The 57671-nt window shown below is 56.8% G+C and carries 60 protein-coding genes (2 of these 60 only partly in view); 59 read left to right on the plus strand and 1 reads right to left on the minus strand.

Translation table 11 applies throughout. From position 1 onward, the window contains the following. From flgG to Q7F15_RS09150, 58 genes are all read left to right on the plus strand, one after another. Positions 1 to 363 carry the 3' portion of a flagellar basal body rod protein FlgG gene (flgG, locus tag Q7F15_RS08865; protein ID WP_171564644.1) on the plus strand. The gene continues 456 nt to the left of window position 1, outside the view, so only the last 363 of its 819 coding nucleotides appear in the window; the start codon falls outside the window, past its left edge; its stop codon occupies positions 361 to 363. A gap of 65 nt (positions 364 to 428) precedes the next feature. Beyond that, a complete protein-coding gene (locus Q7F15_RS08870) occupies positions 429 to 650 on the plus strand; it encodes a flagellar FlbD family protein (RefSeq protein ID WP_171564645.1) in 222 nt (73 codons plus the stop codon). 15 nt (positions 651 to 665) lie between these two features. Next, complete coding sequence (locus tag Q7F15_RS08875; protein WP_171564646.1) at positions 666 to 1124, plus strand: flagellar basal body-associated FliL family protein; 459 nt, start codon at positions 666 to 668, stop codon at positions 1122 to 1124. Between the two features lie 39 nt (positions 1125 to 1163). Next, positions 1164 to 2159, plus strand: coding sequence for a flagellar motor switch protein FliM (gene fliM, locus Q7F15_RS08880; protein WP_171564647.1), 996 nt, complete (start codon positions 1164 to 1166; stop codon positions 2157 to 2159). Further along, on the plus strand, positions 2152 to 3480 hold the full coding sequence (gene fliY, locus Q7F15_RS08885) for a flagellar motor switch phosphatase FliY (protein ID WP_212132463.1): 1329 nt from the start codon (positions 2152 to 2154) through the stop codon (positions 3478 to 3480). The genes fliM and fliY overlap by 8 nt, the downstream gene beginning before the upstream one ends. Positions 3481 to 3518: 38 nt before the next feature. Then, a complete protein-coding gene (locus Q7F15_RS08890) occupies positions 3519 to 3881 on the plus strand; it encodes a response regulator (RefSeq protein ID WP_029098958.1) in 363 nt (120 codons plus the stop codon). A gap of 41 nt (positions 3882 to 3922) precedes the next feature. Further along, positions 3923 to 4561 (plus strand): flagellar biosynthetic protein FliO, encoded by a 639-nt coding sequence (locus tag Q7F15_RS08895; protein ID WP_230077022.1) that lies wholly within the window; start codon positions 3923 to 3925, stop codon positions 4559 to 4561. After that, positions 4558 to 5319 (plus strand): flagellar type III secretion system pore protein FliP, encoded by a 762-nt coding sequence (gene fliP, locus Q7F15_RS08900; RefSeq protein ID WP_171564650.1) that lies wholly within the window; start codon positions 4558 to 4560, stop codon positions 5317 to 5319. The genes Q7F15_RS08895 and fliP overlap by 4 nt, the downstream gene beginning before the upstream one ends. A 34-nt stretch (positions 5320 to 5353) precedes the next feature. Further along, on the plus strand, positions 5354 to 5623 hold the full coding sequence (gene fliQ, locus Q7F15_RS08905) for a flagellar biosynthesis protein FliQ (RefSeq protein ID WP_029098961.1): 270 nt from the start codon (positions 5354 to 5356) through the stop codon (positions 5621 to 5623). 6 nt (positions 5624 to 5629) lie between these two features. Further along, positions 5630 to 6415, plus strand: coding sequence for a flagellar biosynthetic protein FliR (fliR, locus tag Q7F15_RS08910; RefSeq protein ID WP_216369253.1), 786 nt, complete (start codon positions 5630 to 5632; stop codon positions 6413 to 6415). Further along, positions 6412 to 7509 carry a flagellar biosynthesis protein FlhB gene (gene flhB / locus Q7F15_RS08915; RefSeq protein WP_212132462.1) on the plus strand — a complete coding sequence of 366 codons (1098 nt, stop codon included), beginning with the start codon at positions 6412 to 6414 and terminating at the stop codon, positions 7507 to 7509. The genes fliR and flhB overlap by 4 nt, the downstream gene beginning before the upstream one ends. 22 nt (positions 7510 to 7531) lie before the next feature. Continuing rightward, positions 7532 to 9574 (plus strand): flagellar biosynthesis protein FlhA, encoded by a 2043-nt coding sequence (gene flhA / locus Q7F15_RS08920; RefSeq protein WP_171564652.1) that lies wholly within the window; start codon positions 7532 to 7534, stop codon positions 9572 to 9574. Next, on the plus strand, positions 9571 to 10368 hold the full coding sequence (locus Q7F15_RS08925) for a flagellar biosynthesis protein FlhF (protein ID WP_304415447.1): 798 nt from the start codon (positions 9571 to 9573) through the stop codon (positions 10366 to 10368). Before flhA ends, Q7F15_RS08925 begins: the two co-directional genes overlap by 4 nt. After that, positions 10320 to 10868, plus strand: coding sequence for a flagellar biosynthesis protein FlhF (locus Q7F15_RS08930; protein WP_304415448.1), 549 nt, complete (start codon positions 10320 to 10322; stop codon positions 10866 to 10868). The genes Q7F15_RS08925 and Q7F15_RS08930 overlap by 49 nt, the downstream gene beginning before the upstream one ends. A 5-nt stretch (positions 10869 to 10873) precedes the next feature. Beyond that, on the plus strand, positions 10874 to 11740 hold the full coding sequence (locus Q7F15_RS08935) for a MinD/ParA family protein (protein WP_230077019.1): 867 nt from the start codon (positions 10874 to 10876) through the stop codon (positions 11738 to 11740). Positions 11741 to 11769: 29 nt separating this feature from the next. Continuing rightward, the gene (locus Q7F15_RS08940; RefSeq protein ID WP_171564655.1) at positions 11770 to 12951 is read left to right on the plus strand and encodes a protein-glutamate methylesterase/protein-glutamine glutaminase; all 1182 of its coding nucleotides are present in this window, start codon (positions 11770 to 11772) and stop codon (positions 12949 to 12951) included. Positions 12952 to 12971: 20 nt separating this feature from the next. Beyond that, positions 12972 to 15017, plus strand: coding sequence for a chemotaxis protein CheA (locus Q7F15_RS08945; RefSeq protein ID WP_230077017.1), 2046 nt, complete (start codon positions 12972 to 12974; stop codon positions 15015 to 15017). A gap of 15 nt (positions 15018 to 15032) precedes the next feature. Beyond that, positions 15033 to 15509 (plus strand): chemotaxis protein CheW, encoded by a 477-nt coding sequence (locus Q7F15_RS08950; RefSeq protein ID WP_171564657.1) that lies wholly within the window; start codon positions 15033 to 15035, stop codon positions 15507 to 15509. Between the two features lie 5 nt (positions 15510 to 15514). Further along, complete coding sequence (locus tag Q7F15_RS08955; protein ID WP_171564658.1) at positions 15515 to 16141, plus strand: chemotaxis protein CheC; 627 nt, start codon at positions 15515 to 15517, stop codon at positions 16139 to 16141. Next, positions 16128 to 16613 (plus strand): chemotaxis protein CheD, encoded by a 486-nt coding sequence (locus Q7F15_RS08960; protein ID WP_171564659.1) that lies wholly within the window; start codon positions 16128 to 16130, stop codon positions 16611 to 16613. Before Q7F15_RS08955 ends, Q7F15_RS08960 begins: the two co-directional genes overlap by 14 nt. A gap of 2 nt (positions 16614 to 16615) precedes the next feature. Further along, positions 16616 to 16981, plus strand: a complete 366-nt coding sequence (locus Q7F15_RS08965; RefSeq protein ID WP_171564660.1) for a hypothetical protein — start codon at positions 16616 to 16618, stop codon at positions 16979 to 16981. 17 nt (positions 16982 to 16998) lie between these two features. Continuing rightward, entirely contained in the window at positions 16999 to 17787 is a 789-nt protein-coding gene (locus Q7F15_RS08970) for a FliA/WhiG family RNA polymerase sigma factor (RefSeq protein WP_171564661.1), read from the plus strand. A gap of 62 nt (positions 17788 to 17849) precedes the next feature. Beyond that, entirely contained in the window at positions 17850 to 19268 is a 1419-nt protein-coding gene (locus Q7F15_RS08975) for a flagellar assembly protein A (protein WP_171564662.1), read from the plus strand. Positions 19269 to 19308: 40 nt separating this feature from the next. Beyond that, positions 19309 to 19647: a hypothetical protein gene (locus Q7F15_RS08980; protein ID WP_212132458.1), complete on the plus strand. Its 339-nt coding sequence runs from the start codon at positions 19309 to 19311 to the stop codon at positions 19645 to 19647. 80 nt (positions 19648 to 19727) lie between these two features. Then, positions 19728 to 20186: a sigma factor-like helix-turn-helix DNA-binding protein gene (locus Q7F15_RS08985; protein ID WP_171564664.1), complete on the plus strand. Its 459-nt coding sequence runs from the start codon at positions 19728 to 19730 to the stop codon at positions 20184 to 20186. Next, positions 20179 to 20799, plus strand: coding sequence for a DNA polymerase III subunit gamma/tau (locus tag Q7F15_RS08990; protein WP_212132457.1), 621 nt, complete (start codon positions 20179 to 20181; stop codon positions 20797 to 20799). Before Q7F15_RS08985 ends, Q7F15_RS08990 begins: the two co-directional genes overlap by 8 nt. Before the next feature lie 289 nt (positions 20800 to 21088). Continuing rightward, entirely contained in the window at positions 21089 to 21799 is a 711-nt protein-coding gene (gene rpsB / locus Q7F15_RS08995; RefSeq protein ID WP_029098978.1) for a 30S ribosomal protein S2, read from the plus strand. Positions 21800 to 21897: 98 nt separating this feature from the next. Next, a complete protein-coding gene (gene tsf, locus Q7F15_RS09000; protein ID WP_171564666.1) occupies positions 21898 to 22785 on the plus strand; it encodes a translation elongation factor Ts in 888 nt (295 codons plus the stop codon). A 175-nt stretch (positions 22786 to 22960) separates the two neighbouring features. Further along, positions 22961 to 23686: a UMP kinase gene (pyrH, locus tag Q7F15_RS09005; protein ID WP_171564667.1), complete on the plus strand. Its 726-nt coding sequence runs from the start codon at positions 22961 to 22963 to the stop codon at positions 23684 to 23686. Beyond that, positions 23686 to 24243 (plus strand): ribosome recycling factor, encoded by a 558-nt coding sequence (frr, locus tag Q7F15_RS09010; protein ID WP_171564668.1) that lies wholly within the window; start codon positions 23686 to 23688, stop codon positions 24241 to 24243. Before pyrH ends, frr begins: the two co-directional genes overlap by 1 nt. A 64-nt stretch (positions 24244 to 24307) precedes the next feature. Continuing rightward, on the plus strand, positions 24308 to 25078 hold the full coding sequence (uppS, locus tag Q7F15_RS09015) for an undecaprenyl pyrophosphate synthase (protein ID WP_212132456.1): 771 nt from the start codon (positions 24308 to 24310) through the stop codon (positions 25076 to 25078). Positions 25079 to 25096: 18 nt separating this feature from the next. Further along, positions 25097 to 25882 carry a phosphatidate cytidylyltransferase gene (locus Q7F15_RS09020; RefSeq protein WP_171564670.1) on the plus strand — a complete coding sequence of 262 codons (786 nt, stop codon included), beginning with the start codon at positions 25097 to 25099 and terminating at the stop codon, positions 25880 to 25882. 41 nt (positions 25883 to 25923) lie between these two features. Next, complete coding sequence (locus Q7F15_RS09025; RefSeq protein ID WP_212132488.1) at positions 25924 to 27078, plus strand: 1-deoxy-D-xylulose-5-phosphate reductoisomerase; 1155 nt, start codon at positions 25924 to 25926, stop codon at positions 27076 to 27078. Between the two features lie 38 nt (positions 27079 to 27116). Further along, on the plus strand, positions 27117 to 28376 hold the full coding sequence (rseP, locus tag Q7F15_RS09030) for an RIP metalloprotease RseP (protein WP_212132455.1): 1260 nt from the start codon (positions 27117 to 27119) through the stop codon (positions 28374 to 28376). A 37-nt stretch (positions 28377 to 28413) separates the two neighbouring features. Then, complete coding sequence (ispG, locus tag Q7F15_RS09035) at positions 28414 to 29496, plus strand: flavodoxin-dependent (E)-4-hydroxy-3-methylbut-2-enyl-diphosphate synthase (RefSeq protein ID WP_171564672.1); 1083 nt, start codon at positions 28414 to 28416, stop codon at positions 29494 to 29496. A 176-nt stretch (positions 29497 to 29672) separates the two neighbouring features. Then, the gene (locus Q7F15_RS09040) at positions 29673 to 31403 is read left to right on the plus strand and encodes a proline--tRNA ligase (RefSeq protein ID WP_230077893.1); all 1731 of its coding nucleotides are present in this window, start codon (positions 29673 to 29675) and stop codon (positions 31401 to 31403) included. 123 nt (positions 31404 to 31526) lie between these two features. After that, positions 31527 to 35837 carry a PolC-type DNA polymerase III gene (locus tag Q7F15_RS09045; protein ID WP_171564674.1) on the plus strand — a complete coding sequence of 1437 codons (4311 nt, stop codon included), beginning with the start codon at positions 31527 to 31529 and terminating at the stop codon, positions 35835 to 35837. 186 nt (positions 35838 to 36023) lie between these two features. After that, a complete protein-coding gene (gene rimP, locus Q7F15_RS09050; RefSeq protein ID WP_171564675.1) occupies positions 36024 to 36482 on the plus strand; it encodes a ribosome maturation factor RimP in 459 nt (152 codons plus the stop codon). Positions 36483 to 36524: 42 nt separating this feature from the next. Then, the gene (gene nusA / locus Q7F15_RS09055; RefSeq protein WP_171564676.1) at positions 36525 to 37610 is read left to right on the plus strand and encodes a transcription termination factor NusA; all 1086 of its coding nucleotides are present in this window, start codon (positions 36525 to 36527) and stop codon (positions 37608 to 37610) included. A gap of 2 nt (positions 37611 to 37612) precedes the next feature. Next, a complete protein-coding gene (gene rnpM / locus Q7F15_RS09060; protein WP_029098991.1) occupies positions 37613 to 37903 on the plus strand; it encodes an RNase P modulator RnpM in 291 nt (96 codons plus the stop codon). Then, on the plus strand, positions 37900 to 38199 hold the full coding sequence (locus tag Q7F15_RS09065; RefSeq protein ID WP_171564678.1) for a YlxQ family RNA-binding protein: 300 nt from the start codon (positions 37900 to 37902) through the stop codon (positions 38197 to 38199). Before rnpM ends, Q7F15_RS09065 begins: the two co-directional genes overlap by 4 nt. A 21-nt stretch (positions 38200 to 38220) precedes the next feature. Then, positions 38221 to 40653, plus strand: a complete 2433-nt coding sequence (gene infB / locus Q7F15_RS09070; RefSeq protein ID WP_171564679.1) for a translation initiation factor IF-2 — start codon at positions 38221 to 38223, stop codon at positions 40651 to 40653. Then, complete coding sequence (locus Q7F15_RS09075) at positions 40653 to 40934, plus strand: DUF503 domain-containing protein (RefSeq protein WP_171564680.1); 282 nt, start codon at positions 40653 to 40655, stop codon at positions 40932 to 40934. The genes infB and Q7F15_RS09075 overlap by 1 nt, the downstream gene beginning before the upstream one ends. Positions 40935 to 40954: 20 nt before the next feature. Continuing rightward, entirely contained in the window at positions 40955 to 41326 is a 372-nt protein-coding gene (gene rbfA / locus Q7F15_RS09080; RefSeq protein ID WP_171564681.1) for a 30S ribosome-binding factor RbfA, read from the plus strand. Beyond that, positions 41319 to 42314, plus strand: a complete 996-nt coding sequence (locus Q7F15_RS09085) for a DHH family phosphoesterase (RefSeq protein WP_212132454.1) — start codon at positions 41319 to 41321, stop codon at positions 42312 to 42314. The genes rbfA and Q7F15_RS09085 overlap by 8 nt, the downstream gene beginning before the upstream one ends. Further along, positions 42307 to 43236 carry a tRNA pseudouridine(55) synthase TruB gene (gene truB / locus Q7F15_RS09090; protein WP_171564683.1) on the plus strand — a complete coding sequence of 310 codons (930 nt, stop codon included), beginning with the start codon at positions 42307 to 42309 and terminating at the stop codon, positions 43234 to 43236. Before Q7F15_RS09085 ends, truB begins: the two co-directional genes overlap by 8 nt. Before the next feature lie 2 nt (positions 43237 to 43238). Then, on the plus strand, positions 43239 to 44180 hold the full coding sequence (locus Q7F15_RS09095; RefSeq protein WP_171564684.1) for a bifunctional riboflavin kinase/FAD synthetase: 942 nt from the start codon (positions 43239 to 43241) through the stop codon (positions 44178 to 44180). A 133-nt stretch (positions 44181 to 44313) separates the two neighbouring features. After that, positions 44314 to 44583, plus strand: a complete 270-nt coding sequence (rpsO, locus tag Q7F15_RS09100; protein WP_171564749.1) for a 30S ribosomal protein S15 — start codon at positions 44314 to 44316, stop codon at positions 44581 to 44583. Positions 44584 to 44839: 256 nt separating this feature from the next. Then, a complete protein-coding gene (gene pnp / locus Q7F15_RS09105) occupies positions 44840 to 46975 on the plus strand; it encodes a polyribonucleotide nucleotidyltransferase (protein WP_212132452.1) in 2136 nt (711 codons plus the stop codon). Between the two features lie 206 nt (positions 46976 to 47181). Beyond that, positions 47182 to 48150, plus strand: a complete 969-nt coding sequence (locus Q7F15_RS09110; protein WP_212132451.1) for a polysaccharide deacetylase family protein — start codon at positions 47182 to 47184, stop codon at positions 48148 to 48150. Between the two features lie 118 nt (positions 48151 to 48268). Continuing rightward, positions 48269 to 49522, plus strand: coding sequence for a M16 family metallopeptidase (locus Q7F15_RS09115; protein WP_212132450.1), 1254 nt, complete (start codon positions 48269 to 48271; stop codon positions 49520 to 49522). Positions 49523 to 49654: 132 nt separating this feature from the next. Then, the gene (locus Q7F15_RS09120) at positions 49655 to 49915 is read left to right on the plus strand and encodes a YlmC/YmxH family sporulation protein (RefSeq protein ID WP_171564688.1); all 261 of its coding nucleotides are present in this window, start codon (positions 49655 to 49657) and stop codon (positions 49913 to 49915) included. A 135-nt stretch (positions 49916 to 50050) separates the two neighbouring features. Next, complete coding sequence (gene dpsA / locus Q7F15_RS09125; protein ID WP_304415449.1) at positions 50051 to 50953, plus strand: dipicolinate synthase subunit DpsA; 903 nt, start codon at positions 50051 to 50053, stop codon at positions 50951 to 50953. Further along, positions 50946 to 51545, plus strand: coding sequence for a dipicolinate synthase subunit B (locus tag Q7F15_RS09130; protein ID WP_171564690.1), 600 nt, complete (start codon positions 50946 to 50948; stop codon positions 51543 to 51545). Before dpsA ends, Q7F15_RS09130 begins: the two co-directional genes overlap by 8 nt. A 32-nt stretch (positions 51546 to 51577) precedes the next feature. Next, a complete protein-coding gene (locus Q7F15_RS09135) occupies positions 51578 to 52618 on the plus strand; it encodes an aspartate-semialdehyde dehydrogenase (RefSeq protein WP_171564691.1) in 1041 nt (346 codons plus the stop codon). A gap of 11 nt (positions 52619 to 52629) precedes the next feature. Continuing rightward, the gene (gene dapG / locus Q7F15_RS09140) at positions 52630 to 53856 is read left to right on the plus strand and encodes an aspartate kinase (protein ID WP_171564692.1); all 1227 of its coding nucleotides are present in this window, start codon (positions 52630 to 52632) and stop codon (positions 53854 to 53856) included. Between the two features lie 50 nt (positions 53857 to 53906). Beyond that, positions 53907 to 54773 carry a 4-hydroxy-tetrahydrodipicolinate synthase gene (dapA, locus tag Q7F15_RS09145; protein ID WP_171564693.1) on the plus strand — a complete coding sequence of 289 codons (867 nt, stop codon included), beginning with the start codon at positions 53907 to 53909 and terminating at the stop codon, positions 54771 to 54773. 199 nt (positions 54774 to 54972) lie between these two features. After that, positions 54973 to 56649 (plus strand): ribonuclease J, encoded by a 1677-nt coding sequence (locus Q7F15_RS09150; RefSeq protein WP_171564694.1) that lies wholly within the window; start codon positions 54973 to 54975, stop codon positions 56647 to 56649. A 31-nt stretch (positions 56650 to 56680) separates the two neighbouring features. On the opposite strand, the gene Q7F15_RS09155 is transcribed toward Q7F15_RS09150, so the two are convergent. Then, complete coding sequence (locus tag Q7F15_RS09155; RefSeq protein ID WP_249178972.1) at positions 56681 to 57052, minus strand: TM2 domain-containing protein; 372 nt, start codon at positions 57050 to 57052, stop codon at positions 56681 to 56683. Positions 57053 to 57267: 215 nt separating this feature from the next. Between Q7F15_RS09155 and Q7F15_RS09160 the strand changes: the two genes are divergently transcribed. Further along, positions 57268 to 57671, plus strand: partial view of a ClpP family protease gene (locus tag Q7F15_RS09160; protein ID WP_171564696.1) — the 5' portion only. It continues 394 nt past the right edge of the window; 404 of the gene's 798 nt are visible here — the first part of the coding sequence; its start codon is at positions 57268 to 57270; its stop codon lies off the right edge, out of view.

Here is a 57671-nt window from a genome sequence, read left to right on the forward strand (position 1 = left end):
ATCGTTTCTTACTCCATCGGTAAAGACGGGGTCATCACCACGGTGGATGAGGCTGGAGAGCTGGATTCTTCCATCCAGATCGGGTTGATGACGTTTGACAACCCGGGCGGCCTGAAGAAAATTGGCAACTCCCTGTACGAATATACCGTCAACGCAGGGGCATACGGAGAAGATCCGACCACACCGATTGATGCGGCAACTGCCAAGGTGAACATCATCTCCGGTCAGTTGGAGATGTCCAATGTGGACCTGTCTGAAGAGTTTACCGAGATGATTGTCGCTCAGCGCGGGTTCCAGGCCAACTCCCGCATCATCACCACGTCCGACACCGTGCTGGAAGAACTGGTCAACCTGAAACGATAACGCCTAGCGGATGAATGAGGGGGAGGCGGTCATCCCGCCGCCCCCCATCCCGAAAGGAGCAGCCGATGATCAGACTGACGCGATTTAACGGCGAGGAGTTTTACCTCAACGCTACCCATGTCGAAATGGTGGAATCCACTCCCGACACGGTCATCACGCTGTTTAACGGCAAGAAATACATCGTCAGGGAAAGCGCTGAGGCAGTGGCTTCGCGGATAGTGGACTTTTACAGGCAGACGTTCCCGGCAAGCGCGGCGCCGCGCGTTCCGGACGATTTCATTGAATAGCGGGAGGCACGTGTGATGTTTCAAAACCGGTTGTTTAACATGGCACTTATCATCATCATCGCGATTTCGCTTCTGGGTGTCGTATCCTTCGTTCTCTGGCAGACGTACCTGTCCCCAGCAGCACAAACCGCAAGCCATGGTGAAGAAAAGGGGGTACGGGCTCTCACGGCTAAAGAACTGGAGGCATACTCCGTGGATACCGGAGAAATCACGACCAATCTGCTCTCCGACAACTACATTATTGTTCGCTTTACGATAACAGCGGACAGTTCAGATGCCAAGGAAGAACTGCAGCAGCGCCTGCCCCAGGTCAACCAGATCATCATCAAGACACTGGCCGGCCTGTCCCCCGAAGACATCAAAGGAACAGAAGGCGTCAACAAACTGGAAGCCAAGATCATGAACGAAATCAGTGCGCTCATGCAGGAAGGAAAAATCGTACAGGTGCTGACGACGAAGCGCGTCTTGTCGTAAGCCACGATGGATGTATACATAGCTGGGAGGTGACGACACATGGCCGAGGTTCTCTCACAAAGTGAGATTGACGCGTTGTTGGCCGCGCTCTCGTCGGGAGAGATGGATGCCAACGAGCTGAAAAAAGAAGAGTCTGAGCGAAAGGTAAAAGTATACGACTTTAAACGGGCCTTGCGTTTTTCCAAAGATCAGATCCGCGGCCTGACGCGCATTCACGAAAACTACGCGCGGCTGTTGACGACGTATTTTTCCGCTCAGCTTCGTACCTTCGTGCAAATTACGGTTGCCTCCGTCGACCAATTGCCGTATGACGAGTTTATTCGCTCCATTCCCAAAATGACCATCCTCAACATTTTTGAGGCGCCGCCATTGGAAGGGCGCATGGTATTGGAAGTGAATCCGAACATCGCATACACCATGCTGGATCGGCTTCTCGGCGGACAGGGAACGATTCCGGACAAGATGGGGGCGTTGACGGAAATTGAGACAACTGTCATGGAACGGGTGTTCAGCAAGGCGCTGGATACGTTTCATGAGGCATGGAAGCAGATCATCGAGCTTGATCCGTACATGGAAGGGCTGGAAATGAATCCGCAGTTCATGCAGATCGTTTCCCCCAATGAAATTGTTGCGGTCATCTCGTTCAGCACGAAGATCGGAGACACCACGGGCATGATCAACCTCTGCCTGCCCCATGTCGTGCTGGAGCCGATCATGCCGAAACTGTCCGGGCAGTATTGGTTTTCCAAGCAGAAGAAGAACAGGGACGAAGAAGAGCGGCTGCGCGTGGAGGAGCGGGTGAAGACGGCCAAGCTGCCGGTGATCGCCGAGCTGGGCACGGCCACCATCACGGTGGGCGAGTTCTTGCAGTTGCAGCCGGGTGATGTAATTCAGCTCGACCAGCTCATCGAGAACAAGCTGAAAATCCGGGTGGGCAATCGCCTGAAGTTCCTTGGACAACCCGGTACACATAAAGGGCGTGTAGCCGTGCAGATCGAAGAAGTCCTCGAGGAAGGGGAGGAGAACAATGACTAGAGACATGCTTTCGCAGGAAGAGATTGACGCGCTGCTCCGCGCGAACAATCTGGTTGAGGAGGAAGAGGAAGTAGAAGAAGTTTCGAGCGCTCCCAACGTCGCTGAATTCCTGTCCGAGTTTGAGCAGGACGCGCTCGGTGAAATCGGCAACATCTCCTTCGGAAGCGCTGCAACGGCTCTTTCCACGTTGTTGAACCAAAAAGTGGACATCACCACGCCGACGGTTTCGATGGTTCATGTCCACGACCTGGAGAAGGAATTTCCCATCCCGCACGTCGCCGTTCACGTCGAGTACACAGACGGCTTCAAGGGAATCAATCTGCTGGTGGTGCGGATGGAAGACGCTGCGGTGATCGCCGACCTGATGATGGGCGGTTCCGGCCGGCCAGAGTCGACTGAGTTGACAGAAATGCACATCAGCGCGGTGCAGGAAGCGATGAACCAGATGATGGGGTCAGCCGCCACGTCGATGTCCACCATCTTCAACCAGATGGTGAACATCTCGCCGCCCGGGATTGACATCATGGATTTGGCCAAGGGCAAGGACGGGCATAAATTCACCGAAGATGACACGCCGCTTGTCAAGGTGTCTTTCCGGCTGAAAGTAGGGGAACAAGGTGAGCTGATCGACTCCAACATCATGCAGCTGCTGCCGCTCTCCTTCGCTCGTGAAATGATCAACAGGCTGACCGGCGGTTCTGAAAGCGAGCTGGAAGCGGCCGCGGCTGCGACGGAAATGCCCGCACTGAGCTTGTCGGCTCCACAGCAGGAGGTACAACAGGACGCTCCCGCTGCAGAGCAGATGCCGCCGCAGCAACCGGTGCAACCCCCGCAAGCTCCTCCGGCCGGTTATGCGCCGATGGGATATCCGGGACAGCCCATGTACCCGAACGCTTACCCACAGGGAATGCCCGCAGGCTATCCGCCCTATCCGCCTCAGTATGCAGGGCAGCAAGTGTCGTCCGCCCCGCAGCATCTGGGTGGACAACCGAGCAACCAGGCCAATGTGAAACCGGCCCAATTTGCGCCGTTTGGAGGTGACCCGATGATTTCCGCTGACGGACAAAATCTGAATCTGTTGATGGACATTCCTCTGCAAGTGACCGTTGAACTGGGACGGACGAAAAAACTGATCAAGGAAATTCTCGACCTGTCCGCCGGCTCGATCATCCAACTGGACAAGCTGGCAGGCGAACACGTCGACATCCTGGTCAACAACAAGCTGATTGCCAAAGGGGAAGTCGTCGTGATTGACGAAAATTTTGGCGTGCGCGTAACAGACATCATCAGCCAGTGGGACCGCGTACAAAAATTACAATGAATCATCAAATCACCGGATAAAAAAGGAGGAGCTTACTTATGTCCAACAAAGTACTCGTTGTCGATGACGCAGCGTTCATGCGCATGATGATCAAGGAAATCCTGTCCAAAAACGGATACACCGTGGTAGGCGAAGCGAGCGACGGTGCGCAGGCGGTGGAGAAGTACAAAGAGCTGGGACCGGATCTGGTGACGATGGACATTACCATGCCGGAGATGGACGGCATCACTGCACTGAAGGAGATCAAGAAAATCGATCCGAACGCCCGTGTCATCATGTGCTCGGCAATGGGGCAGCAGGCGATGGTCATTGATGCGATTCAGGCGGGCGCCAAGGATTTTATCGTCAAGCCGTTCCAGGCTGATCGCGTGCTGGAAGCGATCAAGAAAACGCTGGGCTAATGATGAAGTTTTTCCGGAAACCAGGGGCGCGTCTCATCTGGGTGTATTGCATCATCGCTGCGATTGTCGCTTCCCTTCCGGCTTCCGCACTGGCGGAGGAAGACTCCGTAGCAGACGCCCTGCGCAAAGGAACACTCTCTCCCGGTGCGCCCGCCGGCGGCCCAGAGCCGGCGGCCATACCCGGCAGTGAGACAGGCAGCATGTGGGGCTATCTGTTTCAGGTGATCTTTTCACTCGGGGTGATCGTCGTCCTGATCTATCTGCTGCTTCGTTTTCTCGGCCGGCGGCAGATGGGACAGGCGCATGGTCCGATCAAAGTGATCAGTGCGGCTCCGCTGGGCAACGGCAAGACGATCCAACTGGTGATGATCGGGGAGTCGCTGTACCTGCTCGGCGTGGGAGAGAACGTTCAGCTGCTCAAGCAGATTCCACCAGGGGAAGAGGCAGACCTCATCCTGGCAGAAGCGGAGATCAAGCCGCCGCTTGCCGGTTTTTCGCTCGATTGGCTGCCGTTTGGCCGAAAGCGGCAGACAGAAGACGAAGAAATACACCTGTCGGATGCGGACGGGCGTACGTTTGCAGAACTGCTGCGCAAGCAGTGGAACGATCTCGACAAGCGGTCCGATCAGACGGGGACCTGGGTGGAGAAGCAAGGTCATGACAGAGGGGATCGAGGATGAAACAACTATTCCAGCTCCTGGTGATCGCTGCGGTGCTGCTGGCGATACCGGAATGGGCGGCGGCAGCGCCTGCCAATGTGCCGCTCGTACCTACCATCGATCTGAAGATTGGCGGAGGCAGCGGAACGCCGCAAGAAACCTCCTCGGCGGTACAGATTCTGCTGATATTGACGGTCTTGTCCGTAGCGCCTGCCATCCTGCTGTTGATGACCAGCTTCACGCGGATCGTGGTCGTGCTGTCCTTCGTCCGCAACGCGCTGGCTACGCAGCAGATGCCGCCCAATCAGGTGCTGATTTCGCTGGCGCTGTTCATGACGTTTTTCATCATGGCGCCCACGCTGGCAAAGGTAAACGAGACGGCGGTACAACCGTACATGCAGGGCAAAATGACCCAACAGCAAGCGCTGGAAGCGGCGGTCGTTCCGTTCAAGGAATTTATGGCCAAGCAGACGCGGGAAAAAGATTTGGCGCTCTTTTTGTCGTACACGAAAGCAGAAAGGCCCAAGACAATTCAGGACATTCCGCTGAGCGCGCTCGTGCCGGCGTATGCCATCAGCGAATTGAAGACCGCATTTCAAATCGGCTTCATGATTTTCATTCCGTTTCTCGTCATCGACATGATCATTTCCAGCATCCTGATGGGCATGGGGATGATGATGCTGCCCCCTGTGATGATTTCGCTGCCGTTCAAGATATTGCTGTTCATCATGGTGGACGGATGGTATTTGGTCGTGAAATCACTATTGGCCAGTTTCTGACATCCGGCCGACAAGCCAGCCTAGGAGGGAGAGCATGACACAAGAATTTTTGATGCAAATCGCCCAAAGCTCCGTATACACCATCCTGCTGGTGACGGCACCGGCGCTGGGCGTCGGCATGCTGGTCGGCTTGCTCGTCAGCATTTTTCAGGCAACCACACAAATTCAAGAACAGACGCTGGCATTCATCCCGAAAATTGTCGCCATCTTCGTCACGATTTTGGCCGTCGGGCCGTGGATGCTGCGGGTGATGCTGGAGTTCACGATGGGGATCTTCGGCAATCTGCACCGCTTTGTGGGATAGATAAAAATGATAGCTGCAATCATGCTTCATCTACCTGTTTTGCTGCTGGTGTTTGTCAGGATGACCGCGTTTTTCGTCTCGGCTCCGTTTTTCTCGGTGCGCGGCGTGCCCAATCCGTACAAGATCGGCCTGGCTTTTGTCCTGGCGCTGATCAGTTTCAGCTACGTGCCGGTCCAGGGGCAGATTCCGCTGGATCTCACCTTTGTGCTCTACGCGGTCAAGGAAGCGCTGGTCGGCCTGATTCTCGGCGTGATATGCGAGCTGATGTACGTCACCGTCCAGGTTGCCGGCGGATTGATGGACATGCAAATGGGGCTGGCGATGGCCAACGTGATCGACCCGCGCACCGGCGCCTACGTGCCGCTGACGGGCAACTTCAAGAACATCCTGGCGATGCTTTATTTGTTGAGCATCAACGGCCATCACGTGTTGATCCAAGGGATTCTTGCCAGCTATCAGGCGATTCCGCTTGACAAGATGTGGGCTGCGTTTGGCAGTGAGCAAGTGATGTGGATGGCCGTCAAGGTGTTTCGCGACATGTTTCTCAGTGCCTTTCTGATTGCAGCGCCGATCGTGGTCGCCATTTTTCTGGTCGATCTCTCTCTTGGAATTATCGCCAAATCGGTCCCGCAATTTAATATCTTTGTGGTGGGATTGCCCATCAAATTGCTCGCCAGCTTTCTGATGCTGATCGTGGTCATGCCCGCATTTTTGCTGACGTTGAACGGCTTGTTTGAAAAAATGTTTCGGGCGCTTGCGGAAATGATGAAGTGGCTCGGAGGCGCAGCATGAAACGACTTGCCTTTTTGTATCCGGTCGATCTGCAGTATTTCAACGGCGAAAAGACGGAAAAGGCGACACCGAAAAAGCGGCAGGACGCGAGAAAGAAAGGGCAGGTCGCCAAAAGCGCGGACTTGTCCCCGTCCGTCAGCCTGACCGCGACGTTTCTCATGCTGATTGTGCTGGGGTCGTCCATGTTTCACACGTTCCAGAATCTGCTGCGGGAGTCGCTCGTCACCTACACGAGCTGGCAGGTGAACGAGGAAAATCTGCGGGTCATTTTCTACCAGCTTGCCTTTGAAGCCGTGAAAATCGTCGGACCGGTTCTGGGCGTGGTGTTTACCGTCGCCGTTCTCGTCAATTACATGCAGGTGGGCTGGCTGTTTACCACCGAACCGCTGCGGATCAAGCTGGACAAGCTGAATCCCGTACAGGGGCTGAAACGGCTGTTCAGCCTGCGCTCCGTGGTGGAACTGTTCAAATCGCTGTTAAAAATCAGCGCGGGCATTCTCGTTGCGTTCATGATCTTGTGGGAGACCAAGGACGAGCTGGTTCAGCTCTCACTGAAGCCGCTGGGAGCGGCGCTCTCACTGACAGCTTCGGAAGCGACCAAACTTGGGCTGTACATCGGAATGACGCTGGTGGTCCTGGCTGTTCTGGACTACGCGTACCAGCGCTACGAACATGAAAAGAGCCTGCGCATGTCCAAACAGGACATCAAGGATGAATTCAAACAGGCGGAAGGGGACCCCTTGATCAAAGGGAAAATCCGCGAGCGTCAGCGCAGCATGGCCATTCGTCGGATGATGCAGGAGCTGCCGAAAGCGGACGTGGTCATCACCAACCCGACGCACTTCGCTGTTGCCATCCGGTACGACGCAAGCGAGATGAGCGCCCCCACAGTCATCGCCAAAGGGCAGGATTACCTTGCACTGAAAATCAAGGAAATCGCCCAAAAACATCGCATCATCACCATGGAAAACAAGCCCTTGGCCAGGGCTCTCTACAGTCAAGTCGAGATCGGCCAACAAATTCCCGAAGAGTTGTTCAAAGCGGTCGCGGAAGTTCTCGCGTACGTGTACAAGCTGCAAGGGAAAGTGAAATAAGCAAAAGAAAGGAGGATGCACGGTGGGATTCAGATTCAAAGAGCTGGGTACCGTTTTGTTCGTCATCAGCATTGTCGTCATGATGGTGATCCCACTGCCGTCTGAACTTTTGGATTTGCTCTTGATCCTGAACATCTCCCTTGCATTGACGATTCTGCTCGTCTCGATGTACACAAAGGAAGCCCTGCAATTTTCCATCTTTCCCACGGTGCTCCTGATCACCACGCTCTTCCGCCTGGCGCTGAATGTATCGACGACGCGGAACATTCTCTCGCACGCCGATGGCGGAAAGGTCATCGAAGCGTTCGGCAGTTTCGTCGTCGGCGGCAATCAGGTGGTGGGGTTTGTCGTCTTCCTGATTCTCGTCGTCATCCAGTTCATCGTGATCACCAAAGGCTCGGAGCGCGTGGCGGAAGTGGCCGCCCGCTTCACGCTGGACGCAATGCCGGGGAAACAGATGAGCATTGACGCCGACCTGAACGCCGGGATGATTACCGAGGCGGAAGCGCGCGCCCGCCGCAAAAAGATCGAGGACGAAGCTGACTTTTACGGCGCCATGGACGGTGCCAGCAAATTCGTCAAAGGGGACGCGATCGCCGGCATCATTATTTTCATCGTCAACATCATCGGCGGCTTCATCATCGGGATGGTTATTCACGATCTGAGTTTTGCCGAATCGGCTTCCCGATTCACCACCATGTCCGTCGGCGACGCGCTGGTCAGCCAGATTCCGGCTCTCCTGATTTCGACGGCGACGGGTATCATCGTCACTCGTGCCACTTCCGGCGACGGGCTGGGCGAAGATATCAGCAACCAGTTGTTCAGCTACCCCCGCCTGCTGTTGATCGTGGCTGGCGGCATCACCCTGTTAGGCCTGCTGACGCCAATCGGACTGCTGCCGGTGGTGCCGGTAGCGGGACTGCTCGGGTTCGCCGGATGGAAGATGAACAAAAAGCAGAAAGTGGAGCAGGAAGAGACGGCCCAACAGGAAGAGGAACAGCAGATCGAGGAAGTGCGCAGTCCCGAGAGTGTGGTCAACCTGCTGCAGGTGGACCCGATCGAGTTCGAGTTTGGTTACGGCCTGATTCCGCTTGCCGACGCCAAACAAGGCGGCGACCTGCTGGATCGCGTCATCATGATCCGTCGACAGATCGCGCTGGAACTGGGGATCGTCGTGCCGGTAATCCGCATTCGCGACAATATCCAACTGCGTCCCAACGAGTACATAATCAAAATCAAAGGAAACCAGGTCGCCAAGGGAGAGATCCTCTTGGATCACTATCTGGCGATGAGTCCCGGTTTCGAAGACGATGCGGTTGTCGGTATCGAAACGGTCGAACCGGCGTTTGGACTGCCTGCATTGTGGGTAACAGAAGAAAATAAGGAGATTGCCGAACTGTCCGGTTATACCGTGGTCGATCCGCCGTCCGTCGTCGCCACCCATCTGACGGAAGTGATCAAGCGGCACGCCCACGAGCTGCTCGGCCGCCAGGAGACGCGCTCCCTCATCGACAATGTACGGGAGACGGCGCCTGTGCTGGTGGACGAACTGATTCCGGGCACGCTGTCGATCGGCGACGTGCAGAAAGTGCTGCAAAAACTGCTCCGGGAAAAGGTGTCGATTCGCAATCTGCCGGTCATTTTGGAAGCGCTGGCCGATCACGCGGTCTACACCAAAGATCCGGACGTGCTGACGGAGTACGTGCGCCAAGCGTTGTCCCGCCAACTTACGCTTCAATACACCGAGCCCGGACAGCCGCTGCGGGTGATCACTGCAGGCCCTGGACTGGAAAAGGCCATCTCCGAGCGAATCGAGCAGTCTGAGCAGGGAACCTACCTGGCCATGGACCCGGAGACGTCCCAGCGGATTTACCAGAGCATGTCGGCGGAAGTGAGCAAAATGGTCAATGCCGGCCAGCAGCCGATCATTCTCGCCTCTCCGGCGATTCGCATGTACCTGCGGCAGCTGATGGAGCGGATGATGCCGGATGTGCCTGTCTTGTCTTACAGCGAGCTGGAGCCGCATGTTGAAGTGCAAAGCGTAGGGATGGTGAACCTGACGTGAGAGTGAAGCGCTACGTTGTCGATTCCATGCCGGACGCCCTGGAGAAAATCCGGATTGACCTGGGGAAGGACGCCATCATCCTCAACTCCAAGCCGATCCGAACTGGTGGACTGTTCGGATTGTTCACAAAGCAGCGGATCGAAGTGGTGGCCGCCGTTGATGACAAAGGGGCCGAGCGGGCAGCGAGCGCCTCTCCCGCCAGCCAGCCGGACCCCTCTGCCTTGCCGCAGACAGGCAGCTACGCCGCCAAGCAGGCCTATCAAAAAGCGGCGACGGTGACTGCTGGACAGGCGACAGCAGAATCAGAGCCTCCCGGCATCGATACTCGGCTGACGCATGAAGCGACGGCTGACTCCGCTCGTCAGGCTGCCTCCCGTCCCGACCACTCGCAGGCAAAGCGAGCCCCTTCCATGGCAGCTGCTGCCGACAGCAAGCAGTTGGCGGACGAAGTGCGGGATATGCGGCAGGTCTTTGACAAGCTGTTGGTCAACGGCCTCAGCAGCCAACTGCCGCCTGCAATCCAGGCGGTTCAGGCGCATCTCGTCAGGCAGGAGGTCGCAGAAGAGGTGACGGCGGACATCATCCGCCAGGTGCTCCTGCACGGTGAGCCGTCTGCTCAGTGGACGGAAGAAGAGGCGAAGCGAGCCGCTGCGCGGATTATCGCTGAACGGGTGGAACAGGCATCGCCTATGCCGTCACGAATCGAGTCTGGCGTCAGGTACGCTTTCTTTTTGGGCCAACCGGGGTGGGAAAAACCACCACCATTGCCAAACTGGCGGCAGACAGCATGCTGAAAGACAAGCGGCGGATCGGATTCATCACGGCGGACACGTACCGAATTGCCGCCGTCGAGCAGTTGAAGACGTACGCCAACATCTTGAACGTGCCGCTTGAAGTGATCTTCTCGCCAAAAGAAATCGTCCAGGCGAAGGAGCGGTTGAGCGGATGCGATCTGATTTTTGTCGATACGGCCGGCCGCAATTTCCGCAACGACGAATACGTGCAGGGAATTCGGGAGCTGTTGCGGCATGATGCGGACTGCCTCAATTTCCTGGTGCTCAGTCTGACCGCCAAGTACAGCGACATCAAGGCGATCATCCGCAACTTTGATGACGTGCCCGTTTCCAGGGTGATCTTTACGAAGGCGGATGAGACGGAAGCGTACGGGGCGATGTTGAATGTGGCATATGAGACCGGTCTTCCCTTCTCGTACATCACGACAGGTCAAAACGTCCCGGACGACATCGTGGCCGCCACCCCAGCATTGGTAGCCAACATGATCATGGGAGATTAACGCACATGCACGACCAAGCCGAACGACTGCGCGCACGCATGCAACAGAACAACGTCTCCCGGCAGACCCGGCTGATTACGGTCACCAGCGGCAAAGGGGGCGTCGGCAAGTCCAACTTCAGCCTCAACTTTGCCCTCGGCCTGCAAGAAAAGGGACACAAACCAATCCTGTTCGACCTCGATCTGGGATTGGCCAATCTGGATGTGCTGATGGGGATATCGCCCAAGCGGCATTTGCTGCATCTGCTGCAGCCGGACATGACCGTATGGGACATCATGGAAAGGGGACCGGGCGAGCTGGATTTTATCGCCGGCGGGTCCGGCTTTGCCAAGCTCTTGCAGTTGGACGACGCCAAACTTGACCTGCTGTTTGCCCGTCTGCAGCCGCTGCAGGGCTATGCGGACACGATCATCTTTGACACCGGTGCGGGCATCTCCAACGAATCGCTGCGGTTCATGCTGTCGTCCGACGAGGTGATTCTCGTTACGACACCGGAGCCGACGGCGATCACCGATGCCTACGCCGTGATCAAGATGCTTCACTTCTACAATCCCCGCACGACGATCCGGCTGGTGGTCAACCGCGTCACTTCCGCCCGGGAAGGGACGATGACCGCCCAAAAGCTGGTGATGGTGGCCAAACGGTTTCTCAACATGGACGTCCATCCGTTGGGATTTGTACTGGACGACCCTCACGTTTCCAAAGCGGTGAAACTGCAGCGGCCCTTTTTGCTTGCCTTTCCGCACGCGCAGGCGTCCAGGGATATCCGTCATCTTTCGGCCGTCTACCTGGGAAAAGAGGCGGGGGGAAGGCAGTCTCTTCCGGCTGGGATCGGAGGCTTTTTGCAGAAGCTGAGACGCTTTATTCGGTAGGCAACAGGAGAAGGAAGGAGCAGCAGCGGATGAACAAGATTCGAGTTCTCGTCACCGACGATTCTGCCTTTATGCGTAAAGTCATCACAGACATCTTACATAGCGATCCTGACATTGAAGTGGTTGACCGAGCCAAGAACGGACTCGAATGTCTTGAAAAAGTAAAGCAGCTCCATCCCGATGTCGTTACGCTCGACATTGAAATGCCGGTCATGAACGGGCTGGATGCGCTGGAACGTCTGATGAACGAACACCCCGTCCCGGTCGTGATGCTCAGCAGTCTGACCAGGGAAGGGGCGGAAGCGACGATCCACGCGCTGGAACTGGGCGCGGTAGACTTCGTGACCAAACCGTCCGGTCCCATTTCGCTCGATCTGCACAAAGTGGCCGAACGGCTGATCGAAAGGGTGAAAGCGGCGGCACAGGTGAACGGGCGTCTGCGAAGACCGCTGGGCAGGCCCGGCACCACGTTCCCTATGCGCTCACCTTTGTTCAAGCAAAAGACAGCGTGGACGCTGCCAGCCCAACCGGGCACAGGCACACCGGGTCGTACGGCTTCGGGCACCAGCCATCCGGGAACGGCTGATTCCCGTGTTACGCCGCCGGCGTCTGCAATCCCGCGCCGAGCGTCAGCCGTCTCCAAGCTGGTTGTACTGGGGACGTCCACCGGGGGGCCAAAAGCGCTGCAAACGGTGTTGACCGCCCTCCCGTCCGACTTTCCGGCGCCGATTCTCATCGTCCAACACATGCCGGCCGGTTTTACCAAATCGCTCGCGCAGCGGCTGGATTCGCTTTGCGCCATCCATGTGACGGAAGCAACAGACGGAGAATGGATACAGCCAGGGACGGCGTATATCGCGCCAGGCGGCTTTCATCTGGAAGTGGTTCAGGTGAGCGGTGGGGGATTGAAAACACGACTACAACAAGAAGAACCGCGGGGTGGACACCGTCCTTCCGTTGACGTTCTGTTTGAATCGGCCAGCCGATTGACAAATGTAGACAAATGGGCAATCATCATGACAGGCATGGGAAATGATGGGACAAAAGGCCTGGGCCGAATGAGAGAGGCGGGACGCGTGATCAGCATTGTCGAAGACGAGTCGACATGTGTCGTTTTCGGAATGCCGCGGGCTGCCATTCAGGCGGGCCTTGCCGACAACATCGTTCCTTTGGACCGGATAGCCGAAACGTTGTGTAAGCTGTTGCATTGATTATGGGAGGTGGATCACCCGTGGACATGAATCAATACCTGGACATGTTTATCGAAGAGTCAAAGGAACACCTGCAGGCGATCAACGCCAATTTGCTCCTGTTGGAGAATGATCCGGAGAACATCCAGATCGTCAACGAAATCTTCCGTTCCGCCCATACGCTGAAGGGAATGTCGGCCACCATGGGGTTTGAGGACATGGCAAGCCTCACGCATGAGACGGAAAACGTGTTGGACATGATCCGCAACCACAAGCTGACAATTACCAGCGATATCATGGACGTCATCTTTCAGAGCGTCGATTTGATCGAGAGCATGGTGATGAACATCATGGAAGGCGGCGACGGTTCCGCAGATGTTTCCACTCTGGTGAAAAAGCTGCGTGCCATCGTGGCGGGCGATTTTTCCGCTGTGGAGACGGCTGCGGTGGTGGAGGCTGCCCCCGCCGGAAATGAAGCTGCCGGATCAGAGAGGCAGTACGACCTGGACGAGTTTGCCCTCACCGTTTTGAAGCAGTCCAAGGACGTGGGCCACAATCTGTTCTGGATCAAGGTGACGCTTGACGAAGGATGCGTGCTGAAGGCGGCCCGCGCCTACATGGTGTTTGATCAGCTGGAGTCGATGGGCGACGTGATCAAGTCGACGCCGGCGGTGGAAGAGATTGAGAACGAACGGTTTGACCGCTCGTTTGAACTGGTGTACGTCACGATGCAGCCGGCCGACAAGATCCGCCAAACCATCACCAACATTTCAGAAATCAGCGATGTGGAGCTGGAGCCGCTGCAGTTGCAAGAACCGGCTGCCAAAGCCGAGCAGGAAGTAAAGCAGGCGAAAGAGCAGGCGGCAGCCAGTGCAGCGCCGGCGGTTGAGAAAAAACCGGACGCACCGGCAGGCGGTATGAAAAAGGTGTCCGCCGGGGGCAAGACGATTCGCGTGGATATCGAGCGGCTGGATGTGCTGATGAACCTGTTCAGCGAGCTGGTGATTGACAGGGGACGGCTGGAGCAGTTGGCACGCGAGATCGGCAAGAGCGAACTGCAGGAGACCGTCGAACACATGAGCCGCATCAGCGGCGACCTGCAGAACATCATTCTGACCATGCGTATGGTGCCGGTTGAGCAGGTCTTTAACCGCTTCCCGCGGATGGTGCGCGATTTGGCGAAAGAATTAAACAAAAAAGTAAATTTGGAAATTTATGGAGCGGAAACTGAGCTGGACCGCACCGTGATCGACGAGATCGGAGACCCATTGGTGCACCTCCTGCGCAATTCGCTCGACCATGGCATCGAATCGCCGGAGGAACGGAAAAAGGCGGGCAAGCCGGAAGAGGGGACCATCTGCCTTCGCGCGTACCACAGCGGTAACCACGTCTTCATCGAGGTGAAGGACGACGGGGCCGGCATCAACAAGGAGAAGGTCCTGAAAAAAGCGATCGAGCGGGGCATCGTCAATCCCGCCAATGCCGACAACATGACGGACAAGCAGATTTTCGAGCTGCTGTTTGCATCCGGTCTGAGCACGGCTGAGGTCATCTCTGACATCTCCGGCCGAGGAGTCGGCCTGGATGTAGTGAAGTCCAAAATTGAATCGCTGGGCGGCAGCGTCAGCGTTGACTCCGTCCGCGGCCAGGGCACCACGTTCCTCATCCAGCTTCCGCTCACCCTGTCCATTATCTCGGCGATGCTGGTACAGGTGCAAAACGAGAAGTACGCTGTTCCGCTCAGCTCGATCATCGAGACCGCTGTATTCCGCAAAGATGAGATCATGATGGCGCATCAGCAGCAGGTGATCGATTTCCGCGGCAGGGTGGTTCCCCTCGTCTCGCTGAAGGACATCTTCCAGGTGCCCGACGCAGGAGTGGGCAGTGAGGACGAAGTGGCCGTCGTAATCGTTCGCAAGGGAGAAAAAATGGCCGGCCTGGTGGTCGATTCCTTCATCGGTCAGCAGGAGATTGTGCTGAAATCACTGGGCAAATACCTGGTGAACGTCTTTGCCATCTCCGGTGCGACGATCCTCGGCGACGGACAGGTTGCACTGATTATCGATTGCAACGCACTGATCAAGTAAAGGGAGGCGCAGCCCATGCTGGAGCAAAAAGAAATCACAGGCGAAGTAAAAGTCATTGTTTTTCGGTTGAAAGACGAAGAGTACGGCGTTGAGGTGAACCAGGTCAAGTCGATTGAAAAATTGGAGCATATCACGCGCGTTCCGCGCACGCCCAAGTTTGTCAAAGGGGTCATCAACCTGCGCGGCGTGGTGACGCCGATCATTGACCTGCGCAGCCGTTTCGGCCTGGAGGAGACAGCCTACGGCGAATCGACCCGGATCATCATCGTAGGGGTGGGTGAGCTGGAAGTGGGGCTGATCGTCGACGCGGCCAACGACGTGATCGACATCCCGATCGATGCCATCGAGCCGCCGCCGGAAGTGGTCGGCGGCGTGGAAGCGGCATATCTGCGGGGTGTGGCCAAGCTGGAGAAACGCCTCCTGATCCTGCTCAACCTCGACAAGGTGTTGAGCAACGAAGAAATCAAGCAATTGGACGCGCTTGAGGGATAAGTGCGATGAATTACTTTGCCAAGTTTGGAGACTTTCAATTCGACGTGCTGCGCGAGGTGGGCAACATTGGCGCCGGCCATGCCGCTACGGCACTCTCCAAGCTCATACAAAAAGAAATTGACATGAATGTGCCGAAGGTCAGTGTGATCCCGTTTGATGAGGTGGCCGATTGTGTCGGCGGTTCCGAGGCGATTGTCGTGACGGTGTACCTTCGCGTGGAAGGGGATTGCCCCGGCAACATGTTCTTTATCCTGGACATGGAGTCCGCACGCAGCCTGCTGCGGCAGATGACAGGTGCGGATAAGGACGTGTACGAATGGACCGATTTCGAGTATTCCGCCCTGCACGAAATCGGCAATATCCTGACCGGGTCGTATCTGTCGTCGCTGGCCGACTTCACCAATCTGAGCATGCAGCCTTCCGTGCCGGCGCTGGCCATCGACATGGCCGGAGCGATCCTCAGCCACGGGTTGATCGAGCTCGGGCATACGGGTGACGTCGCCCTGACGATAGACACCGCCTTTTTTGAAGGAAACGATCGGGTGAAAGGCCACTTTTTTCTGATACCGGACCCGGATTCGTTGAAAACACTATTTGATTCATTAGGAGTTCCGTTCGATGGAGATCATTAGAATCGGCATGGCAGACTTGGGCGTGGCAAAATCTCCGGACCGGTTGCGCACGACTGGATTGGGATCGTGCGTCGGAGTTGTGCTGTATGACGTCGTGCACAAGGTGGGCGGAATGGCCCATGTGATGCTGCCTGAATCGTCTTTGGGAAAAGGCGGGCAGATCACGGTGGGGAAATACGCGGATACGGCGATTCCCCGATTGATTCAGGAGATGGAGCGGGCAGGCGCGTCGGTCCGCCACATGGTGGCCAAGATGGCGGGCGGCGCGCAGATGTTCGCGGCTTTGGGCAACTGCGATACGATGCGGATTGGTCCGCGCAACGTAGAGGCCTGCAAGAAGGCGCTCCAATCCGCGCAGATCAGGATTGTGGCTGAGGATACTGGCGGCAATTGCGGAAGGACGATCGAATTCGACACGTCTACGGGCATTCTCCAGATTCGGACCGTAAATCAAGGTGTGAAGGAAGTATAGGTATGTGGGGAACCATTTGGCTGAACACAGGAATCGGTTTGCTCGGCTTCGTCATGACGCTGGCCACGGCGTTGGGAGGAAACACCTGGCTTGTCTCGCTGGAGCGGGCCTTTATGGCTTTCATTCTCTTTTTTCTCGTGGCGTTTCCCCTGCGCTGGCTGCTGGCAAGGGTCATGGATACATCGGAGGCCGCCACGGGCAAGGCTGCAGCGGAAGAAACGGATGCCTCACCGGAGAGCGGGGAACAGCGGACCGCTTTGGACGATGAACCGTTTACGCCGCTGAACACAAACCAGATCGACCGAATTGCACCAGTTCAAGATCCCGCTGTCGTTGCGGATGTTGTCAGGCGGTTAACTGATGAGTAAAGGTTGGTGACTGATTCGTGGCACGGCTTACCAATCAGGAGAAGGCAAGACAGTTCGATAAATGGGTGATGTGGAAGCAGGAAGGCAGTCGCGAGGCGGAGGAGGACCTGGTGAACCAGTACCTCCCGCTCGTCGACAAGGTTGCCAGTCGTTTGGCTGGCAACCTGCCGGCCAATGTGGACAAGGACGATCTGATCAGTTACGGCCGCTTTGGCCTGCTGGATGCGCTGGCCAAGTTTGACCATACGCGCGGTCTGCAATTTGAGACCTACGCGATGTGGCGCATTCGCGGCGCAATGATTGATGGACTGCGGGAAAACGACTGGATTCCGCGGACAATTCGGGACAAGGCCAAGAAGATCGAAGAGGCCTATTCCTACCTGGAACAGGAGAAGCTCCGCACGCCCACTGAAGGGGAAGTGTCCCAGTATCTGGGCATCTCCGAGAAGGAACTGCGCCAGGTTCACTACGAGACCTCGCTGGCATCGATGATCTCCATTGATGAAGCGGTCGGCGAAGAAGACGAACAAAAGACCGCACGTCATTCCTATATCATCGATGAAGTGACGCCCAGTCCGGAATACGTGGCGGAAACCGCCGGGTTGAAGGAGGTTTTGGTCGGCGTCATCGACAAGCTGCCGGAAAAAGAACGGTTGGTCGTCTCGCTGTTCTACTTTGAAGAACTGTCTTTGTCAGAGATTGCCGAAGTGATGAATCTCTCTCCGTCCCGCATCTCGCAGCTTCATTCCAAAGCGATTTCCCGCATGCGCTCAGCTCTGTCGCGATGGAAATCGCAGTTGATGTAGGACTGGACAGGAGTGGGGATTGCAGAAAGAGAGCAATCCATGGTTTTGAGGGGGCAATAAAGATGGAAGAGACAGGGAACATCAGACTGGAAGTGAACATCTCTCCCGACAAGCTGGAGGCAAGGGTCACGTTGGTCGTCCCCGACGAGGGGCGGGGTGGCCCTATCCTCATTACGGAAAAAGACGTGCGTGATGCCCTGCACGCGAAAAATGTGACATACGGCGTATTAGACAGCGTCATCAGCGAACTGGTCGGCAATCCTGACAAATTCGCCAATGTTCCGGTCACCGTCGCCCGCGGCACACCGCCGGTTCCCGGGCTCGACGGAAAAATCGAGTATCCATTTCTGACGCTGCTGCATGGCGACAAACGGCCCAAAGAGTTGGATGACGGGCGAGTGGATTACTACAGCATCACCAATATTCCCAACGTGGCCAAAGGACAGTTGCTGGCTGCCAAGACGCCGCCAACACCTGGGACGCCGGGTACGGCCGTGACAGGCGAGCCCATTGCGCCGAAGGACGGCAGGGAAGTCATGATCAAGCCGGGAAAAAACGTGGTGATGAATCAGGAACGGACGCTGCTCTACGCCGCCATCGACGGCCAGGTGTCGTTTACGGAGAACGACAAGGTGAATGTCTTTCCCGTGTTTGAAGTGAACGGAGATGTAGACTTTCGCGTCGGCAACATCGACTTCGTGGGAACGGTGGTCATTCGCGGGAACGTCCCGACCGGGTTCAGGGTAAAGGCGTCCGGCGATATCCGCGTGTTCGGCAGCGTGGAGGGAGCTGAGCTGGAGGCAGGGGGCTCGATCGAAATTCGCAACGGCATCGTCGCTCAGGACAAGGGACATGTGGTGGCCGGCTACAATGTAAAGACATCCTATATCCAGAACGCGAACGTCACCGCCGGCAATCAGGTGCTGGTGTCGCAGAGCATCATGTTTTCCCAGGTCCGGGCCGGAAAGCAGATCATCTGCAACGGAACCAAGGGGTTTATCATCGGCGGCCTGCTGCAGGCGGGGGAAAAGATCGCGGCTCGCGTCATCGGCAATGCAAGCGCGACCCCGACCATACTGGAAGTGGGCGTCAAACCGGAGCTCAGAAAGGAACTGTCTTCGATCACCAAGGAACTGCAAAACGTGTACGAAAATTTACGCAAAACGGATCAGGGGCTGGGCGTCCTCAATCAAATGCTGCAGGCCGCCGGCGAACTGCCTCCGGAAAAACGAACGATGCAGATCAAGCTGACCAATACGCGTCTCGTGCTGGAGAAAGAGGTAAAGAAACTGGAGGCGCGAAAAAAAGAACTGGAACAGGAATTGGAAGGGGACGCGCCGGCTGCCGTGGAAGTGTACAACCTGATGTATCCCGGTATCAAGCTGGTGTTTGGCAAACTGGTGCGCTTCATCAAACAGGAGTTCTCCCGTACCCGGTTTATCGCGCTGGAGGGGGAAATCACCACTTCCCATCTCATCTGACGCAGCATGATGGGAAACGGGTTGAAGGAGTTGAGTCCGGATGAGTTTGAAAGCGGTTGAATGGCAGGTGTCAGTGCCGCGGAGCCCGGAGATCGGCCGCATTCAGGAACATGATCAGCAGAGGACCGTGCACCAGCAGCAGTGGCAGACGGATGACCGAAAACTGACGGATCAGCAGATGCGCCAGCGCCCCACTGACGTCAACGAGACGGAAAAAAACATGATTCGGGAACGAGAGCAACAGCAAAAGCGAAAAAAGCAAGCCGATTCCGGCGCGGAACTAAACGAAGCGAAGGATGGGACGGATCAGGGCAGTACGTCGGACGGCGTGCTGATGCGTGATCCGCTGCGCGGAAGGTTTATCGACATCTCATTGTAAACATCCGAGACAAGATGGGAGCACAGGTGACTTCAATGGATCTTCCTTATTATATTCTGATGGGTGCAGGAGCGCTGATTATGGCAGCGGCGTTCCTGAGCAAACGGAAACAGACGGCCGCCTCTGTTGAAACCGCGCCGAACGAGGCGTGGGACAAGGCTGACATGGAAAAAAGCCTGCAGCGGTTTCTGAACCAAATCAGGCACGAACAGAAAGCGACGGAAGGCAGATGGACGCAAGCACATGCGGAACTCGCGAAAGAGGTGGCGGAACTGAAGCAGCACTTGGCCCGTATGGAAAGCGAATGGTCCGCATGGAGCGCTGCGGGACAAGCAGCTGATGCAGAGGCTCCGCGTACAAGTGAAGCGGTAGCAGCCGATGTGTTTGCTCTTCAGGAGCGCTATCGGCGCGTTTTTGAACTGCGGCAGGAGGGATTGTCCTCCGATGAAATCGCCAAAAGGCTGGGAGCCGGGCAGGGCGAGATCGAATTGATTCTCTCGCTGGCCGGTTCTCATGAGCGAGGGAAGGCCGATGAGTAAGCGTGAATGGTTGTTTGGGTTTGGCGCCGGCCTGTTTGTGGCATCGGCCGTTCTGGGAGCGGTGCAACATGCTGCTCCTGCCTCTTCTGCTTCGCTGACCAAGGAACAGGTAAAGCAGGCGGCTGAGGCTTTGCAGATGGTGATCCTGTCCAAAGCCGAGTACGACCGCTTGCGACAGGAGCAGAACGTCTCGCTTCCGTCTGCGGCGTCGCCGAAGCAGCCGCAGACACCCTCTGTAACGGCACCGACACAGCCCAAAACGCAATCGCCTCGACCACCTGAGGACAACAGCGGGCCGCAGCCGCCGTCCACACCCGCCCCGGCTGCTGCCGGTGATTCGTCCAAACCGGGCGGGAACACCGCCAATTCCACTCCGTCGGCACCGAAGCCGCCTGCAGCGACCGTCACGGTTCAGGTCCCGTACAGGGCCACCGCCGAAGGTGTCGCCCGCTCGATGGTGGAAGCGGGTGTTCTCAAGGCCGACAACACACTGGTGGAGACGCTGCGCGCACAGAACAAACTGAACCGGATTCGCGTCGGGACCTATCAGATCCCGGTAGGTGCAAGCGAAGCGGAGATCGTCCGGATTATCACTACACCGCCTGCGAAGTAAGGCGGTGTTTTTTTGGGGGACAGGCCGCCGTCTGCCATCCCGTTTGCGCGCGGCCCGGGCCGGTGCCCGGCGGGCGAATGACGCCTCGAACAGGAGAGGAACAATTTTGCAAAAAACAAAGGAATCGTTTGTTGCATTTGAAAGTGCCATATGATATATTCATTAACGGTGTTGAATTCGCACGTCCACCAATTCCGACAACGGTGCTGCCAATCGGCAGTCTTGTCCGGAAGATGCGGTGAGGCGGAGGTAGGCATCGCTAAAAACCAATCTGAAGGAGGTGTGAAATATGGCAGTTATTTCGATGAAACAGCTGCTCGAGGCTGGTGTTCACTTCGGTCACCAAACTCGTCGCTGGAATCCGAAAATGGCTCGCTATATCTTCACCGAACGCAATGGTATCTACATTATCGACCTGCAAAAAACCGTTAAGAAAGTAGAGGAAGCGTACAACTTCGTGCGTGAACTCGCTGCAAACGGCGGCAAAATGCTCTTCGTGGGCACGAAGAAGCAAGCGCAGGAATCCGTGAAAGAAGAAGCGGAACGCACTGGTCACTACTACATCAACCAACGTTGGTTGGGCGGCACGCTGACCAACTTCGCTACCATCAAAAAACGTACAGCTCGTCTGGCTGAGCTGAACCGCATGGAAGAAGACGGCACCTTCGACGTACTGCCGAAGAAAGAAGTTATCGTGCTGCGCAAGGAAAAAGAGCGCCTGGAGAAATTCCTCGGCGGTATCGCGAACATGGAAGAACTGCCGGACGCCCTGTTCGTCATCGACCCGCGCAAAGAGCGCATCGCTGTAGCGGAAGCTCGCAAGCTGGGCATCCCGATCGTGGCGATTGTCGATACCAACTGCGATCCGGACGAAATCGACTACGTCATTCCGGGTAACGACGACGCGATCCGCGCCGTGAAACTGCTCACCTCCAAAATGGCTGACGCTCTGCTGGAAGGCAGCCAAGGCGGAGAACAACAAACCACAACAACTGCGTAAGCAAGTGTTAAGAGGGTGGACTGAGGGTTTCAGAACCCCGTCCACCCTTTATTCACCACTATATACTTAGCTCGTCATTTTTCAAGGAGGTTCAACTCATGGCAATCAGTGCACAAGCGGTGAAAGAACTGCGCGAACGCACCGGCGCAGGCATGATGGACTGCAAACGCGCCCTGGAAGAAACCAACGGCGACATGGAAAAGGCGATTGACCTGCTGCGTGAGCGCGGCATCGCCAAAGCAGCGAAAAAAGCGGGCCGCATCGCTGCGGAAGGGCTTACCTCCTACGCGATTGAGGGCAACGTGGCTGCGATCGTGGAAGTTAACTGCGAGACCGACTTCGTGGCGAAAAACCCTGAGTTCCAAACGCTGGTAAAAGACATTGCCGAGCACGTTGTAACACAACGTCCGGCCAGCGTGGAAGCTGCTCTGGAACAGCCGTTTAAAGGCAATGGCGATAAACTCTCCCAAGTGATCAGCGAGAAGATCGCCACCATCGGTGAAAACATCACCTTCCGCCGCTTCTCCATTCTGGAGAAATCCGACAACGGCGTGTTCGGCGCATACCTGCACATGGGCGGTAAAATCGGTGTTCTGGTAGCGCTGGAAGGCACCAAGGACGAAGTGTTGGCAAAAGATCTGGGCATGCACGCTGCTGCATCCAACCCGCGTTATGCCAACCGTGAAGAGGTATCTCAAGAAGAGATCGAACGCGAGCGCGAAGTATTGAAGAACCAGGCACTGGCTGAAGGCAAACCGGCCAACATTGTGGAGAAAATGGTGGAAGGCCGCCTCGGCAAGTTCTTCGAAGAGTTCGTCATGGTTGAACAACCATTCGTGAAAGATCCGGACAAGAAAGTATCCGCTCTCTTGAAAGAGGCAGGCGCTACGCTGAAGGCATTTGTCCGCTTCCAAGTAGGCGAAGGCATCGAGAAAAAACAGGAAGACTTCGCTGCGGAAGTAATGGCGCAAGTGAATAAACAGTAACAATCGAAATAGGGAACACCTGTGTGTTCCCTATTTTGTAAGAGGTTTGGCAAAAGAGAGTTTCACGCGATCTTGTGTGAAACTCTCATCCGCGTAAAAAGAACCAGCCGCCGGCAGGTGCCGGAAGGAATCCGGTGCCGGACAGAGAATGAATCATGAATGGAGGCCGTTTCACATGCCACTTCCTGCCTATAAACGGGTTGTGTTAAAGTTGAGTGGGGAAGCTCTGGCGGGAGAATTAGGGTACGGGATCGACCCGAAAGTGATTTTCTCCATCGCTAATCAGATCAAGGAAATTGTAGAATTGGGTGTACAAGTCGCAGTCGTTGTCGGTGGAGGCAATATCTGGCGCGGACTTTCCGGCAGCTCCAAAGGCATGGATCGGGCCACTGCCGATTACATGGGCATGCTGGCAACGGTCATGAACTCGCTCGCCCTGCAGGATGGATTGGAAAAAGTGAACGTCCCGACTCGCGTACAAACGTCGATTGAAATGAGACAGGTGGCAGAACCGTACATACGCCGCCGGGCGATCCGCCATCTGGAGAAAAAACGGGTCGTGATTTTTGCGGCAGGCACGGGCAATCCGTATTTCTCCACGGATACAACGGCAGCCCTGCGTGCAGCGGAAATCGAGGCCGAAGTGATTTTGATGGCGAAAAACAAGGTGGACGGCGTCTACTCCGCCGACCCCAGCATCGATCCTGCAGCGGTCAAGTATGATGAACTGACGTTCCTCGAGGTGCTCAACAAGGGATTGGGCGTCATGGATTCGACGGCGTCCAGCCTGTGCATGGACAACAACATTCCGTTGATTGTCTTCAACATTTCCGAAGAAGGCAACATTCGCCGTGCCGTAATGGGCGAAAAGATCGGTACACTGGTGAAGGGGGAATCATAATGCCGCAAACCGTGCTGAAAGACATGGAAGAACGCATGAACAAAGCGATTGCCACGCTGAAGAAAGACCTTGCCAGCCTGCGTGCCGGCCGTGCCAATCCGGCGATGCTGGACAAGATCACTGTGGATTACTACGGCACACCGACGCCGATCAGCCAGCTGGCCAACATCAGCGTACCGGAGCCGCGCATGCTGACGATCCAGCCGTGGGACAAATCGGCCCTGAAAGAAATCGATCGCGCAATTCAGCAGTCTGATCTGGGGCTGACGCCTTCCAATGACGGGACCATCATCCGGATCGTCATCCCGCCGCTGACGGAAGAGCGCCGCAAAGAGCTGGTGAAAGTGGCAAACAAGAGCGGTGAGGAAGCGAAAGTAGCGATCCGCAATATCCGCCGCGACGCCAACGAAGAGATCAAGAAGCTGGAAAAGGGCGGCACCATTTCCGAAGACGAGTCCCGCCGTCATCAGGAATCTGTCCAAAAGACCACGGACAAGTTCATCGCGGAAGTGGACAAGATCATCAAGGAAAAAGAGAAGGACATTCTCGAAGTGTAAGCCAGGTATCCCCCTCTGTTGAGGGGGATGTATGTCTATATCTCTCATTGCGGGGGAACACTTTATGTTAGAACATCTGGCGCGCAAGTGGTCGCGCAAGGCACAACAGGCAAACACAACTGAACTGGACCTGTCCGGCCAGATTCCGCATCACGTGGCGGTGATCATGGACGGCAACGGCCGATGGGCCAAAAAGCGCAATTTGCCCCGAGTGGCCGGCCATCGGGCAGGGATGAAAACGGTGAAGGAAGTCGTCAAGGCAGCCGACGAGATTGGCGTACAGTATTTGACGATGTACGCGTTTTCCACCGAGAACTGGAAACGGCCGCGGGACGAAGTGGATTTTCTCATGAGACTTCCCCAGGAGTTTCTGTCGACTGAATTGGAAGAATTGGTTGAACGCAACGTGCGGGTGCGGATGGTCGGCAGCCGGGAGCAGCTGCCGCCGTATACGATTCAGGCGCTGGAAACGGCGGAACAGAGAACGCGCAATAACACCGGCCTGCAGTTGAACTTCGCACTCAATTACGGAGCGCGCAAGGAAATTGTTGAAGCCGTAAAGGATATTGCAGCCCGTCTGCAGGCGGGTGAAATCGACCTGGAACAATTGAATGAAGATGTCATTTCCCGGCATCTCTACACGAGCGAAATCCCTGATCCGGATCTGTTGATCCGCACCAGCGGAGAAATTCGTCTGAGCAACTTCATGTTGTGGCAGTTGGCCTATACGGAATTGTGGTTTACCGAGGTGCTGTGGCCTGATTTTACCCGGGAACATTTCTATCAGGCAATTGTGGAATACCAGGGCCGAGCTCGACGCTACGGGGCGGTTTAAGCCGAGAGGTGGAATCAGTTGAAGCAGCGGATCATTACAGGCCTCATTGGTGGGGCAATCTTCCTGTTCCTCGTCTATCTGGGGAACATGTGGTATTCATTCCTGGTGTTGTTATTGGCCGTCATGGGCCTTTTTGAATTTTTGCGGATGGCGGGACTGCAGCCGTTCAGCACGGCGGGTGTGCTCGCTTATGCGTTGATGGTCAGCATCGTCTGGCCGGCGCTTTCGTTTTCAGCCGGGACCGGTGTTGTTATACCGAATTTGGTGCTGCCAGTCACGCTGCTGCTGCTGGTTTATTCCGTTTTGCGAAAAAACCAGTTTCACATTGAACACGCCGCCCTTACGCTGATAGGGGCGTTATACATAGGCTACGGATTTACTTACATGGCCGCCGTGCGCAACCTCCCGGACGGCTTGATGCTGACGATGCTGGTCATCCTGGGCATCTGGGCGTCCGATTCTGGTGCCTATTTCATCGGCAAGGCCGTGGGCCGGCGAAAACTTTGGCCGGCCATCAGTCCGAACAAAACCGTAGAGGGATCGTTTGGCGGACTGCTCGCTGCGGTCGCAGTCGTGCTGGGCCTCAATGCCGCTTTTGGGCATCTTCCCTTCGGACAGGCTGTGGCCATTGCCGTGGTGGCGGCCGTGGCCGGACAGTTGGGGGATTTGGTAGAATCGGCGATCAAACGCCACTTTGGCGTCAAGGACTCCGGCAGTATCCTGCCTGGCCACGGCGGCGTTCTCGATCGCTGCGACAGTTGGATTATGGTCTTTCCCGTCTTGTATCTGCTAGGCATTGTCTAAATGCGAACGCCATATAGAAAGAGATATAGAGGGTGAAACGATTGAAACGCATATCGCTCTTGGGCTCTACCGGGTCGATCGGCATTAGCACGTTGGACGTAGTGGCCCAGCATCCGGAGGAATTTTCGATAGTGGCCTTGGCGGCAGGGAACAATATAGAACGGTTGGCGGAGCAGGTGAAGCAATTCAAGCCCGAGCTGGTCTCCGTTGGCAGTGAAAAAGCGGTAGGCGAACTAATGGAGCTGCTCGGCAGCGACCATCGTCCGGAGATCGTCTGCGGAACAGACGGATTGGAGCTGGCTGCCCGTCATCCGGACGCAGATGTCGTCGTGACGGCCGTGGTCGGGAGTGTGGGAGTAGCGCCAACGCTGGCCGCGATCAAGGCGGGAAAAGCGATCGCCTTGGCCAACAAGGAGACGCTTGTCAGCGCCGGTCACCTGGTCATGAAAGCTGCGCGCGAACGGGGCGTGCCAATCATCCCGGTAGACAGCGAGCATTCCGCCGTGTTTCAAGCGCTCCAGGGGGAGCGCCGGGAGGACGTAGCCCGTATCATCCTGACGGCTTCCGGCGGCTCGTTCCGTCATCTGAGCCGGGAGGAACTGGCCCACGTGACGGTCGCCGAAGCGCTGAACCACCCCAATTGGAGCATGGGCGCCAAGATCACCGTTGATTCCGCCAGCATGATGAACAAAGGGTTTGAAGTGATCGAAGCCCATTGGCTGTTTGACATGCCGTACGACCAGATCGACTGCATCCTGCACTATGAAAGCATTATTCACTCTATGGTAGAATATAAGGACCGGGCTGTCATGGCTCAACTGGGCACCCCGGACATGCGCGTTCCGATTCAGTACGCGCTCAGCTACCCGAAGCGCATGCCGCTGATGACAGAGCCGCTTGATCTGGTGAAGTGCGGAACCCTGCATTTTGCACCGATGGATTTTGTCCGTTATCCTCTGTTACAATTGGCATATGAGTGCGGAAAACAAGGCGGCACCCATCCCGCCGTCCTCAACGCAGCCAATGAGGTTGCCGTTGCGCGCTTCCTCCAGGGCGAGATCGGCTTCCTGGAGATTGAACGCATCGTGCAGGAAACCTGCGAAATCCATAAAGGAATCAGCCAGCCCTCCCTGGAGGAGATCATGGATGCCGACGAGTGGGCCCGCAATCAGGCGCGATCCCTGTCTGCACGATAATGAAGCTTGACGATAACGTAATGAAAGGTGGCTTTCCCTTGCCTTTTCCCAATCTGGATTCGATCGAATCGATTCTCGCGATCATCATCGTGTTTGGCGTACTCGTGTTTGTGCATGAATTGGGCCATTTCCTGCTGGCCAAACGGGCCGGCATTCTCTGCCGGGAGTTTGCGCTTGGCATGGGGCCGAAAATCTTCAGCATAAAACGGGGAGAAACGGAATACACACTGCGCTTGCTGCCAATCGGGGGAATGGTGCGCATGGCCGGTGAAGATCCGGAGCTGGATATCCTCAAGCCGCACATGGAAGTGAGCGTGGAACGGGATGCAGTGGGAAAAGTGACGCGCATTCTGCTGGACAAAACGGACAGCGGCAGCGTGAACGGGACGATCGTCCGCTATGATTTGGAACACCAACTGACGCTCACCTTGAACGTGGACGGGGAGGAGCAGACGTTCTCCGTACACCCGCAGGCTCACTTGGTCAAGGACGGGCAGGAGGTGCAGATTGCGCCATACAACCGGCAGTTCAGGGGGAAGACGGTCTCTGAGCGCTTCCTGGCTATCTTTGCCGGTCCGGCGGCCAACTTTTTGCTTGCCTTTCTCCTGTTTGTGGCGATCGGACTGTCCTACGGGGTCCCCAGCAACGTGCCGTACCTGGGCGAAGTAAGGCCAGGCGGCCCCGCAGCACAGGCGGGCCTGATGCAGGGAGACCGGGTGATCGCCATTCAGGGGCAGCCGGTATCTACATGGAAGGAAATCGTGCAGATCGTCAGCCAGTCCCCCGACAAGGAACTGCTGTTTGACATCGAGCGGAACGGACAGCGCAAAAGCGTAAAAGTCCGCATCTACAACGACAACAACGTCGGCAAGATCATGGTGACGCAGACGCTGACGTACGCGCCTGGCGAGGTGCTGAAGTACGGAGCCGTCTCCACGTACGAGTTTACCGCGATGATTCTGAAAAGCTTGGGGATGCTGTTTACCGGCGCCGTCGGGTTGAACGACCTGAGCGGACCGGTGGGAATCTTCAAGATGACGGGCGAATTTGCCCAGCAGGGATTGGCGGTCCTGCTGAAGTGGGCAGCGGTGCTGTCCATCAATCTGGGCTTGTTTAACCTCTTGCCGCTGCCGGCACTGGACGGAGGACGGCTGGCGTTTTTGCTGGTGGAAGCTTTGCGCGGCCGGCCGGTCGATCCGCACAAGGAAGGCATGGTGCATTTTCTCGGCTTTGCTTTCCTGATGCTGTTGATCCTGGTCGTGACCTGGAACGATTTGCAACGCTTGTTTTTGCAGTGACGTGTAATCACCGACACAAACAAAAGGATGGTGCTCTATGTACAAGCGCGAGGAGACGAAACCGGTATATGTTGGAGGCGTACAGATCGGCGGACAAAAAAGCGTCGTGATCCAGTCGATGACGACGGCGGACACCCGCGACGTGGAAGCCACGCTGGCACAAATCCAGCGGCTGTATGAAGCCGGCTGCCAAGTCGTCCGCCTGGCGGTGATCAACGAAGACGCGGCGCGCGCCATCAAGGCAATCAAGGAACGCTCCCCGCTTCCGCTCGTCGCCGACATCCATTTTGATTACCGTCTGGCGCTGATCGCCTTGGAAAGCGGCATCGACAAGATTCGCATCAACCCCGGTAACATCGGCTCCAAGGAAAAAACGAAAGCGGTCGTCGAGGCGTGTCGGGAGCGCAACGTTCCGATTCGCATCGGTGTCAACTCCGGTTCCGTGGAAAAACGGCTGTTGGAAAAGTACGGGTATCCGTCACCGGAAGCGATTGTGGAGAGCGCCATGGACCACGTCCACATTCTGGAAGACCTGAACTACGACAACATCGTCATCTCCCTGAAGTCGTCTGACGTGCCGACGATGATTCAGACCTATTCGCTGATGGCGGAGAAGCGCAACTATCCGCTTCACGTCGGCGTTACCGAAGCAGGGACGCAGTTTTCTGGCAGCATCAAGTCGGCGGTCGGCATCGGCACTGTGCTGTCGATGGGCATCGGGGATACGATTCGGGTCTCGTTGACGGCTGACCCGGTCGAGGAGATCAAGGTGGCGAAACAGATTCTCCGCAGCCTGGACATCGTCAACAACGACCCGGTGGTGATTGCCTGCCCGTCGTGTGGACGCTGTGCGATTGACCTGATCGGGTTGGCCACCAGGGTGGAGGATGCCGTTTCCACGCTGAAGGTACCGCTGAAAATTGCCGTCATGGGTTGTGCCGTCAACGGTCCCGGCGAGGCCCGCGAAGCGGATGTGGGCGTCGCCGGGGGCAATGGCGAAGGACTGATTTTCCGCAACGGGGAGATTGTGCGGAAAGTGAAGGAAACGGAACTGTTCGAAGAGCTGATGAAAGAAATTCACGAATTGGTGGAAGAGCGGAAATCTGCCACGGTTGGATAAGAACACGTTCTAACCGGTGACAAACCCACGTGCATAGCGGCGGCCCCTTGCGAGCGGGCGGAGGAAACACCCGCTGCGAGGCTCCCCAGGCACGTGGGTTTGCTTTGCGAAAAAAGTTTGACGACGCAGTTGTGCGATGCATGAAGGAGGACAAGCGTGTGTTTAAGCAAAGTCAGATGTTGATTCCCACCCTGCGGGAAGTGCCTGCGGATGCGGAGATTGCCAGCCACAAGCTGCTGCTTCGGGCGGGCATGGCCCGTCAGCTGGCATCCGGGATTTACACCTACCTGCCGCTGGCGCTGCGCAGCCTGCAGAAAATCCAGACCATTGTGCGCGAAGAGATGAACCGCGCCGGGGCCCAGGAACTGCTGATGCCGGCGATGCAGCCGGCGGAATTGTGGCATCAAACGGGCCGATGGGACGTATACGGTCCCGAACTGGTGCGCCTGCAGGACCGCCACGAACGTTCGTTTGCGCTTGGTCCGACGCATGAAGAAGTGATTACCAGCCTGGTGCGGGACGAAATCAACTCCTACAAAAAACTGCCGATCAACCTGTACCAGATTCAGACGAAGTTTCGCGACGAGGTCAGACCGCGCTTCGGCCTGATCCGCAGCCGCGAGTTCATTATGAAGGACGCCTACTCGTTTGACACCACGCCGGAAGGGCTGGACAAAAACTTCCAGGCGATGTTTGATGCATATACCCGCATTTTCACTCGCGTCGGCCTGAACTTCCGCGCCGTGGAAGCGGACGCGGGAGCGATTGGCGGAAAAGGAACCTACGAATTCATGGCGCTGTGCGACATCGGTGAAGACACGATTGCCTATTCGGAAGAGGGCGATTACGCTGCCAATTTGGAAAAGGCGGAAGTGGTGTACAAGCCTTCCCCCAAACCGGCCGGAGAAACACCTGCGATGGAGAAAATCCACACGCCTGGTGTAAAAACCATTGACCAACTGACGGAAACGCTTGGCGTGGACGCCAGCCGGATCATCAAAAGCCTGATCTATCGGATCGACGACAAGCTGGTGATGGTGCTCGTCCGCGGCGACCACGAGTTGAACGAAGTCAAGCTGAAAAACCTGTTCGACGCGACGCAGGTACGCCTTGCGTCCGCAGAAGAGGTGCTGGCAGTGAGCGGCGCACCGGCAGGCTTTGTCGGGCCGGTCGGTCTCGCTGACGAAAAAACGGAAATCGTCGCCGACAACTTCGTCCAGGACGTCTACGACGGAATCGTGGGCGCCAACGAAGCCGACTACCATCTCATCCATGTGCAGCCGGGCCGGGACTTTACCGTGTCTCGTTACGCCGATCTGCGCAACATCATGGAGGGAGACGTCTGCCCGCGCGGCGGCGGTGTCATCAAATTTGCCCGCGGGGTGGAAGTAGGCCACGTGTTCAAACTGGGCACCAAGTACTCGCAGGCGATGGGCGCCACCTTCCTCGACGAGAACGGGCGCAGCCAGCCGATGATCATGGGCTGCTACGGCATCGGCATCTCCCGTACTCTGGCCGCCGTGATTGAGCAAAACAACGACGAACACGGCATCATTTGGCCCGTGTCCGTGGCGCCGTTCCACGTCCACGTCATTCCGGTCAACACCAAAGTGGAGGAGCAGCGGCGTGCGAGTGAACAGATCACCGAAGCGCTGATGGCGGCTGGCATCGAGGTGCTGTACGACGATCGGCCTGAGCGCGCCGGCGTGAAGTTCAAGGACGCTGACCTGATTGGCCTGCCGCTGCGCATCACCATCTCCGACCGGGCCGCGCAGGAGGGCGTCGTCGAAGTCCGCGTCCGCCGAACTGGTGAAACGCACGAGGTAAAACGCGACGAACTGGTCACCCTTGTGAAAGATCTGCTGACTCGCGTCGACCGGACGGGGGCGGAACTGGTCCACGCGTAAAAAGAAAGCAGGGATTCGGCTGATTTTGTCGAATCAAATCGGGGTACTCCCGTTGAACCGTGGGAGTACCCCCTGTTTTTTTCAGACAGGTTTGTACTGATGGCATGATTGAGGTGGAGAACCGTGAATCGGTTGGAAGAGCAAAAACATCGCTTCTCGCTGTTGGTGAAACAGTTGGATCTGCCGGCAGAGTGGGTGGAGCGATTTTTTCTTGATGGGCACATCGATAAATTGGAACTCTACCGGCAGAACAAGGAGTGGGTGTTTACCTTTACACTGCCCCGGTTGCTGCCGGCGGAGATCTATCAGGCCTTTATGCGCCGTCTGATCCAGAGCTTTTCCCATTTGGCGACAGTGGACGCCCGATTCCGCTACCGCGAACAGCCGAGTGTGGAGCAGGCCGTCAGCCAGTACTGGGACGTGCTGCTGGAGAATCTGGAACAAAAGATCAACTCCTTGGCGGTCACGCTGCGCCAGGCGAAACGGAAAGTGGAGGCGCAGAGCGTAACCGTGTACCTGCCGACGGAGATGGCGGTCGAGATGGCCAAGCGGAAGAAAGCGGACAGCGAACTGGCCGCCGCCTTTGAAAAAGTGACGGCCTGCGTGCCGCGCTTTACGTTTTTGGCCGAAGAGAACGACGAGGCGTACAAGGCGTTCATGGAGCAGCGGGAAGAAGAGGAGCGGGCGCTGATCGAAGAGGTCATGAGCGCGGTCCAGCAGGAGAAAGAGAATAAGGAAAGTGAGAAGACAGAGGCAGTGACCACGCTGATGATCGGCTACGAGATCAAGGACGAGCCGCTACCGATCCGCGAGATCCAGGACGAAGAGCGGCGCGTCACCATCCAGGGCACGGTGTTTGGCGCGGAACTGAAGGAGCTGCGCAGCGGCCGCCATTTGTTGACGTTCAACATCACCGACTACACCGATTCGCTGACGGTCAAGATTTTTTCCCGCGACAAGGAAGACGTCAAAATGCTGGAGGCCGTAAAGGACGGTTTGTGGGTAAAAGTGCGCGGCAGCGTCCAGCATGACACCTTCCTGCGGGAACTGGTAATGGTCGCAAACGACATCAACCAAATCGAACAGGTCGTGCGAAAAGACACAGCCGAGGAGAAGCGGGTAGAACTGCACTGTCATACGCCGATGAGCGCGCTCGATGCCGTCGCCTCCGTCAAGTCGCTCATCAGCACGGCGGCCAAGTGGGGGCACAAAGCGATCGCCATCACTGACCACGGCGTCGTTCAGGCGTTCCCGGAAGCGTACAGCGTCGCCAAAAAGAACAACATCAAGTGCATCCTCGGCATGGAGGCGTACGTGGTGGAAGACGGCGTAGACATCGTCTACAACCTGACTCAGGAGAACAACCTGCCGATCGACGAAAACACCGAGTACGTCGTGTTCGACACGGAGACGACCGGTCTCAACGCAGCGGAGCACACGATCATTGAAATCGCTGCGGTGAAGATGCGCGGCACGGAGATTGTCGACAAGTGGACGGAATTGATCGATCCCCAGATCGAGATTGGCCCCAAGACGACCGAAATTACCGGGATCACCAACGAAATGCTGCGCGGCAAGGAGACGCTGGACGTGGTCCTGCGCCGGTTCAAGGAGTTTACCGGTGACGCTGTGCTCGTGGCGCACAACGCGGAGTTTGACAAGGCGTTCATTAATGCCTGCGCCAAGCGAATCGGGATGGAGCCGTGGAACAACCCCTTCCTGGATACGCTGCCGCTGGCCCGCCTGCTTTACAAGGGCATGCGCAACTACCGCCTGGGCACGCTGGCGAAAAAGTTCAACGTGGAACTGATCAACGCCCACCGCGCACTGGATGACACCGTGGCGCTGGCCCACGTCTTCCAGTACATGCTGAAAGACATCCGGGAGGCGGAGATCAAAACCCTGGCCGATCTGAACGAGCGGAGCAATGCGGAGGCAGACTACAAGAGCGGCCGCCCGTTCCACGCCACGCTGCTGGTAAAAACGAAGGCCGGGCTGAAAAACCTGTATAAACTGGTCAGCCGCTCCCACGTGGAGACGTTTTTCCGCGTCCCTCGCATTCAGCGCAGCCAGCTCGTCAAGTACCGCGACGGGCTCTTGATCGGAACGGCCTGCAAAGAGGGCGAGCTGATGCAGGCGATCCTGCGCGGGAAGACGCGGGACGAGCTGAAAGAAGTAGCCGCCTTCTACGATTTTCTCGAACTGCAGCCGCTGGATCACTACGCGCCGCTGCTGCGCAATGAGGAGATTCCCTCACTGGAGACGATGAAGGGATACCACCAGTTGATCGTCGATATCGGAAAGGAACTGGGCAAACCGGTGGTGGCAACGGGGGACGTCCACTTTCTCAATCCGCAGGACGACATCTTCCGAGACGTGTTTTTGCTGTCGCAAGGCTCCCCTGATGCGGGCAACCAGCCGCCGCTTTATCTGCGCACCACGGACGAGATGCTGGAAGCGTTTGCCCACCTCGGCGAGGAGACTGCGCGCGAAGTGGTGGTGACCGCCCCCAACGCGATTGCCGATATGATCGAGGACGTCAGCCCGATCCCTGACCGGTTGTACACGCCGATCATCGAGGGAGCAGATGACGAGCTGCGCCAGATGTGCTACGACAAGGCGAAGAAGCTGTACGGCGATCCGCTGCCGGAGATCGTGGAAAAGCGCCTGGAAAAAGAGCTGAACAGCATTATCACACACGGATTCGGCGTGATTTACCTGATCTCCCAGCGGCTGGTGACCAAGTCGCTGATGGATGGCTATCTCGTCGGTTCCCGCGGTTCCGTCGGGTCTTCCTTCGTGGCCACGATGGCCGAGATCACCGAGGTCAATCCGCTGCCGCCGCACTATCGCTGTCCAAACTGCAGGCACAGCGAGTTCATCACGGACGGCTCGATCGGTTCCGGTTTCGACCTGCCGGACAAGGATTGTCCCGCCTGCGGACACAAGCTGGCCAAAGACGGACAGGACATTCCGTTCGAGACGTTCCTCGGCTTCAAAGGGGACAAGGTCCCTGATATCGACCTGAACTTCTCGGGCGAATACCAGCCGCGCGCCCACAAGTATACGCAGGAACTGTTCGGCGTGGACAACGTCTACCGCGCGGGAACGATCGGCACGGTTGCGGAAAAGACCGCCTACGGCTACGTGCGCAAATACGCGGATGAGCGCGGCCTGACGCTGCGAAACGCGGAAATCGCCCGGCTGGTAAACGGCTGCACCGGCGTCAAGCGGACGACTGGCCAACACCCGGGCGGAATCATCGTGGTGCCCGACTACATGGAGATCGAGGATTTTTGTCCGATCCAGTACCCGGCGGACGACAGCGAATCGGAGTGGCGGACCACGCATTTTGACTTCCACTCCATCCACGACAACCTGTTGAAGCTGGACATTCTCGGCCACGACGACCCGACCGTAATCCGCATGCTGCAGGATTTGACCGGCATCGATCCGAAGACGATCCCGCTCGACGACAAGGCGACGATGTCGATCTTCAGTTCGACCGAGGCGCTGGGCGTCACGCCGGAGCAGATTCGCACCAATCTGGGGACGCTGGGCATTCCCGAGTTTGGTACCAAATTCGTGCGGCAGATGCTGGAGGACACCAAGCCGACGACGTTTGCCGAGCTGGTGCAGATCTCCGGTCTTTCCCACGGTACGGACGTCTGGCTGAACAACGCGCAGGACTTGATCCGCAGCGGGACGTGCAAGCTGTCCGAGGTGATCGGGTGCCGCGACGACATCATGGTGTACCTGATTTACAAGGGGCTGGAACCGTCCCGCGCCTTCAAGATCATGGAGTCGGTGCGCAAAGGAAAAGGCGTTCCCGAAGAAGACCAGGAAGAAATGCGCCGCAACAACGTGCCGGAATGGTACATCGAGTCCTGCCAGAAGATCAAGTACATGTTCCCGAAGGCGCATGCTACCGCCTACGTGATGATGGCGGTGCGGATCGCCTACTTCAAGGTGCATTACCCGCTTGAGTTTTACGCAACATACTTCACGGTGCGAGCGGACGACTTCGACATTCCGTTGATGGTCAAGGGCTCGTCGGCAATCCGGCAAAGAATCGAGGAAATCGAAGAAAAGGGACACGAGGCGCAGCCCAAGGAGAAGGCGCTGTTGACCGTACTGGAGATGGCGCTGGAGATGGTGGAGCGGGGTTTTCGCTTTGCCAACGTCGACCTCTACCGTTCCGATGCGACCAAATTCCTGATCGACGGCAACAGTTTGATCGCGCCGTTCAACGCTCTGCCCGGTCTGGGGACCAACGCGGCGATCAGCATCGTCAAGGCACGGGAGGAAGGAGAGTTCCTCTCCAAGGAAGACCTCTTGACCCGCGCCCGGATTTCCAAAAGCATCCTGGAATATCTGGAGGAGCAGGGAGCCCTTAAAGGGCTGCCGGAATCCAATCAGCTCTCGCTGTTCTGACGACTCCGGACGAGGAGCGGTCCGGAGGGGCCTGTCGGGATTTGGGTAACACACGGTTGTCAACGACAGGCTGTTATGCTATAATTTTTTTGGAAATACTGGTTATACGCACGCAGAGCGAGAGTGGGGAAACCCACTCTTTCTTTCTGGCCGAACCCCATGCTTCAACGACAAGGAGGTACTTGCTTGAGCAAGGTAACAGACATTGTCACCGAACTGGTTACGCCCATTCTCGACGAACTGGGTCTGGAACTGGTTGACATCGAGTACAAGAAAGAAGGCAGCAACTGGTTTCTGCGCGTGTTCATCGACAATGAAACCGGGAACATCGACATTGATGACTGCGGCCTTGTCAGCGAGCGGCTGAGTCAGCGTCTGGACGAGGTGGACCCTATTCCTACCGCGTACTTCCTGGAGGTGTCGTCACCGGGAGCAGAGCGTCCGCTGCGCAAGGAAAGCGATTTTCGCAAGGCTGTCGGCAGGCATGTACATATCGTAACCAAGGAGCCGCTGGAAGGCTCAACCGTGTTCGAAGGGGAACTGGTATCCTTCGAGGACGGACAGCTGACAGTGAAAGAAGCGAAAAAAACCTACGTCATTTCCCTGGACCAAATCGACGCGGCCCGGATGGCCATCGTCTTCTAATCCCGCGGGTGTGTGTTCGTAAAGGAGGAGGCAACGAAAATCATGAACGCCGATTTTATTGAGGCATTGGAAGCCATTGAGAGAGAGAAAGGAATTTCCAAAGACGTGTTGATCGAGGCCATCGAAGCGGCCCTCATTTCCGGATACAAACGGAATTTCAATTCGGCGCAAAACGTTCGCGTAGACGTGAATCGCCACACCGGCCAGGTGCGTGTGTTTGCCCGCAAAACGGTCGTGGAGGAAGTGCTCGATCCGCGTCTGGAGATTTCTCTGGAAGCGGCGCAGGAGATTGATCCCAACTTCCGGCTGGATGACATCGTCGAGATCGAAGTGACGCCCCGCGACTTTGGCCGCATTGCCGCTCAGACCGCGAAGCAGGTGGTGACCCAGCGCATTCGTGAAGCAGAGCGCGGACTCATCTACAGCGAGTTCATCGAGCGGGAGGACGACATCATCACCGGTGTGGTCCAGCGCATGGATGCCCGCAACTACTACATTGACCTGGGCAAGGCGGAGGCAGTGATGCCGATCACGGAGAAAATGCCGACCGACGACTTCAAGCCCCAGGATCGGGTGAAAGCCTACATCATCAAAGTTGAAAAGACGACCAAAGGACCGCAGATCATCGTCTCCCGCACGCATCCCGGCCTGTTGAAACGGCTGTTTGAACTGGAAGTGCCGGAAATCTACGACGGCGTGGTGGAGATCAAATCCGTCGCACGTGAGGCCGGCGACCGCTCCAAGATCGCCGTCCATTCGATCAACCCCGACGTCGACCCGGTAGGCGCCTGTGTGGGGCCTAAAGGGATGCGCGTACAGACCATCGTCAACGAGCTGAAGGGCGAGAAGATCGACATCGTGCGCTGGTCGGAAGATCCCGCGGAATACGTGGCCAACGCGCTCAGCCCGGCCAAGGTGCTGCACGTGGAAGTGAACGCTGCCGAGAAAGTGACCCGCGTGATCGTACCGGATTATCAATTGTCGCTGGCAATCGGCAAGCGCGGTCAAAACGCCCGTCTCGCGGCCAAGCTGACCGGTTGGAAGATCGACATCAAGAGCGAGACACAGGCTGAACAGGAAGGCATCGCCTACCCGAAAGCGGGCGATGAGGGGGCTGACCTCGAATAGCCATGAAGCAAAAGAAAATTCCATTGCGGAAATGCATCGTGTGTCAGGAAATGTTTCCGAAAAAAGAACTGGTGCGCGTCGTGCGGACCCCGGACGAAGAGATTATCATCGATCCGACTGGCAAGGCAGCCGGGCGCGGGGCGTACGTGTGCCGTCAGGAAAGCTGTCTGAAGCCGGACACGTTTGCTTCGGGCAAGTGGAAAAAAGTGCTGGAACGCGCACTGAACATGTCCATCACCCAGGAAAAATACGACGCGTTCCGTGAGAAATGGCTGGAGATGATGGGACAATGATCCCCAAGGCAGCGCAAATGCTGGGGTTGGCCATGCGTGCACGCAAGGTGATATCCGGCGAGGAGCTGGTCGTTCAGGCAGTGCGAACCGGTCAGGCCAAGCTGGTGCTGCTCGCGGCCGACGCTTCTGCCAACACGACGAAGAAGGTACGTGACAAGTGCGCCTATTACGGTGTTCCGTGCGTAACGGCAGGCGACCGGTACGCGCTGGGGCACGCCATCGGCAAGGAAGGGCGTGTCACCGTAGCGGTTACGGACGGGAATCTGGCGGACAGCATACTGCGCCTGCTCACCTAATTCAGAAGGGGTGAAGATCACTTGAAGACTCGAGTGTATGAATACGCCAAACAGCATAACATGAGCAGCAAGGAAATCCTCAATTTGTTAAAGCGGCTGAACATAGAAGTGGCAAATCATATGAGTATCATGGATGAAGCAACGATCAAAAAAATTGAAGATCACCTTGCCAAGCTGCGGAGCGGCGGCAAGCCGGAACAACAGCGGCCCGCCGGTCAGGCGGAGGCGAAGCCCAAACAGGAAGGCGACAAGAAGCGGACAGAGGAGTCGAAAGGGAAGCAAAAGCCTCAGCAGCAGCGTCGCAACGAACGCCCGTCTGATCGCGGAGCAAGCCGTCAGGGCGGCGGCCAGCGTGCCGACCAGCAGCGTCCGCAACAAGGAAAAAATCAGGGGAAGAATCAGGAGAGAAAACCGAGCGATATGAAAAGCCAATCCGCAAAACCATTTGATCGCAAGCAGCAGGTTGCCCAACATGAGCCAACGGTCAATGAACATGACGATCCGCGCGCAGGCGACGACTTTGAGGACAAGGTAAAAATCCCGCCCAAAGTTTCCCTGGAAAAGCGGGAAAAAATCAAAAAAGGTGCGGGCGGCAAGAAGGGATTCGACGACAGCAAGAAAAATCAGCCGTTCAAAGGCGGCAACAAACGTCAGGAGAACCGCAAGCAGGGGCGCGAACAGCAACAGCGCCAGCTGCCGGATCCGCCGTCCAAAATTACCTTCACCGAGTCGCTTACCGTCGCAGAACTGGCGAAAAAACTGCGCAGGGAACCGGCGGAAATCATCAAAAAGTTGTTTAATTTGGGTATCATGGCGACGATTAACCAGGATCTCGACCGCGATGCCATCGAGTTGATCTGCTCCGAGTACAACGTCGAAGTGGAAGAGAAGATCGTCATCGACGAAACCAACTTCGAGACGATTGAAGAAGTGGATAACCCGGCCGATCTGGTGGAACGTCCGCCGGTTGTCACCATCATGGGTCACGTCGACCACGGGAAGACCACCCTGTTGGACGCCATCCGCTCCACCAACGTCGTAGCGGGTGAAGCAGGCGGCATCACCCAGCACATCGGTGCGTACCAGGTGGAAGTCAAAGGGAAGAAAATTACGTTCCTGGACACCCCCGGCCACGCGGCGTTTACCACGATGCGTGCCCGCGGTGCGCAAATCACCGACATTACCATTCTCGTCGTAGCAGCGGATGACGGTGTCATGCCGCAAACCGTGGAAGCCATCAGCCACGCCAAGGCAGCAAACGTGCCGATCATCGTCGCCGTGAACAAAGTCGACAAGCCGGAGGCAAACGTCGAGCGCATCAAGCAGGAACTGACCGAGTATGGACTGGTGGCTGAAGAGTGGGGCGGCGACACCATTTTCTGCCCGATCTCCGCAAAACAGCGCATCGGCCTCGAGGAGCTGTTGGAGTACATCCTCCTCGTTGCCGAGGTGCAGGAGTTGAAAGCAAATCCGAACAAGCGCGCCCGCGGTACCGTCGTCGAGGCCGAATTGGACAAGGGGCGCGGACCGGTGGCAACCGTCCTGGTGCAGCATGGTACGCTTAAAGTCGGGGACCCGATCGTCGTGGGCACCGCATATGGCCGCGTCCGTGCGATGGTAAACGACAAGGGACGCCGTCTGAAGGAAGCAGGACCGTCCACGCCAGTGGAGATTACCGGTCTGAATGACGTTCCGCAGGCGGGCGACCAGTTCATGGTCTTCGAAGACGAGAAAAAGGCCCGCTCCATCGGTGAAGCGCGCGCAGCCAAGCAGCGCGAATCGGAACGGCGCGCCAACACGCGCGTTTCCCTGGACGATCTGTTCCAGCACATTCAGGAGGGCGATGTGAAAGAGCTCAACCTGATCGTGAAAGCGGATGTGCAGGGCTCCGTGGAAGCGCTCCGCGGCGCGCTCGAGAAGATCGATGTGAACGGCACGCGTGTCAAGATCATTCACACCGGTGTAGGGGCGATTACGGAGTCCGACATCACCCTGGCCAACGCGTCCAACGCCATCGTGATCGGCTTCAACGTGCGTCCTGAGCCAAATGCCCGCAACATGGCGGAACAGGAGAAAATCGACATTCGCCTGCACCGCGTCATCTACAACGTCATCGACGAGATCGAGCAGGCGCTGAAAGGAATGCTGGACCCGGTCTACAAGGAGACCATCATCGGCCAGGCGGAAATCCGCGAAATCTTCAAGGTCTCCAAAGTGGGCAACATCGCCGGTTGCTACGTCACCGAGGGCAAGATTACCCGCGATGCTGGCGCCCGCGTGATCCGCGAAGGTGTGGTCATCTACGAGGGCAAGCTGGATACGCTCAAGCGGTTCAAGGATGATGTACGCGAAGTGATGAGCGGCTACGAGTGCGGCCTGACCCTGGAGCGCTTCCAGGATATCAAGGTCGGCGACGTGATCGAAGCCTTCATCATGGAGGAAGTGAAGCAGTAATGCTGGCGGGGGCGCGGATCGAACTGTTTCTGCCCGCCTGCCGCAATCTAAAGGAGAAACGGGCCATCGTCAAGAGCATACTTGGCAAGCTGCGGAGCCGCTTCAACGTCTCCGCGGCGGAGTTGGCCTGTCAAGAGCAGTGGCAGCGTACCGTGCTGGGTATCGCTGCCGTTGCTAATGAATGGTCGTTTTTGCAGGAACAAATCCAGGCGGCTGTCCGTCTGGTGGAAAACCATCCCGGCGTGGAGTTGATTCGCGCCGATACGGAATACTACGACTAACGCCAGCGGAGGTGACAGAAATGAACAAGACGAGGATGAGCCGGGTGGGCGAGGAGATCAAGAAAGAACTGAGCGTCCTCTTGCAGCGCGGCCTGAAGGACCCGCGCATCGGCTTCGTCACGGTAACGGATGTGGAAGTGACCAGCGATCTCCAGTTGGCCAAGGTGTTCGTCAGCATTTTCGGCGACGACGAACAGCGCAAGGCGTCCCTGGCCGGGCTGCAAAAGGCAAAGGGCTATCTGCGCACGGAGATCGGCCGGCGTGTAAAGCTGCGCCACGTGCCCGATTTCGTATTCAAACTGGATGAGTCGATCGATTACGGGAACCGGATTGAATCGATTCTCCGTGAAATCTCCACAGAAGGTGCCAAAGGAGACAAGCAGGATGACTGATTATCGCCGTGCCTTGGAGGAAGCGGTCCGGTTCCTGCGGGAACACGATCGCTTCCTGATTCTCTCCCACGTCAACCCGGACGGGGATGCGATCGGTTCTACACTGGCTGTGGCCGCAATGCTGGAACAGTTGGGAAAATCATACGTGCTCGTCAATGAGAGCGGCGCGCCGGACAAATTTTCATTTTTGCCCCGGTTTGAGCGGATTTGCAATCTTTCGCAAGATTTGGCCGGCGACACCTTTTCCGCCGTGATCGCGGTCGACTGCGCCGATGCGTCGCGAATGGGGGACGTGCGTCATCTGTTTGCCCCCGACGCCGCCCTGCTCAATATCGATCACCATCCCACCAACGACGCCTTTGGTGCGGTAAACGTCATTCGCACCGATGCGGCGGCCACGGCAGAGATTCTGTATGACCTGAACGAGGCGGCCGGGCTGCCGATCACCGAAGATTTTGCGCTCTGCATCTACACGGGACTTTTGACCGACACGGGCGGCTTCCGCTACTCCAACACGTCGCCGTACAACATGGAGATCGCCGCCCGCTTGCTGCGGTACGGCGTCAATCCGGGCGACGTGGCGGAGCGGTGTCTTGAAGTCATCACGCTGTCCCATGTCAAGCTGCTCAGGCAGGCGCTGCAGACGCTGCGCATGTCCCATGGCAACCTGGTGGCATCCGTTTTTGTTTCTCGCCAGGATTTGGAAAGTGTAGGGGCCGACCGGGAGGATGCCGGGGGACTGGTAAATTACTGCCGCAACATTGAAGGCGTGGAAGTAGGCGTGTCGTTTGTGGAAGCGGAGCCGGGGACGGTGAAGGTGAGCCTGCGGGCCCGCAGCCGCGTGGACGTGTCGGAGATCGCCAAGCAGCTGGGGGGCGGCGGCCACGCCAAAGCGGCAGGCTGCACGCTTCGCGGAACGCTGGCGGAGGCGCAGGAACGGGTGTGGAACGCCCTGGGGCAGGCGTTGGGAGTGAACGCCGATGAGTAACAAGTGGCATGGCGTCGTCGTGCTGGACAAGCCGGCCGGAATGACCTCCCACGATTGCGTGGCGCGTATCCGCCGCCTGTTTCGCACGAAAAAAGTGGGGCATGCCGGCACCCTGGACCCGGACGTGACCGGTGTGCTGCCTGTCTGTCTGGGGCATGCCACCCGCTTGGTGGAATACCTGCAGGACCTTCCGAAGCGATACGATGTGGTGATGCGCCTCGGTTCCTCCACAACGACCGAGGACGCGGCCGGTGAACGGGTGGAACACGTGCCGGTCGACTCTGCGGAGATCACGACAGAGCGGCTGAATGACGTGTTCAGCCAGTTTCTGGGCGAGATCGAGCAGGTGCCGCCGATGTACTCTGCCGTCAAGATAAACGGCAAGCGGCTGTACCAATTGGCCAGAGAGGGCGAAGTGGTGGAGCGCCCCGCCCGCAAAGTGACGATCTACGAACTGGACCTGCACGACATCCGGCCGGACGGCGACGGCGTAGACGTGCACTTTTCCTGCACGTGTTCCAAAGGCACGTATGTGCGCACCTTGTGTGTTGACCTGGGACGAGCTCTGGGGTATCCTGCCCATATGAAGCAGTTGAGGCGCGTCAAAAGCGGCCCGTTTTCAGAAAGGGACGCCGTGGCGCTGGAGCTGCTGGAAGAAAAAAGCGCGGGCGGTGAGGATTTGTCCCCCTGGTTGGTCCCCTTGTCGCAAGCGGTCTCGTTCTTGCCGAGGTATCAGGTGCCGCCTGAGCGGACAAAAGCGGTGCTGAACGGTCTGTCCACCGCTCTTCCCGGCGTGAAGGCGGAAGAGGGCAGCCTGATCTGCCTGTTTGCAGGCGAACAGCTGCTAGGCATTCACCGCGTCTGCCGCGGCCCCAAAGGTCTTTTTGCCAAGGCTGAAAAAGTCTTTCCCACCGAGGTGTAAACGTGAAAACGATATCCTTGACGTATCCACTGCCGCGGGATTTGCAGCCGGACCCCTGCGCCATTGCCCTGGGGTATTTTGACGGCGTACATATCGGCCATCGGCGCGTGATTCAGAAAGCGATCGACACGGCCAAGATGAACGGATGGAAAAGCGCGATCATGACCTTCGATCCCCATCCGCGCGAGGTGCTGGGGCAGACCGGGTACAGCCAGTATCTCACCCCGCTGGCGGATAAGCTGGAACAACTGGAAAAGATGGGCGTAGATCTGACCTACGTGATGCGTTTTGACATCGCCTTCGCGGCCGTCTACCCGGAGGACTTCATCGCCGAGTGCCTGCTGCCGCTCAACTGCCGCCATGTGGTCGTCGGGTTTGACTACACGTTTGGCTACCGCGGCATGGGTACTGCACAGACGCTGCTGGCATCAAGCGAGGGACGGTACGGCATCGACATCGTCGGACCGGTCAACCGGTTGGGCGAAAAAGTGAGCAGCACGATCATCCGTGAGTATCTGCACCATGGCAACGTGGAGCAGACCCGTCTGCTGCTCGGACGGCCGTACAAGATCAGGGGCGTGGTCGTCCACGGCGACAAGCGCGGCCGCACGATCGGCTTCCCCACAGCCAACGTGCGCCTATCACGCCCGTATCTGATCGGGAAAAACGGGGTGTACGGCGTCCGTTTCAACGTGGACGGGCAAAGCTACCGGGGCGTGATGAACGTGGGCATCAAGCCGACGTTTGAGCTGGAGAAGAAGGAAAAGTCGCTGGAAGTGCACATTTTTGACTTCCAGGGAGACCTGTACGGAAAAGAAGTGGAAGTGGAATTTCTGTTCTTCATCCGCGACGAGCAAAAATTCTCCGGTGTGGACGCGCTGATCGCACAAATTCGGGAAGATGTGGAGTACGCCAAGCGGAAGTTTGCCGAGGCGAACGTGTAAATCTTTTCTTTGCTTTTCCATGAGCGGTATGCTATAATTCAAAACGTTGTACAGATAACCGCAGCTTGGCTGTCCGACACTCACCGGCGGCAGACTCGGCTGACGGGGATAGACAAGAGGGAGGTGAGTCATGATGGCACTGTCTCAAGAACGCAAAGCTCAACTGATTCAAGAGTTCCGCACGCATGAGAACGACACTGGTTCTCCGGAAGTTCAGATCGCTATCCTGACCGAAAACATCAACAACCTGAACGAACATCTGCGCGTTCACAAGAAAGACCACCACAGCCGTCGTGGTCTGCTGAAGATGGTTGGTCAGCGCCGCAATCTGTTGAACTACCTGAAAGAAACGGACATTCAGCGCTATCGCGTACTGATTGACCGTCTCGGTCTGCGTCGCTAATGACATCAGTTGGAAAGCGGGTTCATCCCGCTTTTTCTGCTGTCTGCGCCTCTTTCCGCCAGCGGGGTGACGTTACGAGCTGCAGACCAGTCGCTTCTCGGCGATCCTGCGCCCGGCGACCGCTGGCGAAACTCCATTCTTCCCGTGCAACTGGCACAGGGTGCCATTTAATTTTCAAACAGGCAGGAAATAATACATATAGGTAGAAAAAGATTGTATACGTGTCACTACGTCGTGAAGGAGGACTGCTAGCAACATGGAGCAACAATACCGTACATACGACTTTGACCTGGCAGGCCGCAAACTGACGCTGGAATTCGGCAAGATGGCCAAGCAGGCACAAGGTTCGGTTTTGGTTCGGTACGGCGATACGGCGATTCTCTCCGCTGTGACGGTATCCAAGGAAGCAAAGCCGATTGACTTTTTCCCGCTGACCGTCAACTACGAGGAGCGCCTGTATGCAGTCGGGAAAATTCCCGGAGGGTTTATCAAACGGGAGGGACGTCCCAGCGAAAAGGCGATTTTGGCCAGCCGCCTGATTGACCGTCCGATTCGTCCGTTGTTCCCCGAGGGGTTCCGCAATGAAGTCCAGGTGGTAAACACGGTGCTGTCCGTTGACCAGGACTGCTCGCCGGAGATCGCTGCGATGATCGGTACGTCGGCTGCGCTGTGCGTATCGGAAATTCCGTTTAACGGCCCCATTGCCGGCGTGATCGTCGGGCGCGTAGACGGCCAGTTCGTGATCAACCCGACCGTCGAACAGATGGAAAAGAGCGACATTCATCTGGTCGTGGCCGGTACGCGCGACGCCATCAACATGGTGGAGGCGGGAGCCGACCAGGTGCCGGAAGAAGTGATGCTGGAAGCGATCATGACCGGTCACGAGGTCATCAAGGAACTGGTCGCATTCCAGGATCAGATCGTCGCCGAGATCGGCAAGGAAAAAATGGAAGTCGTGCTGCATGAAGTGGACCCGGAGATTGACCAGGCTGTCCGCAGCTATGCCGAAGCCCGGTTGAAGGAAGCGATCCGCATCGAGGAGAAGCAGGCGCGCTACGACGCAATTGACGCAATCAAGGAAGAAACGCGTCAGCACTTTGCCGAGCTCAATCCGGAGACGTATCCGGAACAGGAAGCGATGATCAACGAGGTGCTGCACAACATCGTCAAGGAAGAAGTGCGTCGCCTGATCACCGAGGAGAAAATCCGGCCGGATGGACGGGCCCTCAACGAAATTCGTCCGCTGTCCAGCGAAGTGGGCTTGCTGCCTCGCACGCACGGTTCCGGGCTGTTCACACGGGGCCAAACGCAAGCGCTCAGCGTATGTACGCTCGGTGCGCTGGGGGATGTGCAGATCCTGGACGGATTGGGTCTGGAAGAGTCCAAACGCTTCATGCACCACTACAATTTCCCGCCGTACAGTGTAGGGGAAGCACGTCCGTTGCGGGCACCGGGACGCCGCGAAATCGGGCACGGAGCGCTGGGCGAGCGGGCGATCGAACCGATCATCCCGTCTGAGAGCGAGTTCCCGTATACCATCCGGCTTGTTTCCGAGGTGATCGAATCCAACGGTTCCACCTCCCAGGCGTCGATTTGCGCCAGCGTGTTGGCTCTGATGGATGCAGGCGTGCCGATCAAGGCGCCGGTTGCCGGTATCGCGATGGGGCTGATCATGGGCAACGACGGCAAGACCTTCTCCATCCTGACTGACATCCAGGGCATGGAAGACCATCTCGGCGACATGGACTTCAAGGTGGCCGGTACGGAAAAAGGGGTTACCGCCATTCAGATGGACATCAAGATTTCCGGCATCAACCGGGAGATTCTGCAGCAGGCGCTGGAACAGGCTCGCGAAGGACGGCTCGTGATTCTCAAGCACATGATGGAAACGATCTCCGCACCGCGGCCGCAGCTTTCTCCATACGCGCCGAAGATTATCACGATGCAGATCAATCCGGACAAGATCCGCGAAGTGATCGGTCCCCAAGGACGCGTCATCAACAAGATCATCGACGAAACGGGCGTCAAAATCGACATCGAACAAGATGGTCGCATCTACATCGCCTCGGTCGATCAGGAAGCCAACCTGCGTGCGAAACAGATCATCGAAGACCTGGTTCGCGAGGTAACCGTTGGCCAGACCTATCTGGGCACCGTGAAGCGCGTGGAAAAATACGGGGCGTTCATCGAACTGTTTGCCGGCAAGGAAGGTCTCTGCCACATTTCCCAACTGGCGGAAGAACGGGTCGCCAAGACCGAAGATGTCGTCTCCATCGGCGACAAAGTGCTCGTCAAGGTTACGGAAATTGACGACCAGGGCCGGATCAACCTGTCCCGCAAGGCCGTGCTGAAGGAACAGGCGGCACAGCGTGCGGCTGCTAAAGCAGAATAACTTACAAGCAAAAGGCTTCGTCACTCGAAGGTATCTTCGCGTACGGAAGCTTTTTCTTTTTGCGTTTTGCGTTTTGCCAACCACGTCGTCTGCACACGGACATCTCTGTTTTGACAGGGATGTTCTTTTTTCGTCTAACCGTTTTTCTCCATACATACACTGGACAAAGAAAGGTTGTACGGCAGAGAAGGAAGGGGGCAACCCTCATGGGTCAAAAGGCAAAACGCTTGTGGTTTATGGGAGGGGGTGCGGTCCTCCTGTTCTTTGTTCTCAGCAACGGTCCGATCGATCAGTACGTTGACACGGTCAAGCGCCAGACCGTGCAGGCAGCGCTTTCCCTGGAAGGGGATGAACGGCTGCGCGCCCTGATCGATCAGTGGAAACAGGGACGGGAAGAGGCACCGATCAATGCCCGGATCGACCCCATCTGGAAAGCGATTCCCGGTTACAACGGACGCGTCGTGGACGTCGAGGCATCCCTGGCCAACATGAAGCGGTCCCGCACGCCAGGCCCGGAGTCGCTGGTGTACAAGGAGGTCCCTCCGGCGGTCACGCTGGAACAATTGGGTGCGCACCCCGTTTACCGGGGGAACGAAAAAAAGCCGGCCATTTCGTTTATGATCAATGTTGCCTGGGGCAACGAGTATCTCGATACCATCCTGGACACGCTGGACAAACACGGGGTGAAGACCACGTTTTTCCTGGACGGGTCGTGGGTCAAACGCTTCCCGGAATGGGCGAAAAAGATTGCTGCCCGGGGTCACGAGATCGGCAACCACGCATACTCCCACCCCGACATGAGCCGGTTGGGCCGTGAGCGCATTCGCCAGGAAATCGGCCGCACACAGGAGGTGATCCGCCATACACTAGGGGTAACACCTGTGCTGTTTGCCCCTCCCTCCGGTGCGTTCAATCAAGCGGTCGTCGACATCGCCCGCCACGACTTCCAGATGACGACCATCCTCTGGACAGCGGACACGGTTGACTGGCAAAAGCCGTCGGTAGACGTGCTGATTCGGCGGATCGAGCCCAAAATGGGCAACGGAGTACTGGTTCTGATGCACCCGACCGCGCCCACGGCAGCAGGGCTGGATACGTTGATCAGGATGGCGAAGCAAAAGGGATTGGTCCCCACCACCGTTTCTGGAGTGATTTCCAGCCGGCGCTTGCCCTGAAAGTGCAAGACAATGGGATCATTTATTGTGGAGTCAAGGGAATTTTGCTATAGTTAGACGTGTTTACAAGAGAGTCCCGAAGCGGATAGAGACAGATAGACAACCGAGGAGGATTTGTGTGATTCAACGGCATACATGTGAAAACGGTCTGCGGATCGTGACGGAGAAGATTCCTTCCGTGCGTTCCGTTGCACTGGGCATCTGGGTGGGGACCGGCTCCAAATACGAAACAAAACAGGACAACGGCATTTCCCATTTTCTGGAACACATGTTTTTCAAGGGGACCACATCCCGTTCGGCAAAGGAAATTGCCGAAACCTTTGACGAAATTGGCGGCAATGTGAATGCCTTTACCTCCAAGGAGTACACCTGCTACTACGCGCGGGTGCTGGACCAGCATGCCCCGATAGCGCTTGACGTGTTGGCGGACATGTACTTTCACTCCGTATTTGACGAGGAGGAGCTGGAAAAGGAAAAAAACGTGGTGATCGAAGAGATCAGCATGTACGAGGATACCCCGGACGATCTGGTGCATGATCTGATTGCCCGCGCCAGCTTCGCTGACCATCCGCTGGGGTCCCCCATTCTCGGCACGGAAGAGGTGCTGCGAGCGCTCAAACGTGACGATTTGATCAATTACATTGAACGTCGTTATTTGCCGACCAATACTGTGGTGACGGTGGCGGGCAATTTTGACGACTCCCTGATCGAAGAAATCAAACGGCGCTTCTCTGCGTTTCAGCGTCATGCCCAGCAAATGGACGTGGCCCAACCTGTGTTCGCGGCCAACGCGTTAGCGCAGCACAAGGCCACGGAGCAGGCGCACCTGTGCATTTCGCTGCCTGGTTATCCGGTCGGACACGAGGAGATATACTCGCTCATTCTGCTCAACAACGTGCTCGGCGGCAGCATGAGCTCCCGGCTGTTCCAGGAAATCCGCGAAGAACGCGGGCTTGCGTACTCCGTCTATTCGTACCACTCTTCATACAAAGAGACGGGTACCTTCACGATTTACACCGGGACGGCGCCGGAGCAGGTCGGGCAAGTCTTTGACATCGTCGCCCACGTGCTGCGGGACGTTGCTGAAAACGGCATTACCGACAAGGAACTGAACAAGGGCAAGGAGCAGTTGAAGGGCAGCCTGATGCTCAGCCTGGAAAGCACCAACAGCCGCATGAGCCGGCTGGGCAAAAACGAGCTGCTGCTGGGGCGCCACCTCACACTGGATGAGATTCTCGCCAAGATCGACCGCGTCTCCCATGAGTCGGTCCACGCCGTGGCACGCGAATTGTTCCGCTCCAAACTGGCGCTGGCGATGGTGAGCCCGCTGGACGGTTTCCCGGCCAATGTGAAAAGCGATATTCTCCTGTAGAAAGGGAGGACAAAAAATCCGGCATAGGCCGGATTTTTTCGTATAAGCATGGTGATGACGGGCTGGTGCCCAAACACGGGAAAGATCTGCCGGCGAATGACTGCGGCGGTTCGGAACAAAGGGGGAGACGGCATGCGCTTGAGCGAGTTTGGCGGCAAGGAGATCATCGGGCTGGACAACGGGGAACGGCTGGGCGTGATCGGCGACGCGGATCTGGAGATCAATACGGAGACGGGACAAATCCGTTCGATCATCATACCGCAAGGCGGCTTTTTCGCTTTGGGGAAACGGCGCGAGGACATCGTGATCCCTTGGGAGGCGATCGTCAAAATCGGTCCTGACATGGTGATCATCCAAATGCACAGACGAGAGCCGCAAGCCTCTGAAAAGTAGGGTGAGTGTAACCGAACCTATAAACGGCGAATAGGATGGGGGTAGACCGCAACGATTTCCGTTATCTTTTTCACACGGAAAAACCTTTGCGTTTCGAATCGATTGCAGTAAAATGTGTGGAAAGGGGAACGCAGCATGCTAACGGGCATACATGTTGCCTTTATCGGCGGCGACGCCCGCCAGTTGGAAGTCATCAAGCGGTGCATACAACTGGATGCCAGCGTCACGTTGATTGGCTTTGACAACCTGGAAAGCATCTTCACCGGGGCAACGAAGAGACCATTATCATGCGATGTGTTGCGAGACGTGGATGCCCTCATCTTGCCCGTGGTCGGTACTGATGACGACGGTTACGTGGAAAGCATCTTCTGCTCCAAGCCGCTGCGGCTTTTGGAAGAGCACGCAGCCAGCTTGCAGAAGCACTGCGTCGTGTACACCGGCATGGCGAAGCCCTATCTGAGACAACTGCTGGCAGCCTCGCAGATTACGTTGGTGGAACTATTAGATCGTGATGATGTTGCCATCTACAATTCCATCCCGACGGTGGAGGGAGCGTTGATGATGGCAATTCAACATACGGACATTACGATTCACGGATCACAGGCCATCGTGCTCGGATTGGGGCGGACAGGCATGTCCATGGCGCGGGCGCTGCATGCGCTGGGCGCCCGCGTCAAGGTGGGGGCGAGACGTCAGGAACACTTGGCACGCATTTATGAAATGGGGCTTACCCCTTTTCATTTCAGCGAATTGAAGCAGCAGGTGACCAATGCCGATTTTATATTCAACACCGTGCCTCATCTTGTCCTCACAGCGGAAGTGATTGCCCAGATGCCGCAGACGGCATTTATCCTGGACCTGGCGTCGAAGCCGGGGGGCACTGATTTTCGCTATGCAGAAAAACGAGGCATCAAAGCGCTGCTCGCTCCCGGATTGCCTGGAATCGTCGCACCGAAGACCGCCGGAAAGATCATGGCTCAAACGCTGTCTCGTCTAATTGCGGAACAAACGATCACCAGGGGGAGTCAACATGAGTAAACTGAAGGGAAAGACCATTGGTTTCGGTTTGTCCGGTTCCCACTGCACGTTAGACGAGACGATGCCGCAGATCAAACGGCTGGTGGACGCAGGCGCGAGAGTGATCCCGATCGTCTCACAAACGATCATGACGACGGATACGCGCTTTGGCACTTCGGAAAGCTGGCAGCGCAAGTTGGTGGAGATTACGGGGGAATCGCTGATCGCTTCGATTCCGGAGGCAGAACCGCTGGGGCCGTCGAAGCTGCTGGACGTGATGGTGATCGCCCCCTGCACAGGCAGCACGACCAGTCGTCTGGCCAACGCAATCACTGACAGTCCGGTGTTGATGGCAGCCAAGGCGACGATGCGCAACTTGCGTCCGGTCGTCATCGCCATCTCCACCAATGACGGTCTGGGCTTGAATGCAGCCAACATCGCCAAGCTGCTCGCGGCGAAAAACATTTACTTTGTTCCGTTTGGACAGGATGCGCCGGAGAAAAAGCCCAATTCGCTTGTCGCCCGCATGGATTTGATCTTGGAGACGTGTGAAGCTGCTTTGGAAGGCCGACAGTTGCAACCCTTGTTGATAGAAAGATACAACTATTCGTAACAACTGAAAAGCGATTTGGAGGAGAGTAAAAGATGGCGAACCAACTGACCTACACCGTCGCTGTGGTCGGCGCGACCGGCGCAGTCGGACAGCAAATGATCAAGATTCTCGAGGAGCGCGACTTTCCGATCAAGCAGTTGAAACTGCTCGCTTCCGGACGTTCCGCCGGCAAGACCGTCCGCTTCAAGGGACAGGACGTCGTCGTGGAAGAGGCAACGCCGGACAGCTTTGCCGGAGTGGATTTCGCCTTGTTCAGCGCCGGCGGGGCGGTCAGCAAGGAACTGGCTCATCACGCCGTGCGTCACGGTGCCGTGGTAATTGACAACACCAGCGCGTTTCGAATGGACCCGGACGTGCCGCTCGTCGTGCCGGAAGTGAACATGGAGGCCGCGTTCAAGCACAAGGGGATCATTGCCAATCCGAACTGCTCGACGATTCAGATGGTAGCCGCTTTGAAACCCTTGTATGATCGATATGGAATAGATCGCATCATCGTCTCCACGTATCAGGCCGTATCCGGCGCGGGTGCATCTGCCATTCAGGAGCTGTTGACGCAGACCCGCGACGTTCTGGACGGCAAGCAGCCGGAGTGCAAGGTGCTGCCTGTCGGCAAGCTGCCGGTGCATCACCCGATCGCCTTTAACGCCATTCCGCAAATCGACGTGTTCACGGACAACGGCTTCACCTACGAGGAGATGAAAATGGTCAACGAGACCAAAAAGATCCTCGGTGACGACAGTGTGCTGGTTTCCGCCACGTGCGTGCGCATTCCGGTCGTCTACGGCCACAGCGAAGCCGTCTACGTGGAGCTGAAACAGGACTACGATCTGGACGAAGTGAAGTCTCTGCTGGAACAGGCGCCTGGCATCGTGCTGGTGGATCAGCCCGAAGAGCAGCGTTATCCGCTGGCGACCGATGCAGCCGGCAAGCTGGACGTGTTTGTTGGTCGGGTAAGACGCGACCTGCATCACCCCCGCGGCCTGCACATGTGGATCGTTTCCGACAACTTGCTCAAAGGTGCGGCATGGAATACGGTACAAATCGCTGAAGAACTCATCAAAGCACGAGCATAGGGGAGAGGTTTGTGAAAATTCTCGTCCAGAAGTTCGGCGGTTCTTCCCTGACGACGGAAGAGTGCCGAATGAGGGCTATTACGCATATGGAACGAGCGCTCGACGAAGGCTATGCCCTCGTCGTCGTCGTGTCTGCAATGGGGCGCAAAGGTGACCCGTATGCGACCGACACGCTCTTGCAGTTGATTCGCAACAACGGCAACCGCCTGCCCCGCAGGGAGACGGACCTGCTCATGCACACCGGAGAGATCATCTCCGCCACCGTGATGTGCAGCATGCTGAATGCGCGCGGCATCAAGTCCACAATCCTGACGGGCGGGCAGGCCAACATCGTCACGACAGACGAGTTTACCAACGCCCAGATCGAATCGATTGATCCCGGCCGGATTCGCAAGGAACTGGAAGCGGGGAACGTGGTCATCGTTCCCGGTTTTCAGGGGCGCACGGCTGATTGGGAGATTACCACGCTGGGGCGGGGCGGCAGCGACACCACGGCGACAGCGCTTGGTGTCGCCCTCCGCGCCGAAAGGGTGGACATTTTTACTGACGTAAACGGCATCATGACGGCTGATCCGCGGATTGTCGAAGAAGCGCAGCCGCTCAGCACGGTGACGTATACGGAAATTTGCAACATGGCCCACCTGGGGGCCAAAGTGATCCATCCCCGCGCGGTGGAAATTGCGATGCAGGCCAACGTGCCGATTCGGGTGCGTTCCACGTTTTCGGACGACCCTGGCACGCTGGTGACCACCATGCTGGAAATTGACAAGATGGGTTATACTGTACACGACCGCCTGGTCATGGGCATCGCGCACGTGCCGAACATTACACAGATCAAGGTGGCGAACAAGGACGGAACGTACGACACCCAATTGCAGGTGTTCAAGGCGATGGCCCAGCACAGCATCAGTGTGGACTTTATCAACGTAAATCCGTTGGGCGTGGCGTACACCGTCCATGACGAGATGAGCGAACAAGCAGCGCGGATTCTGACCGACTTGGGATACGAACCGCAGATTCTGCCGCACTGCGCCAAAGTCTCTGTCATCGGTGCGGGGATTGCCGGCGTTCCCGGTGTAATGGCGCAGATTGTGGAGGCGCTGACGCAGGAAGACATCCAGATCTTGCAGTCGGCCGACTCGCATACGACCATCTGGGTGCTGGTTCACGAAGCGGACATGGTGCGCGCTGTTCGCGCCCTGCACAAACAGTTCAAGCTGCACAACGGACACATGTAGCTCCATTTGCCGTGGCAGATGGGGGAACAATCGAAGAGGAGTTGGAGGACGTGGCACGTTTTGGCCGACTGGTTACCGCCATGGTGACCCCGTTTACGGAACAATTGCAAATCGACTACGAGAAAACGGAACGACTGATTGACCATCTGCTGTCTACCGGTACGGAAGCGCTAGTGGTCAGCGGCACGACCGGCGAATCGCCGACGCTGACCCGTTCCGAAAAACTGGACTTGTTCCGGCATGTCGTGGCGTACGCGAAAGGAAAATGCCACATCATCGCCGGGACGGGAAGCAACGATACGGCTGCCAGCATCGAATTCACGCAGGAAGTGGAAAAGATCGGCGTGGACGCCGTGATGCTGGTGGCACCCTACTACAGCCGTCCGTCGCAGGAAGGCTTGTACCGGCATTTCAAGGCGCTGGCAGAAGCAACCAGTCTGCCGGTCATGCTGTACAACGTGCCCGGCCGCACCGGCGTCAACATGGCCGCTGAGACCACCGTGCGGTTGGCGCAGCTGCCCAATGTGGTGTGCATCAAGGAAGCGTCCGGCAACCTGTCGCAAATGGCGCGGATTGTCGAGGAGGCGCCTGAGGGTTTTGAACTGTACAGCGGGGACGACGCGTTGACACTGCCGATTCTATCGATTGGCGGCGTTGGTGTGGTCAGCGTGGCCAGCCACGTCGTGGGCAGCGAGATGGCCGAGATGATGGCGGCGTACTTCGGCGGCGACAACGCCAAGGCTGCCGCCCTTCACCGCAAGCTGCTGCCCGTGTTCGAAGGGCTGTTCAAATACCCGAGCCCCACACCGACGAAGGCGGCATTGGAGAAGCTGGGCGTGCCGGTGGGCGGCGTTCGCCTGCCATTGGTAGAGCTCAACGACGAGGAAAAAGCGTTTGTGCATTCGCTGCTGCAATAACCTGTCGACTGCAGCCAAAAGCTGTCCCGAAGGCAAGAGAAAGTGCCGGACGGGCAGCTTTTTTGCGTCGTGACTGGGATGCAATCTATTTGGTTGTTTTTTCTTGAGTTCCGCTTTTGCGTTCGGTTATAATGTTACTAAGTGATTTGGGGCGGTTTTTTGAGTGTAATGGACAACTAAATATAGGAGGTTACACGTTTTGGCAAAATCGAAACACTCTGTTCTCATTTTCGCCCTGGGCGGAGTTGGCGAAATTGGGAAGAACATGTACGTGGTGCAGTGCGATGACGACATCGTGGTCATCGACGCCGGATTAAAATTCCCGGAAGAGGAAATGCTGGGAATTGACATGGTCATTCCGGACATCACGTACCTGGAAGAACATCGTGACAAGGTTCGCGGCATCATTATCACGCACGGCCACGAAGACCACATCGGCGGTCTCAGCTATGTGCTCAAACACCTCAATGTGCCCGTTTACGCCACGAAACTTACTATGGGCCTGATTGAAGCCAAGCTGAAGGAAGCGGGTATCTTGGCCGATACCAAGCGGGTTTTGATCAACAGCGACTCGGAGATCGTTCTCGGCAAGATGAAAGCGACGTTTTTCCGCGTCAACCACAGCATCCCGGACAGTGTTGGGGTTTGCCTGGAGACGCCGGAAGGGTACATCGTGCACACCGGGGACTTCAAATTTGACCAGACGCCGGTCAATAATCAACAGGCGGATCTGGCAAAGATGGCAATGATCGGTGAGCGGGGAGTCTTGTGTCTCTTGTCCGACAGTACCAATGCTGAACGGCCGGGATTCACCGGCTCGGAACGTGCTGTCGGCGTGGCAATCAAGGACGTCTTTAGCAAGGCAAGGGGACGCATCATCGTTTCCACGTTTGCGTCCAACGTCCACCGCATTCAGCAGGTGGTGGATGCGGCGATTCAGTTTAACCGCAAGATTACGGTTGTCGGACGGAGCATGCAAAACGTCATTGCCATCAGCAAGGACCTGGGGTATCTGAATGTACCCGAGGGCGTGTTTGTCGAGACGGATGAAGTAAACAAGCTTCCAGCCGATCAAGTAGTCATTCTCTCCACTGGAAGTCAAGGGGAGCCGATGTCTGCGCTCACCCGGATGGCCCGATCCGCCCATCGGAAAATTGACATCCTTCCAGGGGATACGGTCGTGATTGCCGCTACGCCCATTCCGGGCAACGAAAAATACGTGGCGCGCACGATTGACCAATTGTACCGCATTGGCGCAGAGGTAATTTACGGCGGTCACGGACCCAGCGGCACCGTCCACGTTTCCGGTCACGGCAGCCAGGAAGAACTGCGGCTGATGCTCAACCTGATGAAACCCAAGTATTTTATCCCCATTCACGGCGAATACCGCATGTTGCGGATGCACGGAATTCTGGCGGAACAAGTGGGCGTTCCCCGGGAGAACATCTTCCTGCTGGACAACGGCGACACGGTGGAGATTTCCGGCGGCAAAGCCCGTTACGGTCCGAAGGTACACGCAGGCAACGTGCTGATTGACGGTCTTGGCGTCGGCGACGTCGGCAATATTGTACTTAGGGACCGCAAACTGCTCTCTCAAGATGGCATTCTGGTAGTTGTCGTTACACTCAGCAAACAAAATGGCACGATCCTGTCTGGTCCTGACATCATCTCCCGCGGATTCGTCTATGTGCGTGAATCCGAAGAACTGCTGGACGAGGCGAATCGCATAGTAACCCAAACACTTGTCAAATGTATGGAAGAAAATGTAAATGAATGGTCTTCCCTGAAAAACAACGTGAAGGAAGCACTGGGGCGCTTCCTGTACGATCAGACGCGCCGTCGTCCAATGATTCTGCCCATCATCATGGAAGTATAGGAACCCTTGTTCTCACAAGGGTTCCTTTTGTTTAAAAAAACGCCCATAAAGGGCGTAATTTATTGAGCCACATCACTGTTTGCGGCGAGCATTTTGACTTTTTGGATGATTTCAAGTTCAACTTGTTCGTTGTACTTGTCAACACGTTTGCTGAGCAAAAATGCATCAATAATGAACCAAATGGTCGTAGGGATAAAAAAGTAAACCATCCGATAATCCAAACAAGAATCATGCCGATCGCAATACCTATGTCACCTACGTAAAAGCGATGACCGCCAAATGCGCCAAGGAAAAACCACAATAAATAAGCCATTCCCTTGCTTTTTCTTCTTTTTTCCAGCTCCGAGTTTACAATTAACTGCTGCTCGGTAGTCAGGCCTGATCGTGCCACAATGTTGTTCAAAACACATGGTCCTCCTTCCAAGAATTAGTCTCTTTTATTGTAAAGGCTTGCCATTCTGTCTGCAATAAAATTCCAAGAGAAAAGACCTAAGCTGTTTGAAAATATAGGTCTGACGACACGTGTTTTTTGGCCTGCCCGTTCTGCCTCATTTCCAGAAGTGTATCGTTTTCCCTTGTCCAATCCATACTAACGGAGGAAAGCGAGGAGGATGGTCCATGCCAAACCGACGAATAACCGATTACCTCAACCGCCCCCCTTTTTCAGGACAGGACGTCCCCCCGTCGGCACCGAATGATCAGCCGCGGCCGGCTGCGGCGCCGCCGGAGACTGACGATCAGAAAAAGAAGCTGCTCGACTCGATTACCCAGCTGGGGCAAACCAATGTCCCGCAGCTGGAAAGCAACATCTACTGCTTGACGATTATCGGGCAGGTGGAGGGGCATATCCAACTGCCGCCGCAAAACAAGACCACCAAGTATGAGCACATTATTCCGCAGTTGGTGGCAGCCGAGCAAAACAGCAAGGTGGAAGGGGTGTTGGTGATCCTCAACACCGTGGGCGGCGACGTGGAAGCGGGACTGGCCATTGCGGAGATGGTCGCTTCCTTGTCCAAACCGGT

The sequence above is a fragment of the Brevibacillus aydinogluensis genome, from assembly GCF_961514395.1.
In the GTDB taxonomy this organism is placed as follows: domain Bacteria; phylum Bacillota; class Bacilli; order Brevibacillales; family Brevibacillaceae; genus Brevibacillus; species Brevibacillus aydinogluensis.

Excerpts from the sequence above, each read along its gene's own strand:
- Q7F15_RS08985 (WP_171564664.1), top strand. The coding sequence starts at position 19,728 with ATGGCAGCGGCGTTCCTGAGCAAACGGAAACAGACGGCCGCCTCTGTT.
- Q7F15_RS08965 (WP_171564660.1), top strand. The coding sequence starts at position 16,616 with ATGTGGGGAACCATTTGGCTGAACACAGGAATCGGTTTGCTCGGCTTC.
- Q7F15_RS08990 (WP_212132457.1), top strand. The coding sequence starts at position 20,179 with ATGAGTAAGCGTGAATGGTTGTTTGGGTTTGGCGCCGGCCTGTTTGTG.
- rpsB (WP_029098978.1), top strand. The coding sequence starts at position 21,089 with ATGGCAGTTATTTCGATGAAACAGCTGCTCGAGGCTGGTGTTCACTTC.
- Q7F15_RS09120 (WP_171564688.1), top strand. The coding sequence starts at position 49,655 with ATGCGCTTGAGCGAGTTTGGCGGCAAGGAGATCATCGGGCTGGACAAC.
- Q7F15_RS09085 (WP_212132454.1), top strand. The coding sequence starts at position 41,319 with ATGACTGATTATCGCCGTGCCTTGGAGGAAGCGGTCCGGTTCCTGCGG.
- pnp (WP_212132452.1), top strand. The coding sequence starts at position 44,840 with ATGGAGCAACAATACCGTACATACGACTTTGACCTGGCAGGCCGCAAA.
- Q7F15_RS08960 (WP_171564659.1), top strand. The coding sequence starts at position 16,128 with ATGGAGATCATTAGAATCGGCATGGCAGACTTGGGCGTGGCAAAATCT.
- Q7F15_RS09040 (WP_230077893.1), top strand. The coding sequence starts at position 29,673 with ATGTTGATTCCCACCCTGCGGGAAGTGCCTGCGGATGCGGAGATTGCC.
- Q7F15_RS09075 (WP_171564680.1), top strand. The coding sequence starts at position 40,653 with ATGCTGGCGGGGGCGCGGATCGAACTGTTTCTGCCCGCCTGCCGCAAT.
- Q7F15_RS08890 (WP_029098958.1), top strand. The coding sequence starts at position 3,519 with ATGTCCAACAAAGTACTCGTTGTCGATGACGCAGCGTTCATGCGCATG.
- flhB (WP_212132462.1), top strand. The coding sequence starts at position 6,412 with ATGAAACGACTTGCCTTTTTGTATCCGGTCGATCTGCAGTATTTCAAC.
- tsf (WP_171564666.1), top strand. The coding sequence starts at position 21,898 with ATGGCAATCAGTGCACAAGCGGTGAAAGAACTGCGCGAACGCACCGGC.
- pyrH (WP_171564667.1), top strand. The coding sequence starts at position 22,961 with ATGCCACTTCCTGCCTATAAACGGGTTGTGTTAAAGTTGAGTGGGGAA.
- Q7F15_RS08935 (WP_230077019.1), top strand. The coding sequence starts at position 10,874 with ATGCACGACCAAGCCGAACGACTGCGCGCACGCATGCAACAGAACAAC.
- frr (WP_171564668.1), top strand. The coding sequence starts at position 23,686 with ATGCCGCAAACCGTGCTGAAAGACATGGAAGAACGCATGAACAAAGCG.
- uppS (WP_212132456.1), top strand. The coding sequence starts at position 24,308 with ATGTTAGAACATCTGGCGCGCAAGTGGTCGCGCAAGGCACAACAGGCA.
- Q7F15_RS08950 (WP_171564657.1), top strand. The coding sequence starts at position 15,033 with ATGCTGGAGCAAAAAGAAATCACAGGCGAAGTAAAAGTCATTGTTTTT.
- fliR (WP_216369253.1), top strand. The coding sequence starts at position 5,630 with ATGATAGCTGCAATCATGCTTCATCTACCTGTTTTGCTGCTGGTGTTT.
- Q7F15_RS09110 (WP_212132451.1), top strand. The coding sequence starts at position 47,182 with ATGGGTCAAAAGGCAAAACGCTTGTGGTTTATGGGAGGGGGTGCGGTC.
- Q7F15_RS08980 (WP_212132458.1), top strand. The coding sequence starts at position 19,309 with ATGAGTTTGAAAGCGGTTGAATGGCAGGTGTCAGTGCCGCGGAGCCCG.
- fliQ (WP_029098961.1), top strand. The coding sequence starts at position 5,354 with ATGACACAAGAATTTTTGATGCAAATCGCCCAAAGCTCCGTATACACC.
- dpsA (WP_304415449.1), top strand. The coding sequence starts at position 50,051 with ATGCTAACGGGCATACATGTTGCCTTTATCGGCGGCGACGCCCGCCAG.
- Q7F15_RS09135 (WP_171564691.1), top strand. The coding sequence starts at position 51,578 with ATGGCGAACCAACTGACCTACACCGTCGCTGTGGTCGGCGCGACCGGC.
- fliY (WP_212132463.1), top strand. The coding sequence starts at position 2,152 with ATGACTAGAGACATGCTTTCGCAGGAAGAGATTGACGCGCTGCTCCGC.
- rnpM (WP_029098991.1), top strand. The coding sequence starts at position 37,613 with ATGAAGCAAAAGAAAATTCCATTGCGGAAATGCATCGTGTGTCAGGAA.
- rbfA (WP_171564681.1), top strand. The coding sequence starts at position 40,955 with ATGAACAAGACGAGGATGAGCCGGGTGGGCGAGGAGATCAAGAAAGAA.
- Q7F15_RS08975 (WP_171564662.1), top strand. The coding sequence starts at position 17,850 with ATGGAAGAGACAGGGAACATCAGACTGGAAGTGAACATCTCTCCCGAC.
- rpsO (WP_171564749.1), top strand. The coding sequence starts at position 44,314 with ATGGCACTGTCTCAAGAACGCAAAGCTCAACTGATTCAAGAGTTCCGC.
- fliM (WP_171564647.1), top strand. The coding sequence starts at position 1,164 with ATGGCCGAGGTTCTCTCACAAAGTGAGATTGACGCGTTGTTGGCCGCG.
- Q7F15_RS08955 (WP_171564658.1), top strand. The coding sequence starts at position 15,515 with ATGAATTACTTTGCCAAGTTTGGAGACTTTCAATTCGACGTGCTGCGC.
- nusA (WP_171564676.1), top strand. The coding sequence starts at position 36,525 with ATGAACGCCGATTTTATTGAGGCATTGGAAGCCATTGAGAGAGAGAAA.
- Q7F15_RS09065 (WP_171564678.1), top strand. The coding sequence starts at position 37,900 with ATGATCCCCAAGGCAGCGCAAATGCTGGGGTTGGCCATGCGTGCACGC.
- Q7F15_RS09130 (WP_171564690.1), top strand. The coding sequence starts at position 50,946 with ATGAGTAAACTGAAGGGAAAGACCATTGGTTTCGGTTTGTCCGGTTCC.
- Q7F15_RS08870 (WP_171564645.1), top strand. The coding sequence starts at position 429 with ATGATCAGACTGACGCGATTTAACGGCGAGGAGTTTTACCTCAACGCT.
- Q7F15_RS08940 (WP_171564655.1), top strand. The coding sequence starts at position 11,770 with ATGAACAAGATTCGAGTTCTCGTCACCGACGATTCTGCCTTTATGCGT.
- fliP (WP_171564650.1), top strand. The coding sequence starts at position 4,558 with ATGAAACAACTATTCCAGCTCCTGGTGATCGCTGCGGTGCTGCTGGCG.
- ispG (WP_171564672.1), top strand. The coding sequence starts at position 28,414 with ATGTACAAGCGCGAGGAGACGAAACCGGTATATGTTGGAGGCGTACAG.
- Q7F15_RS08875 (WP_171564646.1), top strand. The coding sequence starts at position 666 with ATGTTTCAAAACCGGTTGTTTAACATGGCACTTATCATCATCATCGCG.
- truB (WP_171564683.1), top strand. The coding sequence starts at position 42,307 with ATGAGTAACAAGTGGCATGGCGTCGTCGTGCTGGACAAGCCGGCCGGA.